The 57,671-nt window shown below is 44.1% G+C and carries 36 protein-coding genes (2 of these 36 cut by a window edge); 12 read left to right on the plus strand and 24 right to left on the minus strand.

Annotation, left to right across the window (positions count from 1 at the left end; translation table 11 throughout):
- The 10 genes from JMY08_RS04020 to JMY08_RS04065 form a co-directional block, all read right to left on the minus strand.
- A protein-coding gene (locus JMY08_RS04020; protein ID WP_201590938.1) for an AAA family ATPase crosses the window boundary here: on the minus strand, positions 1-2,484 show its 5' portion. 87 nt of this gene lie to the left of the window's left edge; 2,484 of the gene's 2,571 nt are visible here — the first part of the coding sequence; its start codon is at positions 2,482-2,484; the stop codon falls past the left edge of the window.
- A 682-nt stretch (positions 2,485-3,166) separates the two neighbouring features.
- Positions 3,167-3,562 (minus strand): ATP-dependent Clp protease adaptor ClpS, encoded by a 396-nt coding sequence (locus JMY08_RS04025; protein ID WP_010200136.1) that lies wholly within the window; start codon positions 3,560-3,562, stop codon positions 3,167-3,169.
- Between the two features lie 199 nt (positions 3,563-3,761).
- Complete coding sequence (locus JMY08_RS04030) at positions 3,762-4,637, minus strand: hypothetical protein (RefSeq protein WP_201590941.1); 876 nt, start codon at positions 4,635-4,637, stop codon at positions 3,762-3,764.
- Positions 4,638-4,811: 174 nt separating this feature from the next.
- Positions 4,812-5,879 (minus strand): N-acetyl-gamma-glutamyl-phosphate reductase, encoded by a 1,068-nt coding sequence (argC, locus tag JMY08_RS04035; RefSeq protein ID WP_201590944.1) that lies wholly within the window; start codon positions 5,877-5,879, stop codon positions 4,812-4,814.
- A 151-nt stretch (positions 5,880-6,030) separates the two neighbouring features.
- Entirely contained in the window at positions 6,031-7,167 is a 1,137-nt protein-coding gene (hemE, locus tag JMY08_RS04040; RefSeq protein ID WP_201590947.1) for a uroporphyrinogen decarboxylase, read from the minus strand.
- Between the two features lie 465 nt (positions 7,168-7,632).
- Positions 7,633-8,805: a glutamate 5-kinase gene (gene proB, locus JMY08_RS04045; RefSeq protein ID WP_201590950.1), complete on the minus strand. Its 1,173-nt coding sequence runs from the start codon at positions 8,803-8,805 to the stop codon at positions 7,633-7,635.
- 69 nt (positions 8,806-8,874) lie between these two features.
- The gene (cgtA, locus tag JMY08_RS04050) at positions 8,875-10,086 is read right to left on the minus strand and encodes an Obg family GTPase CgtA (RefSeq protein ID WP_010200157.1); all 1,212 of its coding nucleotides are present in this window, start codon (positions 10,084-10,086) and stop codon (positions 8,875-8,877) included.
- A 298-nt stretch (positions 10,087-10,384) separates the two neighbouring features.
- Positions 10,385-11,827, minus strand: coding sequence for a glyceraldehyde-3-phosphate dehydrogenase (locus JMY08_RS04055; RefSeq protein WP_201590953.1), 1,443 nt, complete (start codon positions 11,825-11,827; stop codon positions 10,385-10,387).
- Between the two features lie 275 nt (positions 11,828-12,102).
- On the minus strand, positions 12,103-13,314 hold the full coding sequence (locus JMY08_RS04060; protein ID WP_201590956.1) for a lipocalin family protein: 1,212 nt from the start codon (positions 13,312-13,314) through the stop codon (positions 12,103-12,105).
- A 455-nt stretch (positions 13,315-13,769) separates the two neighbouring features.
- A complete protein-coding gene (locus JMY08_RS04065) occupies positions 13,770-14,852 on the minus strand; it encodes an NUDIX domain-containing protein (protein WP_201590981.1) in 1,083 nt (360 codons plus the stop codon).
- A gap of 273 nt (positions 14,853-15,125) precedes the next feature.
- On the opposite strand from JMY08_RS04065, the gene hemP reads away from it, so the two are divergent.
- The gene (gene hemP, locus JMY08_RS04070) at positions 15,126-15,284 is read left to right on the plus strand and encodes a hemin uptake protein HemP (protein WP_227672156.1); all 159 of its coding nucleotides are present in this window, start codon (positions 15,126-15,128) and stop codon (positions 15,282-15,284) included.
- A gap of 149 nt (positions 15,285-15,433) precedes the next feature.
- On the opposite strand, the gene JMY08_RS04075 is transcribed toward hemP, so the two are convergent.
- Positions 15,434-20,428 carry a translocation/assembly module TamB domain-containing protein gene (locus JMY08_RS04075; RefSeq protein ID WP_201590996.1) on the minus strand — a complete coding sequence of 1,665 codons (4,995 nt, stop codon included), beginning with the start codon at positions 20,426-20,428 and terminating at the stop codon, positions 15,434-15,436.
- 61 nt (positions 20,429-20,489) lie between these two features.
- Positions 20,490-24,119: an autotransporter assembly complex protein TamA gene (locus JMY08_RS04080; protein ID WP_201591011.1), complete on the minus strand. Its 3,630-nt coding sequence runs from the start codon at positions 24,117-24,119 to the stop codon at positions 20,490-20,492.
- A 480-nt stretch (positions 24,120-24,599) separates the two neighbouring features.
- Between JMY08_RS04080 and JMY08_RS04085 the strand changes: the two genes are divergently transcribed.
- The 7 genes from JMY08_RS04085 to JMY08_RS14190 all read left to right on the plus strand — a co-directional run bounded on the left by JMY08_RS04085 (position 24,600) and on the right by JMY08_RS14190 (position 34,208).
- On the plus strand, positions 24,600-25,940 hold the full coding sequence (locus JMY08_RS04085; protein ID WP_201591014.1) for an MFS transporter: 1,341 nt from the start codon (positions 24,600-24,602) through the stop codon (positions 25,938-25,940).
- Positions 25,941-26,136: 196 nt separating this feature from the next.
- Complete coding sequence (gene coq7, locus JMY08_RS04090; RefSeq protein ID WP_201591308.1) at positions 26,137-26,775, plus strand: 2-polyprenyl-3-methyl-6-methoxy-1,4-benzoquinone monooxygenase; 639 nt, start codon at positions 26,137-26,139, stop codon at positions 26,773-26,775.
- A gap of 220 nt (positions 26,776-26,995) precedes the next feature.
- Positions 26,996-28,129 (plus strand): hypothetical protein, encoded by a 1,134-nt coding sequence (locus JMY08_RS04095; protein WP_201591017.1) that lies wholly within the window; start codon positions 26,996-26,998, stop codon positions 28,127-28,129.
- Between the two features lie 542 nt (positions 28,130-28,671).
- Positions 28,672-31,146 (plus strand): esterase/lipase family protein, encoded by a 2,475-nt coding sequence (locus tag JMY08_RS04100; protein ID WP_201591020.1) that lies wholly within the window; start codon positions 28,672-28,674, stop codon positions 31,144-31,146.
- Between the two features lie 333 nt (positions 31,147-31,479).
- Positions 31,480-32,988, plus strand: coding sequence for a cytochrome ubiquinol oxidase subunit I (locus JMY08_RS04105; RefSeq protein WP_201591023.1), 1,509 nt, complete (start codon positions 31,480-31,482; stop codon positions 32,986-32,988).
- Positions 32,988-34,004, plus strand: a complete 1,017-nt coding sequence (cydB, locus tag JMY08_RS04110; protein ID WP_189580639.1) for a cytochrome d ubiquinol oxidase subunit II — start codon at positions 32,988-32,990, stop codon at positions 34,002-34,004. Before JMY08_RS04105 ends, cydB begins: the two co-directional genes overlap by 1 nt.
- An 87-nt stretch (positions 34,005-34,091) precedes the next feature.
- Positions 34,092-34,208, plus strand: a complete 117-nt coding sequence (locus tag JMY08_RS14190) for a DUF2474 domain-containing protein (RefSeq protein ID WP_373299586.1) — start codon at positions 34,092-34,094, stop codon at positions 34,206-34,208.
- Between the two features lie 128 nt (positions 34,209-34,336).
- On the opposite strand, the gene murU is transcribed toward JMY08_RS14190, so the two are convergent.
- Positions 34,337-35,065, minus strand: a complete 729-nt coding sequence (gene murU, locus JMY08_RS04115; protein WP_201591026.1) for an N-acetylmuramate alpha-1-phosphate uridylyltransferase MurU — start codon at positions 35,063-35,065, stop codon at positions 34,337-34,339.
- 56 nt (positions 35,066-35,121) lie between these two features.
- Complete coding sequence (locus JMY08_RS04120; protein WP_201591044.1) at positions 35,122-36,231, minus strand: aminoglycoside phosphotransferase family protein; 1,110 nt, start codon at positions 36,229-36,231, stop codon at positions 35,122-35,124.
- A 400-nt stretch (positions 36,232-36,631) separates the two neighbouring features.
- Here JMY08_RS04120 and JMY08_RS04125 point away from each other — a divergent pair, with 400 nt between their 5' ends.
- Positions 36,632-39,742: an LPS-assembly protein LptD gene (locus tag JMY08_RS04125; RefSeq protein WP_201591048.1), complete on the plus strand. Its 3,111-nt coding sequence runs from the start codon at positions 36,632-36,634 to the stop codon at positions 39,740-39,742.
- A 163-nt stretch (positions 39,743-39,905) separates the two neighbouring features.
- On the plus strand, positions 39,906-41,309 hold the full coding sequence (locus JMY08_RS04130) for a peptidylprolyl isomerase (RefSeq protein ID WP_201591051.1): 1,404 nt from the start codon (positions 39,906-39,908) through the stop codon (positions 41,307-41,309).
- Between the two features lie 573 nt (positions 41,310-41,882).
- Here JMY08_RS04130 and JMY08_RS04135 read toward each other — a convergent pair.
- Positions 41,883-43,013: an endonuclease/exonuclease/phosphatase family protein gene (locus JMY08_RS04135; protein WP_201591065.1), complete on the minus strand. Its 1,131-nt coding sequence runs from the start codon at positions 43,011-43,013 to the stop codon at positions 41,883-41,885.
- 533 nt (positions 43,014-43,546) lie between these two features.
- Between JMY08_RS04135 and asd the strand changes: the two genes are divergently transcribed.
- Complete coding sequence (asd, locus tag JMY08_RS04140; protein ID WP_201591068.1) at positions 43,547-44,680, plus strand: aspartate-semialdehyde dehydrogenase; 1,134 nt, start codon at positions 43,547-43,549, stop codon at positions 44,678-44,680.
- 89 nt (positions 44,681-44,769) lie between these two features.
- On the opposite strand, the gene JMY08_RS04145 is transcribed toward asd, so the two are convergent.
- Positions 44,770-45,333: an SOUL family heme-binding protein gene (locus tag JMY08_RS04145; RefSeq protein WP_227679587.1), complete on the minus strand. Its 564-nt coding sequence runs from the start codon at positions 45,331-45,333 to the stop codon at positions 44,770-44,772.
- Positions 45,334-45,634: 301 nt separating this feature from the next.
- Between JMY08_RS04145 and tgt the strand changes: the two genes are divergently transcribed.
- Complete coding sequence (gene tgt, locus JMY08_RS04150) at positions 45,635-46,786, plus strand: tRNA guanosine(34) transglycosylase Tgt (RefSeq protein WP_010200213.1); 1,152 nt, start codon at positions 45,635-45,637, stop codon at positions 46,784-46,786.
- A gap of 97 nt (positions 46,787-46,883) precedes the next feature.
- Here the strand turns inward: tgt and JMY08_RS04155 are convergent, their stop codons facing one another.
- From JMY08_RS04155 to JMY08_RS04190, 8 genes are all read right to left on the minus strand, one after another.
- Entirely contained in the window at positions 46,884-48,236 is a 1,353-nt protein-coding gene (locus JMY08_RS04155; protein WP_010200218.1) for a sodium-dependent transporter, read from the minus strand.
- Positions 48,237-48,552: 316 nt separating this feature from the next.
- Positions 48,553-49,332: an acyl-ACP--UDP-N-acetylglucosamine O-acyltransferase gene (gene lpxA, locus JMY08_RS04160; protein ID WP_189580617.1), complete on the minus strand. Its 780-nt coding sequence runs from the start codon at positions 49,330-49,332 to the stop codon at positions 48,553-48,555.
- Between the two features lie 181 nt (positions 49,333-49,513).
- Positions 49,514-50,023: a 3-hydroxyacyl-ACP dehydratase FabZ gene (gene fabZ, locus JMY08_RS04165; RefSeq protein ID WP_227679588.1), complete on the minus strand. Its 510-nt coding sequence runs from the start codon at positions 50,021-50,023 to the stop codon at positions 49,514-49,516.
- An 83-nt stretch (positions 50,024-50,106) separates the two neighbouring features.
- Positions 50,107-51,123: a UDP-3-O-(3-hydroxymyristoyl)glucosamine N-acyltransferase gene (gene lpxD / locus JMY08_RS04170; RefSeq protein WP_201591074.1), complete on the minus strand. Its 1,017-nt coding sequence runs from the start codon at positions 51,121-51,123 to the stop codon at positions 50,107-50,109.
- A 141-nt stretch (positions 51,124-51,264) separates the two neighbouring features.
- Positions 51,265-53,697: an outer membrane protein assembly factor BamA gene (bamA, locus tag JMY08_RS04175; RefSeq protein ID WP_201591077.1), complete on the minus strand. Its 2,433-nt coding sequence runs from the start codon at positions 53,695-53,697 to the stop codon at positions 51,265-51,267.
- A 263-nt stretch (positions 53,698-53,960) separates the two neighbouring features.
- Positions 53,961-55,337: an RIP metalloprotease RseP gene (rseP, locus tag JMY08_RS04180; RefSeq protein ID WP_201591096.1), complete on the minus strand. Its 1,377-nt coding sequence runs from the start codon at positions 55,335-55,337 to the stop codon at positions 53,961-53,963.
- 72 nt (positions 55,338-55,409) lie between these two features.
- Positions 55,410-56,618 carry a 1-deoxy-D-xylulose-5-phosphate reductoisomerase gene (gene ispC, locus JMY08_RS04185; protein WP_201591099.1) on the minus strand — a complete coding sequence of 403 codons (1,209 nt, stop codon included), beginning with the start codon at positions 56,616-56,618 and terminating at the stop codon, positions 55,410-55,412.
- 454 nt (positions 56,619-57,072) lie between these two features.
- A protein-coding gene (locus JMY08_RS04190; protein WP_010200237.1) for a phosphatidate cytidylyltransferase crosses the window boundary here: on the minus strand, positions 57,073-57,671 show its 3' portion. 211 nt of this gene lie beyond the right edge of the window; the window shows 599 of its 810 coding nt (coding positions 212-810); its start codon lies beyond the right edge, outside the window — the gene reads right to left on this strand; it ends in the stop codon at positions 57,073-57,075.

Here is a 57,671-nt window from a genome sequence, read left to right on the forward strand (position 1 = left end):
CGATACCTTATCCAGTTTCATAGTAGCACCATCTTGCTCATCGCCCGCTTCAGGCTCTAAGGTAAGATGAACAACCCCACCGTTAACCAAATCTCCAAACAAAATCATACTTGCCAATGGTTTTTTGATTTCATCTTGAATCAGACGCTGCATCGGACGCGCACCCATCAAACGGTCATATCCTTTTACAGCCAAGTAATCACGTACTTCATCATCAATCTCTAGCGTGACTTGCTTATCATCGAGCTGTACTTGTAGCTCAACCAAGAATTTATCGACCACTGATACTACCACTGATGTATCTAGTGAATTGAACTGAATGGTGGCATCTAAGCGGTTGCGGAATTCAGGGGTAAAGACACGTTTGAGCGATTCTGTATTATCACGGCTATGATCTTGCTGGGTAAAGCCCATCGAAGAGCGGCTAATACTATCAGCACCCACGTTGGTGGTCATAATGACAATCACTTGCTTAAAGATAGCGACACGACCGTTATTATCCGTCAACGTACCATGATCCATCACTTGTAATAACAAGTTGAACACATCAGGATGCGCTTTTTCAATCTCATCAAGCAATAAAACACAATGCGGATGCTGATTGATTTTTTCAGTAAGCAGTCCACCTTGATCAAAACCGACATAGCCGGGAGGCGCACCAATCAGACGTGATGCGGTATGGGCTTCCATATATTCTGACATATCGAAGCGCACCAATTCTACGCCTAATAATTTTGCCAACTGACGCGATACTTCTGTCTTACCAACCCCTGTCGGACCGGCAAACATAAATGACCCAATTGGCTTATCTGGCGCTTTTAGACCCGCACGAGACAATTTAATGGCATCTGCCAAGGTCTCAATCGCTTCGTCTTGACCAAATACTAAATGCTTAAGATCACGATCTAAATGCTCAAGAATACTCTTATCATCGCTTGATACCGACTTGGGCGGAATACGCGCAAGCTTGGCCACGATGGCTTCAATGTCTGCCACATCGATTTTCATCGGTGGTTTTTTCTTGGCCTTCGCCGCTTTTGACTCATCAGATGATTTAGCACGATCATTGGCTTTTGCAGTATTGGCTTCATCCTGCATTTCATTATCGTCGTCATTACTGGTTATGTCATTATGAATATCGCTCTCAAGAGCTTCAACATCGGCATCAATCTGCGCATCGAAGTCTTGCTCCAAATCAGCAATGAAGCTTTCTTCTGCTTCGATATCATCGGTATCCGGAATCACGCCTAAACGCTTATAAGCACCAGCTTCATCGATAACATCAATTGCCTTATCAGGTAAAAAGCGCTCGTGAATATGCTTGGCCGATAACTGTACAGCGGTGACTAATGCTTCATCTGTATATTCAACGTTGTGAAACTCTTCGTAACGCGGTTTGAGACCCCGTAAAATATCGATACTGTCATCGACACTTGGCTCTTTCACATCAATTTTTTGAAAACGACGCGAGAGTGCATGGTCTTTTTCAAACACCTGACGATACTCAGTGAAGGTCGTTGAACCAATACAACGCAATTCACCGTTGGCAAGCGCCGGTTTGATTAGGTTAGACACATCCATGTTGCTACTCATTGAAGAGCCTGCACCAATAATCATGTGAATCTCATCGATAAACAAGATGGCATTGGGCTTTTTCTTCATTGCATCAAGGAGCGATTTCATACGCTTTTCAAAATCACCACGGTACTTAGTACCAGCAATGAGTGAGCCAATATCTAAGCTATAAATCACACAGCCGTTAAGCGGCTTTGGTGCTTTATCATTGATAATTAACCATGCCAAACCTTCAGCGATAGACGTTTTACCAACCCCTGGCTCACCAACCAACAATGGGTTATTTTTGCGGCGACGACAGAGTACTTGCGCCGCACGCTCAATCTCAGAAGTACGTCCAATTAATGGATCGGTTTTACCTTCTGCCGCACGCTGGTTTAGGTTAGTAGCGAACTCAACCAACGGATCTTTGCTGGTTTTTTCAGAAGCACTACGACGTTCTCCAGTCGTAGAAGCACGAGGCTCTGATGGCTCATCTTTATCTTGACCATGTGATAAATACTGGGTCAGCTCAAGACGACTGATGCCTTGTTTTTTGAGCAAATAAACAGCGTAAGTATCGTGCTCGGAAAACATAGATACCAAGATATCTGAGCCTTCGACCAAACGACCACCACCAATAGACTGCACATGAAAAATAGCACGTTGCAGGATGCGATCAAAGCTTTGGGTTGGCTGTGGTGATTGCTCCGTTTCTGCATCTACCGTTGGCGTATGCTTATTGATATAAGCCTCGAGCTCGGTACGTAGCGTTGAAACATTTGCATTGCACGCCGTTAATGTGTTGGCAGCATGCGTGTTCTCTAACAGTGCCAACAATAAATGTTCAACAGTGAGATACTCATGCGATTTTTGGCGCGCAAGTGTCATTGCTAAACGCAAAGAAACTTCAAGATGACGACTTAACATAAGGACTTCCTACGGTTGTACCTATCTTATAAATTGATAGCTTTATGAATGAGTTAGGTAGTAAATCAGGGCGATAGATGTATTGTTCAAGGGCAATGTTAGTATTATTAAGAGACACGACCAAACGATGATTGAAGTGTACCGTGTATCATTTAGTGAGTGTTTCGACCTATCTAGCAATGATTGTGATAATTCATATTCGCTTTTCTTTATCTCAACATGATACTCAAACATAGTCAATCTATTAACGCATACTAAAATGTATCTAAGCACACTTTGTGAGGGGATGTTGGAGACGAGAAAGTCAGAAAATAACGAATTACACAAATGAGAAGTTGAGAATAAAAAAGATCTTATCAAAATAAGGGCGTAAATCATCAGGGTATTAGGAACATAGCGAAATGCTAAAAAACTGAACGCAAGACATCCATTTATCACACGACGTTATGTTTAGTATATAAGGCTATTTGAGATAAAAATCAAGATCAAAGCAGAAAGAAGACTGATTACTTAGGAGAGGTATAAGGGCTGATTTGCGGTGAAGTAATAGTAGAACTGCCTAGTAAAAAGGCTTTTAAAAAATATTATGGGTATATAAGCTTGGAAGTGGCAGCATTAAATAGCTGATTAAATAATATCAAGCAAGGTGAAAAGCTGAGAAAAAATAAAGCCGTTGTGACGGCTATTCACCTTGATGTGGTTCAATTTGAGTCAATAATGGATAACCTTCGCGATGAGCCAAGCTATTTACCTTTTTGGCTTTAGTTTCAGCGATATCTTTGGGATAGATACCAGCAATACCTTTACTGCTATTGTGAATCGTCAACATCACTTCAACGGCAGAATCAACACTGTGGCGAAATTCCGACTGTAAAACATAGACGACAAATTCCATCGGCGTGTAATTGTCATTATACATCACGACCGCATACATCGGCGGCTTCGCCACTTCTGGCTCGGCCACGAGCACGTCTGCTTGCGGCGACGTCTCATCCTCTGGCGCACTGTCTTGAGCACGCTGTGCAGGTATGTTGGGAAAATGCCAATCGAAAACGGTTGGCCTAGCTTGTAGAGTCATAGGTTTTATCATAATAAAAATATAATTATAAGGTAAATTCTAAATAAAAAGGAGGTTATGCAGAGAGGCTATTTGGTGCATAATTGGCATGTAACAAAGCACCTTTGCTTTCACATAGCTGCTATTAGCAGCCATTATGTTTAACTAACTTTGGCTCATACCATTAAATTTCAAGTGCTTATTAAAATTTGAGTAATAATCAAGGTTCAATAGGACTTTCATCTACTTCTGGCAAGTCTAATAGGGAGAGCGGCATATTGTCGACCCTATCGCCAAGCCTCCAATCATACAGCTGTTCTTTTTGTTGCCCACCAGCTCTTAAAGTCAGTTTGGCCTGTAAAGGCTTAAATCCTGATGGCATCATGAAGCGACCACGAATACGTACAATACCTTTGATCGAATAACTGGCAGGATCTAGTGGTACTTCCACAAAGTCATCATTGTCAATTAATGTCAAAATTGGTGTTAAACGTTTGGCAGTGCCATCTTTACTCAGCATACCGACATCAAAACCATACTCGAAAGCGTTCTCAGGTAACGGCTTAATATTAGCGCCAATTATCTGTAGTGGCATGCCACCATTATCACTAATCACCTCAGTATAAAGCTCATTAAGCTGGGTAACTTGTTTGTTTTCAATGGTTAATTCTTTTTGTGTGGCGCGTAACTCTTCTAAATTTGTCAAACTTATCGCCAGCTCTTGCTTGGCAGTGGCGGCTTCACTCGTGGCAATCTTATTGCTAACACGTAGATCTTTCAGCTCTTTAGTTGCCTCAGTGCTGTTGATAATCGCTTGTTTGGTCTCAGTTTGCATCGCATGAAAGCCGCGCTGATAGCCAAGCTTGTGACCAAACACCAACCCAACAATAGCTGTCGCTAATATGGCCACGACGAAAAGCGCCAGTACCAGTGTCGAAGCACCTGTTTGGCTCGCACTGAGGCTATTCCGACTATCGATAGTGCCATTACTGACTTGTAAAGAATGTCGGCTACGCTCCAATTTGTATGAAATAGCGTCTTGGCACGATAAACGTGCTGGCTGTGAGCAAAAGCGTAGTACAATCTTAACACGCATTTAGACAGTATCTCTTAACAGTAAGGGCAGGTTATTATAGCGGAATTTATAATCAATACCTAGCACCATCAATATGAACGATGTGACAATAAAAAAATGAGGTAACTTAATAGGTTATGTTTGATCCCTCGACCATGACAGTGCTTATTTATGAACGTTCAACACGCCCTAATATTAAGGAACAATAGGCGCGAAATTCAATCCCAGTGATTCATCAAGACCAAACATTACATTCATATTTTGTACCGCCTGCCCTGCCGCGCCCTTTACTAAGTTATCTTGTACCACGATAACCGTCAGTTCAGCACGGTCATTGTCTTGATGTACCGCAATCCGCAGACGGTTGCTGGCACGTACACTGCGCGTATCAGGATAGATACCCTTTGGCATGACATCAATAAACAACTCTGACGCATAGCACTCTTCAAATGCTTGTTGCCAATCGATAGCCGCACCTTCCTCAGTCATCTCCATATGGATGGAGCTTAACATGCCACGAATCATTGGCACTAAATGCGGTAAAAAGCGAATGCGATGGCTAAACTGACTGTCTAATAATTGCGCAACTCCTTGCTCAATCTCTGGCAAATGGCGATGACCTGCAACGCTATAAGTTTTAAAATTGTCTGTCGTTTCCGCATAATTAAGCGCCAAACTTGCCTGACGTCCCGCCCCTGAAACACCAGATTTGGCATCAATAACGATACGTGCGTCGATCAAGCGTGCTGCTTGCTTGTTTTGCGCGTCAATAATGGGTTTTAGTCCCAAAATAGCCGTGGTTGGATAACAGCCAGGGTTCCCTACTACTAAGGCGCTTGCAAGCTTGTGGCGATTGACTTCAGGTAGGCCATAAACAGCTGTCTTCAATAACTCAGGGCATGTATGCGACTGTTGATACCAATGCTCAAACTCCGTCAAAGACTGCAAACGAAAATCAGCCGCCAGATCGATGACTCGCACGCCTGCTTGAGTCAATGCTTCCGCTTGCTTCATCGCGACACCGTGTGGCGTGGCAAAAAATACCACATCACATTTTTGCAACGTTGCAAGTGTATCATCACCCAAGTCACTAAAGACGATGTCTGAGATACCGCGTAAGCTTGGGAATATCTCATCAGCACGTGTACCAGCTTCGCTACGTGACGTTAGCAAATCAATAGAAACCTCAGGATGAGCGGATAGTAAGCGAATCAGCTCAATACCTGTATACCCTGTGCCACCGACGATTGCTGCTGAAATCATAAGATATCCCCTTTTACTCAATAATGTAATTGCTAGGCTATAGCTAACACTGGATTTTAACTTTATAAGTCAAATTTATCATAGCATTTAAATACCCCAGTGGCTAAATAGCAGAGTAGTTAAATAAAACGGTGATTAAATAAAACAGTGGCTAGATTTTATAATCATGCACGGCATCAATAAATACTTTGGCATTATCAGGGTTGACCCACTGCGTAATACCATGACCTAAATTCGCCACGTAGCCGGTTTTTTCGCCGTTAGCATAGGCATCATCAAGCATTAATTTTACTTCTGAGCGGATGGTTTCAGGAGAACCATACAAGGTTGCTGGGTCCAAATTACCTTGAAGCGCTTTGCTAGCTTGTAGTTTTTTATGCTGCTTAGTCAATTGACGCTGACTCTCAGTCAACGCCTGACGCGCACGATCAAGCGGCATCGTCCAATCTAGACCTAAGGCATCCGCTTCACTATCTGCTTGGATATCTAGCCATAGTCCGCCGCCCTTGGTGAATAATACCACTGGTATATCAGGGTGACGCACTTTTAGCTCAGCGACGATGCGCTTATTATAAGCGTGTGAAAAATCGATAAACTGACGATGACCAAGCGCGCCGCCCCAGCTATCAAAAATCTGTAGCACCTGAGCACCAGCAACGACTTGCGCGTCTAAATAGTCAATAACAGACGTAGCAAGCTTATCTAATAATTGATGCAAAAAAGCAGGGTTGCTATACAAAAAGCCTTTGGTATAACGATAATCCTTTGAGCTACCGCCTTCAATCATATAAGTCGCTAGTGTCCACGGGCTGCCAGAAAAGCCAAACAAGGGGACTTGGCCATTAAGCGCTTTGCGAATACTTGTCACCGCACGCATGACATAATCAAGAGAATCATTCACATCAAGCACAGGCAATCTATCTAAATCTGCTTGCGTACGAATAGGGTGTTTAAACTTCGGCCCTTCTCCAGCTTCAAAATACAAACCCAATCCCATAGCATCAGGAATGGTCAGAATATCACTGAATAAAATAGCGGCGTCCAAATCATAACGACGTAAGGGCTGCAAAGTGACTTCAGTTGCGCGGTCAGTATCTCGGCACAAGCTCATAAAATCACCTGCTTCAGCGCGGGTGGCTTTGTACTCTGGTAAATAACGACCTGCTTGACGCATCATCCACACTGGGGTGGTGTCTATCGTCTCAAAACGAAATGCGCGGAGCAATCTGTCGTTTTTTAAAGGGGCAAATTCTTGCTGAAGCGAGTTGCTATGGTCTGAAGCACTCATGTACAAATCTCCAAAGCAGCACGGTATTCATTGTTACTATTTTCAATGAATACCGTGCTGGATAAAATAAGTTGAATATAAAGGATATAAAACGCGTTGCACGTTGGATAATTAAGCTTTCATTCAAAGACACATTTTAGTCAACGCTGTCTTTGAATCCAAAAACGTCTCGTATCATTAAGTAATACTGGTTCTTAGATTTTTGAGTGCTCGTTACTGCTAAATACTGATAAATGCCTACATGTTGACAGTTTTCAAACGTTGATAAGTCATGCTATGACGTATATAAGCTATCAACCGACACATCACTATGACTCATCAGCACCTGCAAACAGGCCATATCCAAATTATATAGTTGGTTCAATATAATTTGGATATAAGAAAGTGGAGCGAAAGTGCTATAAAAAGTGCTGTAAATAGTAGACTAAGCGAGACTGACACCGTATCCAATTTATATAGGATTGACTATACCGTCAATGCTAAGTTGTCACGATGTACCATGACAACGCGCTCTTCATTACTACCGAAAATTTTATCAAAGCTTTCGGTACGCTCACGAGCCACACGTCGCGCATCATGCGATGAAAAATTCACTTGCCCGACGGCTATACGTTCGTTTGTATCTTGATGAATAATCTCTACCACATCGCCTTCATCAAAACCGCCGCGCACTTCTACGACCCCAACTGGCAGCAAGCTTCTATTGTGTTCAGTCAGCGCTCTAGCTGCACCAGCATCGACAATCAAGCTGCCTGACATGCGCAGATGCGCTGCAAGCCATTGTTTGCGAGCAATGATTTTGTCTTCTTCGTTGGTAGTCAGTAATGTACCCACTGCCTCACCTGAAACGACACGAGTGATAACATCATCAATAGCACCGCTTACGATAACGGTTGGACACCCACCCATCGCTGCAAGACGACCAGCACGGATTTTGGTCAACATACCACCGCGTCCGAGCTTGCCACCATCCCCTGCGATATCAAACAAGTAATCAGCCATCGCCCGCTCTTGACGTATCATTTTGGCATCAGGATTGTCACGTGGGTTATCAGTAAACACACCGTCTTGATCGGTTAGGATAATATACAAGTCAGCATTGACCATCGCTGCTGCCATTGCACCTAACGTGTCATTATCACCAAATTTGATCTCATCAATAGTGATGGTATCGTTTTCATTAATGACAGGTAGTACGCGCCATTCTAGTAATTGCGTCAGCGCACCCGTCGTATTGAGGTAACGGCTACGGTTGGACAAATCATCATGAGTCAATAGTAGCTGCGAGCTTTGAATACCATGCTGGATCAATGCTGACCACCACGTTTCAATCAGACCCATTTGACCAATAGAAGCGCAGGCCTGTAGTGCAGCTAGTTTCTTAGGGCGCTCCTCAAGGTTCATACGTACCACACCTTCAGCAACGGCACCTGACGATACCAGTAGCACCTCCACACCTTTTTTGTGCAGCTTAGCAATCTGTTTTGCCCACTCATATATGGCAGTACGATCTAGCCCTCGACCGTTATTAGTTAATAACGATGAACCAATCTTGACAATAACGCGCTGAATATCAAAGTTGCGAGTTTGCTTAATAAACCTTGCCTCTTCGGTCGTGTTTTCTATGTCACCTGCCATATAAACTCCTGTTTCTTTTATGGATTAATTACGGGGGTTAATTTAAAAAATCAACTCAAACGAAATAACTTAGGGAACGTATACGACTTCAACACCATCGTCATCGTCATCCAGTTCGTCTTCGTTGACTAAGTCTGTGCCTTCACGCGCCGCTTTGCGAGCCGCACGATATGCTTCACGCTGGGCTTCAGTATTGAGACGCACTTCTGCTTCTAAACGCTCAAAACGTGCTTTTTGTGCTTCAGCGAAGATAGGATCTTCTAGTTCACGCTCACGCTCACGCTCAATCTCATTCATTAAATGATATTTAACTGCATCAGTCCCTTCACCCATTAAGGTTGACGTGCGAAATACATCGCCTGTCCACTCAAGCTCGGCGACAATATGAGTACAAAGCTCATCTAACTCTTCGTCAGGCACCTGATCAATTTTGTTTAATATCAAAATCTGGGGTAAGTTGGATAACTCAGGCGAAAAACGCTCAAGTTCATTCAAGATAACACAAGCGTTGGCTACCGGATCGCTGCCATCAATTGGCTTTACATCAACCACATGTAACAGACGACGAGTACGAGCCACATGTTTTAAGAAACGAATGCCAAGTCCAGCACCTTCTGAAGCACCTTCGATCAAACCTGGAATATCTGCCATCACAAATGAGCGATGACGACCGATATCAACCACACCTAGATTCGGAACGAGAGTGGTAAACGGATAGTCAGCAACTTTTGGTCTAGCAGCAGAGACTTGACGAATAAAGGTAGATTTACCAGCATTAGGCAAACCAATCAAGCCAACATCAGCCACAACTTTTAGCTCAAATTTAAGAACTTTTAACTCACCTTCAAAACCAGACGTAGCCTTACGTGGTGCTTGGTTGGTCGAGCTTTTGAAATGGGTATTACCCAAACCACCATCGCCACCTTTGGCAATCAGTAACGTCTGATCAAGTTCAACCAAGTCACCCAACACTTCGTCAGTTTCGGTATCAACTACTGTGGTACCGATAGGTACTGGTAAAAACAAATCATCAGAGCCCTTGCCTGAACAGTTTCTACTGTGGCCATTCTCTGCTCGCATAGCATCGTGACGACGGGTATAACGATAGTCCACTAGGGTGTTGGTGTTATCCTCTGCAATGACGTAAATATCTCCGCCCTTGCCACCATCTCCACCATCAGGTCCACCACGTGGGACATATTTTTCTCGGCGAAAACTGGCGATTCCGTTACCACCGTCACCTGCTTTTACCGTTACGACGGCTTCATCAATAAATCGCATCTTACGTTCCTTAATTTACCATCCAGTTTATCAACTGGTTACAGTCAGTGACTGTATTTTAGGGTATAGCTATGTGTTTGTGTGGTTATAAAAACCAATAATTTTAAAAACTAATTTAAAAAATATTTGCGACCCGTGTGTGAAGCCGCCCTTGGTAGTCATTATGACAATAACACCCGATAACCAATCGGACTATCGGGTGCTTAAGTACTGCATCTAAAAACTAGCGCATCTAAAAACCGACGAATCTATACGGATTGCAAGGTACTACCGCATAAATGATACCGCCTTAGACTTTTTATGCTGGAATCTGAGTGTAGCTGATTCCAGCCATTTGCGTCGCCAAACGCAATACTTGCGTACTGTAGCCGACTTCATTGTCATACCAAATGTAAACAATGGCATGATTATCCGTCAAAATAGTTGCTTGAGCATCGATGATACCTACATGAGTCGTGCCAACAAAATCCGTTGATACGGCTTCTGTAGAATCGGTATAAGCAATTTGCGACTGCCAAGTGCTGCTGTTGGCCATCTTGCGCAAAAATTTATTTAACGCATCAGCGCTTTTTGGTGCTGTTTTAAGGTTCAAATTCAAAATAGCTAAACTGACATTCGGCGTTGGTACACGGATAGCATTACCCGTTAATTTACCACTTAGTTCTGGCAATGCTTTGCCAACTGCTTTTGCTGCGCCGGTGCTGGTAATCACCATGTTCATAACTGCACTGCGACCACGGCGATCTGCTTTGTGATAATTATCGACTAAGTTTTGATCATTGGTGAATGAGTGGATAGTCTCTACGTGACCGTTTTCGATGCCATACTCATCGTTCAATACATTAAGCGTCGGGGTAATCGCGTTGGTCGTACAGCTAGCAGCACTCACGATCGTATCGTCGCCAATAGTATTGTTATTCACACCATAAACGACGTTTTTAATATCGCCACCAGCAGGTGCAGTTAACAGAACTTTTTTCACACCAGTAGATTGTAGGTGCTTGCCAAGGCCTGCTTCATCTTTCCAGATACCTGTATTATCGATGACCAAAGCGTTGTCGATACCATAAGCATTGTAATCGATTTCGCTAGGGTCTTTGGCATAAATCACTTGCACAAAACGACCATTGATAATCATGCCATTGTTGTCATCATCGATACTAATGCCACCCAAAAATCTACCATGAATCGAGTCACGCTCAAGCAATGAAATACGCTTAGCCAAATCACCAGCAGCAGCTGGACGTACAACGATGGCTTTCAGTTGCAAACCTTTTGCACTTGACGCTTGTGACAGTAGCAGGCGGGTCAAAATACGACCAATACGGCCAAAACCATACAATACAACATCCGTCGCGCCATTGACGGCACCTGCATTATTGACAGATTTTAGTGCAGCTTGTACGTCAGTGTCATTAGCAATCAATTGACCAACATCGATACGAGTGGCTTGAATGTCTTTACTCTCTGCGATGACTTTTACCATCGCTAACGTGTCAGCGATATCAATAGACTTAGCGCCATGGTCGCGCAGTGCTACTTTTTGGTGTAGTGCTAATATCTGACCAACTGAGGTAGTACCTAGCGTTTCACCGAACAATGTTACTTGTACATCTTGCTCATTATAGAGCTTATTCAATAGCCCCATAAGCTCGATCGCTTGTTGCTCTTGGTTGTTGTAATTGCTCAAGTGCTCTTGATGTAGTTGGCGTAAGGTATCAGCATTGCTCACGAGAAACATCCTTATGATCAGTAAAGTATTATGAAAAAGTATCAAACAGATAGATTAAATTTAGTCTAAGTAACCACTCCGATAAAATGACAGAATAACATTCATGTCAATCATTTTCATCAGAGTGTTTAGGTCGCCTAGATTTTAGCTTAAAACGCTCTATTTTGCCAGTGCTAACCGATCAGCAAGCACTTATAACGCGTTTTGAGGGTATATTTAATAGATTATAAAAACAAAGGCAGCTTATTACGCTACCTTTTGATAAACATGAATGTTATAGACGGTTATGGCACCAGAGTAACCGTTTGATTACTGTGCGCTGTCAGCTTAAATTCTTTTAAATCATACCCTTGTTGTTGGGCAATTTGGCGATATTTTGCGTAAGTTTCCTGACTGATATTGGGCGACCGTGCCAACAACCATAGACTGCCTTTATCGGGTGTACCGACCAAAGCTGTCTTGTAATCCGGATCCCGTGCCAACACCCAATAATCAGCGCGACCAACTGGTAGCCAGCGAATCCATGAAGGCAAAAACGTGACTTTCAATTTGCTACCCGTATCGTCAGCAGGTTTTGCCAACCCCTCAGCTACAATGCCTGAACCATCTTCAGCCTGACACTTATTAGTGACTATAATTCCTGAGCCATCTGTTTTTTCGGTGTAATTGGCAGTGACATCACTGGCACAATTGCGCTGAAAATACATCGGCAATCGACCTATCTCATACCACGTACCTGCATATTGTTTGAGATCCACACTATCGACGGTCGTCGGTACATTGGCAGAACTATGCATGATACTGCTAGGCTTCACCGACAATGTCTCTGTTGTCGCTTTATCAGTCGTCGCCGTAGCAGAGGTTTTATTGGCAGACATTGTAGCCGGTAACGGTGCGGCATATGCCGAAAACGCTGCCAACGGTATAATAATCGCTAAGGCAATGCCGGTATGCTTGATAAGCCCGTTCATGAATATACGCTCCGGTATTTTTTTGTATGAAATGGTAGTCAATGATAAATCATCGGTTTTTTGGGGTTTTTCTGTTGAAGTATCAGCGTAATCTTCTGACTTAAATGCGTCTAATTCACTGATTTTTTGTGCTTGTTTCTTCTGCACTTTTTTATAACCGTTGATTTTTTGAGAGCCACTGGCTTTTTTGTAGCCGTTAGCTGTGTCAAAATCTTCTGGATCACTGTTTTTTGGATCGTTACTGCCGGTACTACCGTTTTCAATCATAGCAAACTCTTTTGCCTGTGTAAGGCTTTTGTCGATACTCTTGTATCCAAAATAGCTGTCTTGCAGAGACGTATCTCTTGCCAAATGGTCTGAACGTTCATCGTCATAACTGTCATAGCTAGCATCGTTGCTAGCACTATTGGCATGTTGCCCACTATCATGAGGATAGCGAGCCTTTGATTGGCTGAGTTGCTGCGCTTGAGAACCGGCTGCCTGTGAATCAGACCATGCTGACTGAGGTAACTTATTGGTTTTCATAGAGGTACCATTAATTAGTGGTGATGGTTAAAATTGATCAATTATCAAATGATTACCATTTAATTTCTTGCTCAAACACACTGCTAATGTGAAAAATAATACGAGTAAAATTAAATGTTATTAGAAGTAGTGAAAACAGCTTGACCCGATTGTTGGCTTATAAACACTAAAATCGTTATTTATAAAAAATAGCGTGGGTACTTTTTAATGGGCACTTTCTAATCGGCACTATCTAATGGACACTTTCTAATTTGATAGCTTATCTTAATGGCAGCACTACGATTAAAACAGTGTTGCAATGTAGGAAAACGCAACGGTTTGTAAGTAATTCTATGTTTGTGCTAAAGAATAAACACAGAGTTACTGGCTGGATAAATATAGAGAAGATCCATTAATTGAATGAACCTTTTATGACAAATACCCGATAAAAATAAAGATACGTCCTAAACAAATTGCTAAATAAACTGACGAATACCTGCCACGCTGATACCACCGAACTGAGCGACTCGCCCAATCATGGCTGGTGACAATCCACCTAAGCCGATGACAGGCATATCAGCCAACTGTGCCAGAGCTGACCAATCTGACCAACCTAATGGTGCAGTATCAGGGTGAGTTTGGGTCGCTAATAACGGTGACAGAAAAACACCGATAACTGGTGGTAGCTGCTGCTGTAAACGAGCATTAGCAAGCTTATTGGCAGCATAAATACTAACCGCATCATGACAACTGACTATCAATGGTCGATCGTTAAATGACGTCTGCTCACCTACAGAAACATGCTCCCCATTATTAAACCATGTCATGAGCGCAGTCTGAGAGATTTGATGAGCAACGACTTGATGAACAACGATTTGATAGTCGGGTTGCACAGATTGCATGTGATAATCAAAAGGCAGAATCACCTGAATATCTGGACGCAAAGTCATCAGTTGCTTTACGCTGTTATCAAAGCCTGACTCCTTAACTCGAATGTATAGCCAAGCATGAGACGCTACCTTTTCCTCGTGGTAAGTCAACCATTCTGCTGCTGGATTGGGCTGATCACTAAAGTGTGCCAAAGGATAAGTAATCGCTAACTGCGTGGGTAGTCGCAACCATTCAAGAATCGTTTTATTGGCAGCAGGCAAGTGATACTCTCCCGCCAATAGCGCAGATTTATTGACCCATTTTAGCGCCTGCCCTTCTAAGCCATAGCGAAGATGGCGATGCTGTTCGTACTGTAGCGCTGTCAGCTCAATATTATAGACCTGCAAGCTTACTTGCTTATCCCCGTAATCATGATGCAGTCGTCCAAGTTTGACGACAGTATTGTCATGGATATCGATCCCAGTTTCTTCAGCGACTTCGCGTATTAATGCCTGTTTTGCGGTTTCATCCGCATCAATCTTGCCACCTACAAACTCATAACGATTACCCTGATGTTGAGCCGCATCGCGGAATCCAAGCAAATACTGTGCTTGATAATGAATAACAGCGACAGCGACATTTACAATCTTTTGATGACTCGTTGCTGGGATTTTTGAGGAGTTTGGCATAATACTGTCCTTAAGTGCTTATTTCATTGTTTGCTGATAATAACTTGAAATGGCGGTCTGCTATGGAATCAAAAGGTAGACAAAACTGGTGAAAATGCACTTGAGATGGGCTTTATCACTACTGCTTCATATAAGTTTACATAATAACTGCATTTTATTTTATCAATTACCTTGCAAAAAAACTCAATCTAAATGATAATTATTATCGTTAATAATTGTTACTCTCTGATGTCGACTACTCAACTGTTTTATCAAAAGGAATTTACTATGAGCATGGTTATCTCTCGTTACTTGAACTGCCGCGAAAACCGTCTACCAACTTTACAGTCACAGCATCTGTTTGCCTTGACCAAAGAAGTACGTATTGAACACGAAGGTGAGGAATACCGCTTACGCTTAACCCGCAACAATCGTTTAATTTTGACCAAATAGTTAAAATTACACCTCAATAAAAAACGCCTTTCGATGAAGGCGTTTTTTATTGGATAGCGTTTTATTAGGTAGAACATGGTAAGTGCTATCGAGCCACTGTTGCAATTGTTGCAATTCATTGATGAATAATCAACGGATGACAGCGTTACCTAAAACTGCCAACTATAGACCACATCAACTGCGTTCTCTGCCGCTGACGTTGCCTCGACGTAAATGCGACGGGTCAATTGGTAACGGACAGATAAGCTATTCTGCGCATTGAAAACACCCACACCGTAGCGAATATATAAGTCAGGAGTCACGTAACCGGTGACATTGACGTTGGTATCTTCACTACCGCCAGAAGCATCAACGGTCAGGCTTTGTAGACCAAAAGCTTGACCGATTTGATTGGTCAAGTTGCGTGTACCACTGAGCCCAAAGCTCAGACCAGCAGCGGCTAGATTATTAGTCACTTGTGACTTAAATCCTTGCTCACTGATTTGTGTGGCGCTCTTATTATCGATACGACCCGTTACCAAGGCATTCATTGCTTGCTGCTGAGTAAGACCAGCATTGTTAAAGACAATAATATTTGGGCTCTCAGTACTGCCTTTAACACGCACGCCAACTGTTTTTCCACTAATGGTTTTGGCGGCCTCAATACTCAAGTTAGGCTTCATGACATCACCATTGAAGCGTACCTGACCATAGTTAAGCTCTAAACTCTGACCAAAGGCATTGATATTGGTACGGCGTGATACTTGTACCACCCCTGTAGCGCGCATAATGCCCGTGCCGTTTTGAGTGATATTGATAGCACCTGCCAAAGGAATAACGGCACCAAATCCACGGAAATTAATATCATCCCCTAAATCTACGCCAATATCAGCATTGATCGACCAAGGTTTTGAGATAGCTAAAACTTCGTCGATATTACCAATAAGACGACGATCAAGGACGACCACATCTTCAGTTTGCGTAATGATGTCTTCACTGGCTTCTGGCGGACGAATGGTCGCTGACGGCACACTGATAGCACCTGTAATGTTGACGTAACGGTCGCCTGGACGCACGATGATATCGATATCAGGATTAATCTCAGCCAATAGCAATGGTGGCTGGGTCAGTACTAGACGCTCACCAGCGATACTCAGTTTGGCTTGTAGTTTTTGCTGCCAGTTTACCGTTCCGGTTAGCGTGCCGCTGCCCGTACCACTATTAAAGGTTCCATCAACAGTCGCTTGCGTGCCACGAATTTTAGCATCGACATTAACTTTTCTTAAATTGACAGGCAGATCCAGCATCGCGATACGACCATTGGCCAATTTAACATCGCCATAGAACTGTGGTTTATCCAATGTGCCACCCACACCACCCGCCATGGTGATATTACCTTCGAGTACGCGCATACCGGGGAAGAAAGGTTTGAAAATCGCTAAATTGAGCTCATTAAGCACCAATGCGCCCGAGATGGGTTTAGGATCTTTATAAGGATCGACAATAACTTCCGCATAACCACGTGCCCCGCGACCAGTATTGATGTCTGTACGTAATTTAAGACCCTCAGGTACTGACAAGGCAATCAGTGATACACGCTTATATGACAGACTTATAGGAGCGCTATCACCGTCTTGTAGCAAGCCGATTTTGCCATTGTCAGAATATAAAGTGGTATTAATAGTCGGTGGACGACCGCGTTGCCAACCGACAACCGCTTTACCATTGATCTGACCATGCCAATCAATATCTTTAGGTAGAAATACTGAAAATAGCGAGGTATCCAGCTTTTGTAGCACTATGTCAACCTGACCACCAGATGGCGAAGCGATTAATTTTTCACGTAAACACAGCTTGCCAGTTTGATCTGCCGCCTGCCAACAGTGTGCGGCAAGTTGCACTTTAAGCTCACGGCTATTGCCGTTCTGATTGTTGGGCAAATTGACGATTAATTGCGCTGGCTGTAGTTGGTTCAACGTGGCATATCTAGACTTGACGCGACCTTTACCAATCACCCCAGACCAACTGAGTGTGTCGCGATTAAAGCCACCTTTGAGTCTTGCCGCAATATCAAGTTGCTCATTCGCGACGTTTAGATCGACCACGTGCGACTTTTCAGTACCATTGAAAGACGCATTAACGCTTTTAAAACTCTGTCCCGCAGCATCTAAGCCTTCAGCGCTGACAATCAGCTGACTTGGGCTATTTGCTAAGTTGACGATTTTGCCGCGAATACGACCTTGACGCAATATAAAACCTGGGAGCGCAATACGCTCACCGACTAAATCAATATAAATAGTGGGCAAGGCTTGTCCCGCAGGTTGCGATAAGGTCGCACCGCCGGTCACTTTACCGGTCAGCTTATTGGACAGCTGATCAAGACTGGTGATATTAATCTTGGTTTGTAATTGCTTGGCATTGCCATTAGCAGTGATGTAGTTATCGCCCCAACGTAAGACGAGGTTATTGGCATTTAAACTGTCGATTAAGGCGTTCACTTGCTTATATTGTGCTTGTGCATCTTGCGTTTGCAGACGCTTAAAGTAACTCGCCAAGTCTTTTGGCAGACGCATTTTCGCGGCTAAGCTGCCTTTTGCACTAAGCGGCTGACCTTTTAACATGCCAGTCAAGTTGATTTGTTTGATATTAATGGTTTGCTGGGTGTCACTCCAGCGACCGTCGGTATCTATAGTACCAGTGATAGCGCTTGGCGTACTTTTGAGGAAATAACCTAAATTAAAGCGATTCATTACCGCCTTGATATCCCAAGCGATACCTTTACGTACATCGACAGTGCCGCTAGCATCGATACTACCTGCAGCGCCGACATGACGGAAGCGTTTGATACGGATGAGCTGAGCATCGCCACTGGCATCAATGGTGAGTTTGCCTGCTGGTAGCTGCTCGGCATCTAATACACCGTTAAAATTTACTGCAAAGCGATTCAATTTACCTTTAGCATCCGCGTTGTTCTTGAATGCCGTTTGCCATTCACCATTGGTTTTTAGATCACCAGTAATAATGGCGGGATTATTGGGTAAAAAATAACCCAAATTGAAGTTATCAAAGCGACCATCAATTGTCCAACCAATATTTTTGCGCAAATCGATGACACCTTTCGCATTCACTGCGCCAGCCTCACCCTTGTAATTGAGCTTGCGAATACTGATCAGCCTTGGCGTGCCAGCTGCATCGATAGACAGACGACCCTTTGGCACATCCGCAGTATCGACCTGCCCATCAAAACGCACATCAAACATAGACAGCTCGCCACCAACGATATCAACTTTGGCGTCACCGCCACCAGTAATACCGATAGCACGACCGTCTTGCGTGGCATCAAGCTGCGCCTGCAAATCGGTATTGTTTAAATTAATAATATGACGCTGACCCTTGACCCCGCTTTTGGTGATATTCACTAAGCGACCACTGGCATTAATGCTGCCCGTCAGACGCTCAAGCGGTAAGTCACTACGATACTCTTTGGGCAATAAGCCATTGGTACGGGCATCAATTTGCCACGTCAATGGGCGCTGCTTGCTCGCCAGTTGGATCTGCCCTGTACCCGATAGGTCACCGACGATGCCATCATAATTAAGGCGATTGATATCAATGACATTACCCACTTTGCGGACACGTACATCGTAGTTGCCTTTGGGAGCGGCATTCAGCTCATTGATCACCGCATTGGCATCGATAGAGAGGGTCGAACCGCGCACGATGACATCCGCTTGACCGCTTGGGCTATCGATATTACCGATGTTAGGGACGTTACGACGGGTCAGATTTTGCCAAGTGGCATCGATATATAAAGGCGCTGCCTGTTTGATCTTTGCAGAGGTCTTACCTTGGGTAATATTGGCATTAATATGTTCGCCATCACGCTGACGGAAATCTGCGTCAACTTCTAAGTTACCCGCGCTGTTCTTTTGTTGATAATGTAGTGATAGTCGACCGTTTAATTTTTGCGGGGCATAGGCTTTGAAATCGGCATAGTCGTCAGGAATAACACGGCGAATATCGAAGTTGCTACCGGTCACTCGTACTTTTGCATCGAAGCTATTTTTCCAATCTAAAATACCTTGTAGTATTAAGTTTCCAGCTGGAACCTGAGCATCCAAACGATCAATGCGCAGTTGGCTATTGGCAATCACTGCCCGCCCTTGATAATGTCCTGAAGGGATATCTTTGGCAGTCAATTCGGTATTGATACGCAGGCGTATCTCAGAGATGACACCTGAGGCAGTGGCCGTGCCGCTTTTTAAACGAATATTTTGGCTTTCAGCATAAGGAATCAAAATATCATCCCATTGCAGTTTTGCTTGAAGTGGCAAATCCTTGTCCAATGCCTGTACGACAAAATCACCGCTGACATCGCTATCATTATAGCGACTACGCACTTGGCCGACAGTACGCTTTAAACTGCCTGTGGCAGTGATATTTAGCGGATCGATATAGGCTTTGTCTAAAGCACTCACCTCAGCAATAGCACTCAAATCTAACGGATAGTCACCTTGAAGATCAATCTCGCCTTGTAAAGCACTGACTTTGACGATGTCCGCATAGCGTAAGTCACCACGACCTACCGTGACCATGCTGCCAACCCATGTCAAGTCACGAGCTCTGATGTCATGGACGATGATAGGGTCTTTGGTCACTTGCTTATAGACAATCGTTTTTATTTTTGCTTGATCAAAACGCAGGTTAACCGGTAGCTTGAGCGTTTTATAATCAAATGCCTCACCCGTTGGTGGTTTTTTATTGATAATCTCAATACGTTGAATGTCTGCATCCCGTAGATGGACTTCTTTTGCAAATACTGCACGCCAGCCTATTTTGACATAGGCTTTATCTACCCGTACTTCAAGGTCTTCGGTCGCCTCGATATCGATATCCGTGACCAACAAACCATCACGTAAATTACCGCGCCCATATTTGAATTTAATACCCGTCTCGGCACTGATCTTTTCTAATAAGAACTTGGTACCTGATTCAGTACCAGCCGCATAAAAAAATACGGCGAACATAATTGCTAGCACAATCAGTATGAGCACCAGTAGTTTGAGCAAAAAAGACAGCGGATACCAACGTCTTACAGCACGGGCATCTCGTTGCGCCGGATCTTCATCCGATGAATCATTAGGCGGGGTATTTTCGGTCAACATCACACTCAACTACGTTAAAAAATGATTGTCAACAATCGCTAAAAAACGATTGACGAGGCTCTTATAAAGGCGATCCGATAAAGAAGTGCAATCGAACCGGAATACTCTCTTCTGTCACACCAGCAGCGACATCAACCCGCACCACACCGACTGGCGATGCCCAGCGAATACCAACGCCGACGCCGACTTTGGTTTCAGTCTCGAAGTCTTTGTCATAGGCGTTACCCACATCGGTAAACAACGCACCGCGGAAGCCAGGTCTAAATTCATAGTTATATTCGGCGCTACCAACGGCGAGGATTTGTCCACCCGTCAGATAGCCTTTGTCAATTGGCGATAAGCTTTCATAATCATAGCCGCGAATACTTTGGTCGCCACCCGCGAAGAAGCGCAACTTGTAAGGCACGTCATAAAAGTCATCGGCCCAAATGTAGCCGGTATTGAGGCTACCAAGGACTTGGTGTTTATTATCATTACCAAAACTATATATACCGCTGACACCCGCACGCACAATCGCCAAATCCGTATCGCTTAATGCCTTTTCAGTTCCTGCTTCAATAGAGTAATACTGACGGATACCACGAGTTGGATTGGTTGCACTATCCACGTCCGTTTTATTGATACCATAGCCCAATAACAGCGCTTGTTGCTGCGGGCTAGAAGACGTAAAACGTATGGGCAGATCTTCTAAGTTGGCTTCATCCACCCCCGTCTCTAACTCATCTAAACGGTAACGCACAGAGTAGCTACGATTCCAGCCACTGTCACGGCGAATATTACGTGCCAATGCCGCTTTTAGCGTTCGGGTAGACAGATCAAAGTTGCCTTCGCCTTGATCGATGACTTCCTCTTCATAAGTCAGGCGAGCATCTAACTTATCATTAAGCGGATGCTTCCACGGTCGGCTGGCATAGACCGAAACATTCTTAGTAATTCTAGAGACTTCTGTTTCTGCCCCTGCCTGATAGCCTTGACGATTGAGTAGATTGTAATCTATCTTCGCCGTGGCACGTACGCCAGTATCGGTACCATAACCAATACCTACTTGGGCATCGCGTGGCTTACTGGCAGAGACAAAGACATATAGTGGGACTTTTTTACTTTCTCGTACTTGTTGCGGCGTTTTACGTCCTGCCAGCGTTGGTGGTACAAAGTTTTCATCCGCAAGAATGCTTTTTTCATCCGGAAATATTTTTTGTGCCACGTTGCTAATAGAGTCACTGATTTTACCTAAAATCGTGTCTGTCTCTTGGTCTTTTTCATCTAATACCCGATCATCTGGTAGGCGACTTAAACGATTGGCTTTTTGTTTAATGGCTTGAAGTTTTTCCAGTGTTTGCTCGTCTGCCTCAAACTCAATGGCAGCGATATCAGCCGGATTGACTGTTTCTCCACTGTTGGCAGTGTTGGTGCCTTCACTGCCATTTGCCTCATCACTGTTTTGGACAGTGCCATTTTGAACAGTACCATTCGTATTACTACTCTCTGCCCCATTATTTGCTGCCGCTACGCCATCGATAATTTCTGAAGCATTGACCTCACCATCAACATCGTTGTCAAGAGTATTGGCGGGTGCATTATCAAAAGCTAAAGTACTGTTTTCGCTGCTTTCATTGGGTGGCAAAATGGATTCGACATTCACAGTGTTGAAATAACGCGTCGCCGATAAATCGTTACTAAATTTGGTAATATCGGGGCGATAGAATGGATCGCCAGGTTTAAAATCAAACAACTGCTGCAATAAAGACAGTTCGACAGGTAGCTTATCAGGGTCGCGGGTCAGAGTATTGGTCGCTGCATCATAAGTAAAAAACACCACATCATCGTATTCATAACGGTCGCCCGTGTTATAAACCAGCGATATATCAGCGGTGTTGTCTGGCAAAATAATATCGACTGATTTGTTTAACCAATATTGGTCGAAATAGCCATAAGTATTGCTGAGTGACTCAAGCGCTGCTTTACTGTTTTTGTAGACGCGATGATTAAATACATCGCCTTCTTGCGGTGGCAGCTCTTTTTCTAACGCTTGATATTCTTCTTGCGCGCTACCTTCGCCACGAATCTCGACAATACGACTGTCAACAGTGACCGGCTCGCCTAAATCCTCAATAACCACCTCAATGATGTCGCTATTGGGTTGGCGCAGACGTAAGGTCACATCGTAATAACCAACGGCTTTTGCGGCATCTAATGCCGTTTGACGCAGACGCGGTAAAGCTGCCGTAAAGTCAACGACAGATTGGACGGTCGTGTCATCAAGCGCTGCCTTAATATTCTTAATCGGTTGCGTGTCTTCGTCTGCTTCGATAACTTTTGGTTGAGCGTTAGTCGCATCGTCAGCAGCGACTTGCTGCAAGTAAACCGTTGTCTCTACATGTGGTAGCGCTAGAGCACCATCATTAAACAACCTATCATAGAGCCGCTTAACGATATTGGTTTTTTTGCGAGACAGCGCCTTAGGCTTTTTGGCCTGCAGGATACTTTGATTGACGGCTTGGGTTTCGGACTGATAATCTGGCAAGTAATCATTTGGATTGATGATATCTGATTGTTCGCCTTCCTCTCCTATCACATTATCTGCACTGACTGACATCTGGTCATCGATAATAATATTATCGTCATCAGCGCTTCCACTACTGACAGCATCGCTTACGTTAATGGGTCGTGCCATGATTTCAGCGGTCTTAGCCTGTTCAGCCGCCGTCTCATTTCTTCCTAACGTATCAAGGTTGTTCGGTGCTGGCAAGTTGGTGGCGTCGAGACTCACATCTAAACCGATAGGCGGGTTGGTATCGTTTAACGTCGCGATAGGCGCATCAAAGTCGCTGTCGTTATTGCTAATACCATTCATGCCATTAATATCAGTGCTAGTAGCGGCGCTACCATTATTGATACTGTCAATGTCTTGAGCATTTTGCCTATCTAGCGCTGCCAGCTCGCGATCAATTTCCTCAGGCGTCATCATCTGATAGCCTTGCTGCTGAACTGTCTCGGCTTGCTGCAACAAATCCTTATTGGCAACGTTCGCCTGCGCGTCACTCAAGTCGTCTACATCATAAAGCTCATTATCCAAATCATTGTCATTGGTATTGTCATTATCGACATTATCATCAACACCTTGCTGATTTGCAGATGCTTGCTCAGATAGTGAATTTTGCGCATCTGGCTCTTTAATACCAGGCTGCTTATTGCTTAGGTTTTGTTCTCTATAATCATCTAATACTGACTTATCAATGATGCCTTGTTCCACGGCTCTTTTTAGTCGCAAGGCATCCAATGCGATATCGAGCTGAGTGTCTTCAGTAGAAGATGGCTCACGAGGGGTTGGGGGCTGTGAGGGTGTTGGTGGTTGGGCTAGTGTCGTACTACTGGCGGTTGACCGGCTGGCTGTATTTTGCGTGTCATCATTCTGAGAACCAGCGTTCTGACTATCAATGATTTGACTGCTAGTATCGATACCTGTCGTGGTCTCAGCCAATGCCATAGGCGCGATGCCAAAGCCCACCAAACTGGTCGCTAATGCACTAAAAATCGCTGAGCGTGTAAAATAAGTACGCGACAATGCCGGCTGCAACTCATCAATCGCGGCATATTTAGAGGGTTTGATATTGTTCCCATCATGACTGGTTAACGCATTACACTGCGTAACTGACAAGTGGCGCGCTAGAGTTGAAGGCTGCTGTTCCATGTATACTTATTTCCTATCACCTCACGCGGCACAAGTCACTGACGATAGACTCATCAGGTATTACCGGTGAATAAACTTATAACAGTTAGCTGAGATGCTCTATGGACTACCGTACTTTTTTATTGCTAAGTTTTAGCGCTGAACGTCTATCATCTAAACTTGCTAGCATCAAATAGGTCGTTTTAAGTGATACCGAGTCTTGAGTCTCATTGATACCTTCACCTCATTGATGCTTTCACAAGGTAACCCTTCAAAAGACAACCATGTAAAATTACAAATCATAACTTAGTTAATTATGAAATCATAGCATCGGGCGCATGTATTTTTATCGAAGCCTTGCTATTATACGGCTTAATATTGATAAAACCTATGCTATATTTCGATAAGTTTTTGATAATATTGATAATTGCTGGCACCTCAAAAGCTGCGCGCAGCCCTTATTTTTCATCTATCAGCCGCGATCCATCTGTAGGAATCTTCATGGCCAATCAGTTTCAGTTATTTAAGCGCCGCCGTTTTAGCGCCATGTTTTTTACCCAGTTTTTGGGGGCGTTCAATGACAATATTTTTAAACAAGCACTCATATTAGTACTGACTTATACCGCTGCCAGTCAGTTGGGCATGGAAGTTAGCATTTTAAATAACTTAGCGGCAATGCTATTTATACTACCCTACTTTCTATTTTCGGCATTGGCGGGACAAATCGCTGATAAGTTTGAAAAGTCAAAGCTCACGCGCTTTATTAAAATGCTTGAGCTGGTCATTATGGCGATTGCTGCTGTGGGCTTTGTCTTTGAATGGTACGGCTTATTATTTGTGGCGTTGTTTTTGATGGGCACGCATTCAACTTTTTTTGGCCCGATTAAATACGCTTACTTACCGCAAGCGATGAAGGAAGATGAGCTCGTCGGTGCCAATGGTTTGTTTCAGATGGGCACCTCACTGGCTATCCTCATTGGTATGATTGTCGCCGGTGTTTTGACCCAGCTATCGCAATCCCTTTATTGGATTAGCGCCACCGTATTGGTCGTCGCTGTTTTGGGTTATCTAGCAGCCCGATATATTCCTACGATGCCCGCCATGCAGCCGACGCTCAAGATTAATTGGAATATTTTTACCACCAGCTGGTCGACGGTATGCTATTTATACTCGCTGCCTTTCTTATTCTTTGTCATTCTTGGCAACAGCTGGTTTTGGTTTTATGGCGCGACGTTTTTGACCCAAGTACCAGAATTCAGCAAAGTCATTTTGCATGGCGATGAGTCAGTGGTTATTTTCCTATTAACGTTATTTTCTGTTGGTGTGTCGATCGGGTCTTTGTTATGTAAAACCTTGACCAAAAACCAAGTCAGTTTACGCTTACTTCCTTTTGGTATTGCTGGTTTAAGTATTTTTGCTATCGATTTGTATTTTTCCTTGTCAGGACTAAACATTGACGTTAACACTGAGACGTTACTGGGTATTGGTGATTTGTTTGGCGTGAGTGGCAGTTGGCGCGTGTTTGCCGATTTGTTCTTTTTAGGGTTTAGTGGCGGCTTATATATTGTCCCTTTATATGCGTCTATGCAGGCTTACGCGCCCAAAAGCCACCGCGCACGTATCGTTGGTGCCAACAACATTTTTAATGCCATCTTTATGGTCAGCTCAGCGATTTTTGCGATTGTGGTGCTCAACACCTTAGGATTGACGCTACCGCAATTATTCTTGGTCACTGGTCTGCTAAACATTGCTTTTGGTGCGTTTTTATATATTAAGCTGAACAAACACGTGAAGCATGCGGTCATCCAAACTCATGATGATGAGCTTAGCCGACAAGATTAGATGCTTCGAAGATCTAACGAGCATGAGTAGAGTTGGTGCTCGCTGAATCATGCAGCCGATAATAGTGGTGCCGATAATTTGTATTGTTTGCTATAGTAATGTGCATGAACAGAATATGACTGCCTTAAAAAGCAAATAGCCTTAATAAAAGTATTTTATTGATAAAAAATAAAGCCATCAGGAGTGAATCATGGCCCTGCGTCCCTTATCCAAAATTGACCAGTTATTACTTGGGGTTGACAAGGCATTGCGAGCGGTTGTTCCGCACTCAAACCCCAGTACCCGCCCATTGCCCGTCAGTAATGACGATATTCCTGAGCTGACCATTACGGAGGCGCGTCACGTGGCAGGACTGATGCGCATCAATCATACTGGCGAAGTATGTGCGCAAGGTCTATATCACGGTCAAGCCTTTGCCGCCAAAGACAATGGCGTCAAGCAAGCCATGCAGCATTCAGCCGAAGAAGAAGTCGATCATTTGGTGTGGTGCGAGACACGTTTAAAGGAGTTAGGCAGTCATGCCAGCCTTTTTACCCCATTATGGTACGGCATGTCCTTCGGTCTTGGCGCGGTAGCAGGCACTATCTCTAACGAGTTTAGTTTGGGGTTTGTCGCCGAAACCGAGGCGCAAGTCAGCGAGCATCTGCAAGAGCATATTGGGCAATTACCTGTCCATGATCAGCGCTCAAGAGAGATACTGGCGCAAATGGATATTGAAGAATGTCACCATCGCGAGCTGGCACTAGCAAGTGGCGGCGCGGCCTTATCACCACCCGTGCGTCAGACCATGCGTTGGATGGCCAATCGGATGAAAGCCACGGCTTATCATCTGTAAATGCATAGTGAGTAGCGCCTTTCATAGGGCTGACTGAATTATTTAATTTAACAATCCTACTACTGATAGCATTCAGCTTAATTTGCTAGGGTATTAGAAATTTGCAAGATTGCGCGCCAATAATACAAAACATTTTAGACGATACAAAATAGCTTCGATAATACAAAACAACTATCAATCGATTGTAAATAACGACTTAATACACAAGGTAACGACTTTTATGAAAGCCATCAACCACTCTAGCTTGTCTACCGACTCATCTACTAAAGCGCCTAAGTTTGCGACCTTGACCGCCTTAGCGGCTGCCTGTGCCATGATGTTGTCTGTTCCTGTTAATGCAGCCGAAACTGACAGCACAGCTAGCGCTAGCACAGTCGCTGCTGTCCCTAGTGCCATGGATTCAAGCAGACGCGTCATTCGTCTTGCTAAGCCAAATGCTAACGCTGCTGCCAGTACGGCTCAAACCGACGTAGCGGCAAATATGGCAACGGCAAATAGTACTCAGCAGAACAATGCCCTACCAACTAGCACTCAGCAAAGTCAGCCGCCATTAAACACTGCACAGTCAGCGGCAGTACCGCAAGCACCAGCAGTAGCAGCTCCTGAACTGACAGGAACCACTCGTGTGTACGAGCGTGGACCAATGACAGCAACCGGTATTGACCTTCGTGGTGGTCAGCTATCTAATATTCCAACGCCGCAAGTGCAACTTTCAAGCGTTAGCTTTGTACCGACAGTGTTGGTTCCACAGCAGCAAGGTTTGGGTACTGATAAGCTTGACGTTAGCTTGCTAGATGACTTTATTGAAGACGTCTCTCCTAACGCCCGTCATTATCCACCAAACTTTCCTAATCGCTCACAACGTCACTATACTCGTGAAAAAATCAAAGTATTAACCGAATGGATTGAGCCTTATGCCCAATCGCCAAATGCTTCTTATGACGTGCTACTTCGGGCGGCCAAACTCAATGGTATGGGACGTAATTTGGACTTAGGCTCAGACTATACGGTACGTGGCGGCAAATATGTCGACCGTGCCATCAAGATCAAATCTGATAGTGGTGAAGCTAACTTCTTATACGGTATGATGCTATCAGAAGGCGGTGGCTTCAAAGAAGGTCAGAAATATCTAGACCGAGCCGTTTCTTTGGGCTATACCGAAGCGGAGCAAAGCTTGGCGCAGTCAGATCTATTAAGTGATCGCCGTGATAATGCTCTAGAGCGTTTGCGTCGTCTCGAGCAACAAGTCCCTAATAATGCGGTTATTCGTCAACAAATTAAGCTCGTTGAAGATGGCAAGTTTTATATTTGGGACATACCAGCGCCTGATATCGACGTAAAGCCAGGGGCATAAATCCAGTTATTAATCTCAATTATTAGTATCTAATTTAAAACTAAAGTACGCAGCGCCTTCTTTTTTTATTGGTTTGATATCAATATAAAAAGAAGGTTTTTTTTGGCTTAATGCTAGGGCGTGTCTTCAATTCACTCGATAGTCATCTAAATGGGCTAAAAATGGCTAAATCTTGCCAAACATCGTCAAATAGCTGGTTAATATCCCGATATTATCTGCGCTATTTTTCTTGTTTGACGGCAATTTATCTCATTTTTATCGCCATTTTTGAAATGAAGACACGCCCTAGTCATTGTTGCTTTTTCTTTTTCTTTTGCTTATTCAAATAACCTCTTTAGCCATTCAGGTTAAAAATTTGATACGTTGTCGTCACACTCATTTTATTCTAAATATTATTAAACAAAATTTTACTATTAATTTTATCCATTACACCTGAAGTTTCAAATAAAATAGTGAAATTCAAAAAGTTGCGCTACACTCGTTTTATTATATTGACGACCTATGATGACTATAGGCATGACTATTATTTATTGGAATTACCTATGACCTTCACTCGCCCTGTCAGTAATCCGGCAACACACGCTACTATAAAAATAAAACCTGTCATTCTATCAGGGCTCATAATGGCAATGGCGCTACTATCAGCTTGTAGTACCGTATCGGTTGAAAAACAAGCATCAGCAAAAACCATTTCTGCACAGCGCGGCAATATCGTCACAGACAACGAGCTCAGTACTGACACAGCGTCAGCCTTGTTATCAGCAGGCCTCAACGAACAGGCCTGTTTTCAACAGTTTGATTTGTGCCTAATGCAGCTCACTGACAGCATGCTCAATGAAAATTACCGTCCAGCGCTGGCTGTGTTTTCAGAATTACATTATGCCAGAGCTCGCCAGCTTGCCGACTCCAAAGAGTGTCAAAATGCCCTCACTCGTCCGCCGCTTGATCCTTATTATGCCAACGCGCCTCTGAGCGATGATGAGTCTGAGAGTCAGCAGAAGAATACAGACGAATGCTTGATCAACTACCAAAGTCAACTGTTTGATGCCATCAAATCCAGCTATACCTATCTGTTTTATGACAGTTTGGCACATGACTTTGAAGGAGCAGATAAAGTAAAAAGTCAATCTCAGGCAAAAAACCGTATTCCAAGCGATATTGACATCCAAACTCAAGATATTTATAACGCAGCCAGCAATGACGTCATTACCCAACTATATCAATCGGTAGATGGCACAAATAAATTGATGGGTAAGACCGAAGTGGACTATCTACCAATGAGCACGGCGTCTCAAGATACGAGCAAACAAGAAGCGATCGCAAACCGAGCATCGTTAAACGGTAAACCTACTGACCAGATCGAAGTGATGAAGGTGCAAGTAGACCGTTATAATCTCAATATCTTTATGCCCAACGAAAGTAACTATCTAAAAAATGCACAAAAACAAACCTCAGCGCTCGCCGACTTGGTGTCCACTTATGAGCTGCGTCTCTCAGGCCTCAACTCAATCAGCAAACGTCCAGGACTGGGTATTAGCTTAGTCGCTTCATTGGATGATCGCTATACCACGACTGTCCGACAACTGTTGGTTTCATCGCTATCGGGGCGGCTCAATAAAGATACCGTTGACGGAAAAAAAGATGATAGCGCGCCCAGCTCACGCATCTATCCTACAGGGCATTTATTGATGACGGGCTTAATTAAGCCCGCTGGAGATAGCGTCCTTGATACGCTCAGCAGTCATCAGCTCGATATTCATTTATACAACCCTTATCGCAGCGAGAGCGCCACTATCTTGGGCGATGACTATCCACTGGCAGCGAACTTCTCTGCTGGCTATGGACTATGGCTGGCAGAAAACCAGCTCGATGGCGTCGGTTACTTAAACCTAATCACCCGCCAAAAACAGGCCAGCTTACCCAAGCTGTTTATGCTAGAGCCTTACGATCCTGATAAGCGGGTAATCATCATGGTGCATGGCTTGGCGTCTAGTCCCGCCACGTGGGTGAATTTGACCAACGATATTTTTAATGATGATAAGTTGCGTGATAACTATCAGGTATGGCAGATTTTTTATCCGACCAATTTACCTATTTTAGAGAACCGTTATCAAATTCAGGAATTGATCAATAGTACGTATCAACAGACCGATCCTGAAGGACAAAATCGTGCCAGCAAAAATAGCGTGATTGTCAGTCATAGCATGGGTGGTATCATCTCCCGCATGATGCTGTCTGATGACAATTTGGCCAACAACTTAGACGCTTTAGAGGATAAAGACTTACTCGAAAACAGCAGTAAACGACGAGTCGATGACATGCTGAAAAAAGCCTTTGCTAACGACGATCTGCGTAACCGTTTTGAGCTACACACCCTGCCACAAGTCGATACTGCCATCTTCTTGTCCTCACCCTTTCAAGGCACCGATTACGCTGATCGCTGGTTTACTCGAGCGCTAAGGCGCATCGTGTACTTACCTGTGGGATTGGTCAAGACTGTCACCGATAACGTGGCCACCCTCGCCATTCAGGGCGACTTGGCGCAAAACCCCTTAGGTGCTCTGTATTTGCAGAATGGTGCTAGCCAGCTAAGCGATAAATCGTCTTTTATTCAGCTAACCAAAGACATCAGCATCAATGATCGCATTACTTATCATTCGATTATCGCTAATAACGATGCCGATATCACTAACGGCTTGGCGCAAATGCAACCCGGTGGTGCAAGAATTGACTTATCCCAAGAAGTATCAGAAGAGGACAGTAGCGAGAATGCAAGCAATGGCCCTGCATCTGAATCTGAGTCAATCAGTGAACCGCTCGTCGCCGCTGTGACTGTCGATGAAGATATCAGCCAAGCACTGACCGAACGCTTGTCAGATGGTATCGTCCCCTACACCAGTGCCCATCTCGAAGGTGCCGCCTCTGAAACCGTCATTAATGGCGGTCATAGCATCCAAGAAAATCCACAAACCGTACTAACGCTGCGACAGATTTTGCATGAACAGTTACAGCAATGATGTCAGCCTAATTGATCAGCCGAAAGGGCATTTCTTCAAGGAAGTTTTGGTGACTGTTAGGTATGCGACCAGCCCCATGAGTAGCTTGCGTGTATACTTATGGTGGCGCATACTATATTCATCTTAACTGACAGTCATACATTAATTTATAGGGATATAAATTACTTCATTCAGCTAAACAGTCTTAGCTTAGCCGCATTTGATACATTGATATTGGTTGCTAACTAATACTAAGCCATTGCCCGTAACACTTGTCATCCTGCTTTACGGACAGTTACTTGAGCGTGTCATGGAAGCCAGCGCTATTCAGCTAACAGATAAGGGTAACCGTTTATGTTCGCTACGTTTATGATTGACCAGCTTGATGCGCTGACGCTCGCGCGCATTCAGTTCGCTTTTGTCATATCCTTTCATATCGTCTTTCCTGCCTTTTCTATCGGACTTGCCAGCTTTTTGACAGTCCTTGAGTTTCGATGGCTCAGAACGGGCAAGCCCATTTATGCAGAAGTCTATAAGCATTGGGTCAAGATATTCGCCGTTGTTTTCGGCTTAGGTGTGGTTTCAGGTGTCGTTATGTCCTACCAGTTCGGGACTAACTGGGCTGTATTCTCCGACAAAGCCGGTAATGTCTTAGGACCACTGCTCGCCTATGAAGTATTGACGGCCTTTTTCTTAGAAGCGTCCTTCTTAGGTATTATGCTATTTGGTTGGGGACGTGTCAGCAAACGCATGCACTTTGCCTCAACTGCCATTGTCGCCATCGGTACGCTGATTTCAGGCTTCTGGATTTTGGCAGCCAACAGCTTTATGCAGACGCCGCAGGGCTTTATGATGGGTGCGGACGGTTTGCTCTATCCAACCAATTGGCTTGAGATTATCTTTAACCCCTCATTTCCTTACCGTTACGCTCATATGATGACCGCGGCGTTCTTAACCACTGCCTTCGTCATTGGTGGTATCGGTGCTTATTATCTCCAATCTAAGAAGCATACTGAACATCGCCAGCATGGTCGCGTCATGCTTAGTATGGCGATGGTTATGGCGATTTTTGTCGCGCCAGCGCAGGTGTTGATCGGTGATGAGCATGGTCTAAATACTTTGGAGCATCAACCAGCCAAAGTGGCAGCGATGGAAGGTATTTGGGAAGATGAGCGCGGTGCTGCTTTGCGCTTATTTGCCATTCCTGACCAAGAAAACCAGACCAATAAGTACGAAGTCAAAATCCCCTATGTTTCTGGCTTGATTTTGACCCACTCCTTAGATGGTGAAGTAAAAGGTCTTAAAAACTGGGCACCAGAGGACCAACCTCCCGTTATTATTGTGTTTTGGGCGTTCCGTATCATGGTTGGTATTGGCATGTTAATGGTGCTAGTGGGCTTATTCAGTCTGTACAAATTCTTCAAAAAACAACAATTTGACCCTAAAAGCGTCTGGTTTCACCGTGCTTGGATGATGATGACACCGCTTGGTTTTGTCGCTCTACTCGCTGGTTGGTTTGTGACCGAAACAGGGCGTCAGCCATGGACAGTATACGGTGTTATACGTACAGCTGAGAGCATGTCACCGCTTGCCGCACAGCAAGTAGCAACTACGCTGATTGGCTTCATCATACTGTATATCTTCGTGTTCGGTGCAGGCAGTTTTTATATTTTGCGTTTGATTGCGCAGGGGCCCAAGCCTTATGAAGATCCAGCAGATGATAACTTCTATGAGCACTCTATCACCGAAGGTCAAGGCCGCACGCTTAGTGGCGATAAGAAGGCGAGCGAAAAAACAGAGCATGATGGCTCTGAAGATATCGACGCACCTGCAAATGATATCGATGATGGAGGGCTACGCTAATGTTTAATTACGGTGATGTATTAGATTTACCTTTAATCTGGGGCGGATTGATCGCCCTATCCGTCTTCATTTATGTGCTGTTGGATGGTTTTGATTTGGGCTGTGGTATCTTGTTTCCCTTTGCCGGATCAGATAAAAACCGTAGCCGTATAATGAACTCTATTGCGCCATTTTGGGATGGTAACGAGACATGGTTGGTATTGGGTGGCGGTGGTTTGTTTGCCGCTTTTCCAGTCGCTTACGGCATCATTATGACGGGTCTCTACTTGCCTGTAACTGCGATGCTATTTGGACTTATTATGCGCGGGGTGGCATTTGAATTTCGTTTCAAAGCCTCTTCACGTCGTCATGTATGGGATACGTTCTTTTTCGTCGGCTCAGTAGTGGCAACTTTTTCGCAGGGTATTATGCTCGGTGCCTTGGTACAAGGCTTAGAGGCGAGCAATCGTCTGTATACTGGTGGCCCATTTGACTGGTTCACCCCCTTCTCTATCGTCTGCGGCTTTGCCATGATAGTTGGTTATGCTTTGCTTGGCTCTACATGGTTAATCATTAAAACCGAACATAAGCTGCAAGTATGGGCACGTAAAGTGTCTGGTTGGATATTATCGGCATTGGTATTGGCGATGATTGTCGTTACCGTGTTTATGTATTTTTCAGATATCGAGGCCCTTGAAGGCTGGTTCAGCTTACCGGGTGCATTATATCTAGCGCCAATGCCAATTATCGTGCTGCTGCTGTTCTTTTTCATGCGTAAAGATTTACGGACTGAACGTGAGTATCGTCCGTTCTTATTGACCGTCGCACTGTTTTTGATGGGTTATATTGGGGTATGCACAGCGATATTCCCTTATATCGTACCGTATCAAATGACTATCTATGAGGCAGCCGCTGCCGATACCTCACTGTCCTTTATGCTGATCGGGGCCGGTATCATGTTGCCGATTATCTTGAGTTATACCGCGTTTGCCTATTACACTTTTAAAGGTAAAACAGGTCACGAGCATATGTATTAAGCGTAAAAATAGCACTCGCTACGGTTCGTATTTACCACAGCGAGTGCTTAAGCCAACAAGCGTCTTAATACATCAATGGAGATGAGTATGAAAAAACTCAGTAAAAAACAGTCGCAATGGGCATGGTTCATTGGTTTATATATAGCAGGGTTTGCCGTTATTTTTACCATTGCCCAATTGATAAAATTGGCGATGGGTGTGTAAAACCTTCCTTATTTCGCTAAAAAAAACAAAAACGCCGCATTGATTTATAACCAGTGCGGCGTTTTTTATGATCTTCGTTAAAGTATTGTCTCTTAAAGTACTATTAATTAAAGTACTATTACTGAAAATTATGCACCGCGATGGTTAGCCACGCCATGACTGTCTATAAACTCGTTGACCTGCGTTAAGCGCTCAGGTGTGCCTACGTCTATCCAATTATCAGTGATGACTTCCGCCGTAATTTGGAATTTGGGCATGGCTTTCCTGAGCAGAGGTGCTAGCGCTGCCGGTTGTCCTGTTACTACGCCATCGACCAATCGTGGTGACACCACACTAATACCAGCAAAAGTATGTTTGTCTGCATCACCCACTGGCTGCTCACTGGCCAGACCATTATTGATCGCAAAATCGCCGCCATTATTATGCTCTGGATTGTCAATCAACAACAGATGCGCCTGTTGATCAGCGCCTAGTCTATAGTCCCGCAACTGAGCAAAATCATACATCGTCCAGACATCGGAGTTGACTAAAATAAATGGCTCATCTCGCAGTTTACCGGTTTGTAATGCTTGAAAAATGCCACCTGCGGTCTCTAACGGCTCATCATCTTCTACTGACCAATGCAATTTAACCCCGTACTCGCTACCATCACCCAATGTATCCATGAGCTTGTCAGCAAGCCACGAGGCATTAATCGTAATATCGGTAATGCCCGCGGCTTGTAGCGCCTTAATATGCCAAACAATCAGCGGCTGTCCACCCACTTCTACTAAGGGCTTAGGGGTTTCAAGTGTTAACGGACGCAAGCGCGTTCCCTTGCCAGCAGCCAAAATCATTGCTTGCGTAATCGTAGACATGCACGCTCCTTATTCAATTTATAATGAGAGAGATAGATGCAACTTATTATCCATCTCTATAACGAGGAAAATTTCTCTTGATAAGCAGGTGATACCTGATCTGCAAGCCATTGATTAAATGGCAATAGCGCTTGCTGCATCGCCTCATTGCCATGCTCAGCAAGCCAATTTAACTCAAGTATTAGATCGCGCATGACTTTGGGGATATCAGCCAAATAACGGTCTTTACCATCACGCTCAGACAAACGGATAAAGATTCCTAGTACCTTAAGATGCCGCTGTACGCCCATCACATTCATATCATTCTCAAGCTGTTCAGCACTATCGGCGGTGGTGAGCGCCGCCTGTTGTTGCAACTGCCAAAAGTCACGAATCCAACCAGATATTTGATGCTCTGGCCATTCAACATAAGCGTCACGCACCAATGACACCAAATCATAGGTATAAGAACCAATCACCGCATCTTGGAAGTCAATCACGCCTAAGCGCGAGCGGTCCGCTTGATCTTGCATCAGGTTGCGACTGTGATAATCACGATGCACGATCACTGCTGGCTGCTGTAAAACCTCTTGTATCAATGCCGTTTTTAGAGTGTTCCATAGCTCATTATCGAGTTCGACCCCGATATAGGGGATAAACCAATCACTGAATAAATCCATTTCGCGGTTCAATAACGTGCTGTCGTAATCAGGCAATTGGTACTGAATTTTTGCAGTCTCTACCGGCACGGTCTGTAGCGCCACCAAGGTCTGCATGGCCAATTGATAATGATCATTAATCTGCTCAGGTGTCGCATCGACGAGCAAATGCGCAAATTCTATCGTGCCAAAATCTTGCAATACCAAAAAGCCCTTTGCTACATCTTGCGCAACCAGCGTCGGCACATTGATGGCGGGCGCCATCAGCTTTGCAACATTGATAAACTGCTGCAAGGCGTCTTGCTCGTCAGCAGAATCCATGACAATATAGCGCGCGGTGGCGTCATCCTTATCAGCCAATTGGATACGGTGATATTGGCGGGCGCTCGCATCACCAGGCAAACTATCGAGCACAAATTTTTGGTCAGCAAACACTTGCTGCAACCAATTCTCTAGCTGCTGTTGGCGGTTATTCTTGTCGCTCAGAGTGGCGTTCAGGGTGGCGTTCAAAGGCATGGTATCAGTCATAGAGTACATCGCAGGTTAAATATAAGTCGTAAATCATTAAAGTAGTGATAAGTCAGGCAAAACCTTGCTAAAATAGTGACAGCTTGATTGACAGTATCTGTTGTAATGTAGGTATTGACACATAGTTTTATCAATGTTGCCCAGCAATTTTCAAAAAACAGCTTAGCAATGTCATAAATTTTGGTAAATAGTGTAGCTGATTTGGTTTTTTTTGACTATGATTAGTCGTCATTATATGTAAAACAGCCAAATTTTTGAGAGTATATGATTAATTCCTGATTTTTTAATCATTTATGAACCACTAAGTTTTTAGTCATTTATGAACCGCTAAATATAGCTAAAACATGGCTATTAAACTAAATATCGTAATCCAATAGGCTCTGCAATCATAGGTGTGCCCTTGTTATATTCTCCGCTTTACCAAAGCATCCGTTTGGTTTTATTCGGTGCCTTAGGCTTATCGAGCTTGACCGTCAGTGCAGCGCTCACCAAGGCTGACACACAGACAACTGCGCCATTAGCCACCGATACTGTCAGCAGTTATGTCTCTGACCCAGCCGGCGATGTCAATACCGATGCCAGCTCCAATACCAATACCAAAGACAATATTAACACCATCAATCAAGATATTAGTTACCCGCGCGTCAATGCACAGAATAGCGCTTATGAAACAGTAAACGAAGAAACTGTAAATGTTGCTCCCGAAGCTAGCAACGCTGCTTTAATGGCTAATAGCACACTTGATAATAGCGATTTAGACATCACTGAAATCAACGACAATAGTGATACTATCTCTGACGTACAGGCACAGAGAAAACCCCTAACGACCATCGGTGACAACACCAATCCAAAAAATAACGATCTGCGAGTGGCTGACAACGCTAGCAATACGCTGAAACCGATTGATGACAGCGATTCAATCGATGCCAGCGATGAGAGCATTCAAAACAGCTTGCTGCGTTTGGCAGAATTTTATGAGCTGACCCCTGATACCGATTTATCAACCCTAAATACGAGTGATAGTACTTTAGAGTCTGAACCAGATAATATCCAAAATAATTTATCACCTGCCACGCAAACCATCGCCAAAGTGGGCAAAAACTTACGGCTGCTACCAAACGTCATCGATAGTGCCCAGCGCTGCGAAGGCCGATGGGTCTATCCGCAACAAAATGCTAATTATCAACGAGCCGTCAATGAAGCGGCGATGGATAATGGTCAGGCGGCGACCAATCTAAATGGCGTGGCTAATAATCGAGCGCCTTTATTTGCAGAGTCCGACTATGGTTATTATGACAATGTCGACTATGCGGAGCTATCTGGTAACGTGATTGTCGATCAAGGCACTCAGCATATTGAAGCTGATAGTATCTTGTTAGATTTGAGTCGTGGTGTTGCCGCTGCGCAAGGTAAAGTCATGTTTACCGATCAAGCAACTGGCAATCAAGTAACCCGTGCTAACACTAGAAACACAGGTACAGGCAGTATCACCGAACAGGCAGCCAAAGGCGGTCTCATTGGTGTCGCAGACAGTCTGGCTTACAATACTGAAACCGGACAATCAACGGCTAACGATGTGGCGTTTGCGAGCGTAGAACTCCAAGCACACGGCTATGCCAAGCGCCTTAATCGACCTAACGACAGCCAATATGAGCTAGATCAGGTCATGTTCAGCACTTGCCCACCAACTGACCGCAAATGGCAGTTCGATGCCAAAAGTATTGATTTGGACACGGAGACTGGTCGCGGTGAAGCTTACAATACGACTTTCCGTATTGCGGATGTTCCGGTGTTTTATCTGCCTTATTTTAACTTCCCCATAGACAGCCGACGCAGTACAGGGTTCTTATTACCGAATGCGAGTATTAGTAGTGAAAGTGGGCTTGAGGTTGATATCCCCTACTATCTCAATTTAGCACCCAATTATGATGCGACGATCAATACTCACATCTATAGCGATCGCAACCCTATGCTCACAGGTGAGTTTCGCTACTTGACCGAAAATTATGGCGAAGGGATTTTTAACGGTTCATATTTGCCAAACGACAAAAAATATGATGACGAAGATCGCACCAGCTTTTTTTATGATCATTATTGGTCATCTACCAGTATTCCGCGCTTAAGTGGTGATGCTAAATACAGCTATGTGTCAGATGAAGATTATATTAACGACTTTGATACTTTGGGTTTATCAGACAACACCTTAAACTTGCCACGTCGCGCTCGACTTAATTATTACAACGATTATGTCAACGGTGAGCTAAAAGTTGAGACCTTCCAAACGCTCAATGCTTTTACCGATAATGGTGAGCCGTTAGAAGACAAAGACAAGCCTTATTCACGCTTACCGCAGCTCAAACTTGACTATCGATTACCGTGGGCAGAGCGTTTTGATATCACGGGTGTGCATGATTCTGCTTATTTCAAAAAATCTATCGATGACGGTTCTGAAAATGAAAAAAGTGGTGCGCGGGTCTATAACAAAATCAGCGCTGTTTATCCGATGGAAAAATCATGGGGTTATATTAAGCCCAAGCTGAGCCTACAACATCTGTATACCTCATATGACGAAGACAGCCTCGCGGACAACCAACTTAGTGAAGAAGATGGTAGCCAATCGGTATTTGTACCGCAAGCCAGTATTGATGCAGGTTTGCACTTCTACCAATCAGGCTCACCCTTCGGTGCCTTTGACGATACCATGGGTGGCTATCGCCTATTAAGTCCACGATTGAAATACACCTACTCACCATTTAAAAACCAAAACGACATCCCTAACTTTAACACTCGTATCGCCTCAATTAACTACGAGCAGTTATTTTCAGACAGTTGGTTTTTAGGTCATGATCGCTTGCAGGATTTGCATTCTATTACCCCTGGGATTAATTATCGTTACATCGATGCAACGGGTGTGACACGTTTTGATGGTAGCATTGCTGAGCAGTTTTATATCGATGATGGTCGCGTGACCCTTGAAAATCAACAACCTGTCTTTAGCTCTTCCTCTTCAGGAATGGTTTGGGATACCAGTACGCAACCCTACAACAATTTTTGGGTGGATGTTAGCGGTGCGCTAACCGATGATTATGACTTGAATTATGTTACGACAGAGCTACGTTATCAGCCATCGGATAACAGTTTGTTTAACGTTGGGTTTGTTAAGCGTCAGCGCGATGAAAACACCAATCAATTGCCGCTGTCTGCCTTTACTGCTTCAGCCGTGTTCCCGATCAATAACAGCTGGCGAGTATTGGCTCAAGGTCAATACGATTACAATCGTGATAAAATGCTCGATTCACTAATCGGCATCGATTATGAAGATTGCTGCTTTGGTTTTGCCGTTTACGGTCGTCGTTACTATAATGACCTAAACGTCAAAGACAAACCGACACAAGCAATTATGGCAGAGATTAGATTAAATGGTCTTGGTAACAATAGCAGCCGTTTGACACGATTGCTCGCTGATAAGGTCTTGGGCTTTGAACCCGTCCAGACTGCATGGAAAGACTAACAAGGCGCAAATAATGCTATATTAAGGCATTGTTTTCGTCATTATTTATATAACCTTGTTTGTAACCCTATTATGGGCAACCTTAGACAATATTTGCTTATTAAAGATATTAGATAGCGTTGACCGACTACCATCCGATGCGATGACATTGATGAGGAGCATCATGAGATTTTTTTCTTTACGTCAGACCAGCCGAGCCGTACTGCTTTCTATGAGTATGAGTGCAGGCCTTGTACTTAGTTTCAGCGCGCAAGCTGCCACCGTTAATTCTGCAACAGCATCTCAAACAAATGCTAGCGCTGAGCAAAGTAACGTCAATCGCTTGACCCCAGCAAACAGTACCGATGGCATCATTGCTTTGGTCAATGAAAATGCTATCTTAAAAAGCGACTTGATTGATGCGATCACCCAAACACAAGCACGGGCACAAGCTGCTGGTGAACCGATTGCCAATTCAGCACAGCTACAGTCTGAAGTGTTAAATGCTCTCATCTTGCGTGAGCTGCAACTGTCACTGGTCAAACGTGTGGGTCTAAATCCTAACGAAGCCGATATCAATCAGCGTCTTGGTCAAATTGCTCAAGCTGAAGGGCTTGGTAGTATTGCTGCTTTACAGCAACGCTTAGACGCCGACCAACCTGGGAGCTACGCGACCCTACGAGCCAAACTCATTGAAGATGCCGCCATTCAGTCTTTGCAGCAACGCCAAATCAGCAGTCGTGTGCGTATTAGTGAGCAAGATATCGATGCATTTTTGGCTTCTCCAGAAGCCAAACGTTTGAACCAAAGCGAATACCAAACTGTTCATGTACGCGTCCCTTATATGGATGACTACAGCCGACTGTCAGAAGCCCAGCGTGCTGAAGCACTCAAAGTGGCCCAAGCATTGCGTGCACGCTTATTAGAACCAAATGTCGACGTGGCTGCAGCCGTTACTGCCAGTCAAGGCAGCTACGCTATCCCTATACAAGGTGGCGATATGGGCTTTCATAAAGCGGCCTCGCTACCGACAGAGTTATCGAGTGAGATTACTAAGCTCGATGTCGGCGCAGTGAGTGCGCCGTTATTGACGCCTGAAGGCATTGATATCATTAAGCTTGCTGATAAAAAAGAAAGTGATAAAATGCTCATACCGCAGTGGAACACTCGTCATATTTTGATCAAAGTCGATGAGCTACAAACGGATGCCCTTGCTGAGCAGAAGATTAATGATCTGTATGAGCAATTACGCAGCGGCGCTGACTTTTCTGGTTTGGCATCAACCTATTCGGATGATCCAGGCTCAGCAGGACGCGGTGGCGATCTGGACTGGGTAAGCGCAGAAGATATGGTCGGACCATTTGAAGCAGTGATGAAAAATACAGCAGTTGGTGATTATTCTGCTCCTTTTAAGACCCAATTTGGTTGGCATATCTTAAAAGTAGAAGGTAAGCGTCAAGAAGACGTTAGTGAGCAATATCGCCGTAACATGGCGCGTCAAGCGTTATATCAACGTCTAGCACCACAAGCCAAAGAAGATTGGCTACAAGAGCTACGTGCTGGCGCTTATATTCAAGTGCTTGGCTAATTGCTTGACGAGACGCTAGCAAGCTGAATATCAGTACACATTTCTAAATAAAAAAAGGGTATATGCCATTGCATGTACCCTTCTTTTGTATGAACAACGCGTAGGCTTTTTTCTTTTACCCTAGGGCATGTCCTCAACTCAAACTCTCGTATAGTCAAAATACCCCAAAAACGCGACGATACTGCTAATATATCGATATTACTTTTCACTGACTATATCTAAATGCTCTCAAACCTTGATATGCTAGAAGCTGAAATTTATAAATCAATAATTTATACACAAAGAAAAGCCCCGAACCTAGGGCGATTGGTTCGGGGCTATGGCGCTTCATATTATTGTTGTTATTTCTTCCTTGTTGACTCATCCTAAGTCACAAACAGTATCCTATAAGACAGCGGGCTGACCTGTGCTTTTATTGATACGGTCTCAACACTGCATCCATGCGTATCCTTGTGTTGATGGTGGTATTTTAAGGCAATCAGTTTGATGCGACTAGAGGCTAAAGACCTTATTTAACGTAAGCATATGCTTACGTCATGATAGCGCATTTCACCCCATCACTTAGGTCTGCCATTACCCAAAACTTCGCTGCTCTTCTCTGTGCTCATCTGAGACTTTTTTGCCTTCTTTTTTGCCTTCTTCAATTTTGTTTTCTGTCTCTTGGATATCTTCTGCCTGTGCCGTGGGGGCATTACCTTCTTGTCGACTCGTTTCTTCTGGCTCGTATTGTAAAGTCGTCATAACAGGGAAATGATCGGATCCTACAGATGGCATACGCTGGATATCGACCACTGTAAAGCAAGCACTATGGAAAATATGATCTAACGCCCAACGTAAAAATGGATAACTGACATGGAAGGTGTTGATAAAATGACGACCAATACGTGGATCTAATAACCCTGAGATACGCTGGAAGCGACGCGTTGTCTTTGACCATGCCACATCATTGAGATCACCAGCCAGTATCGCTGTTTGATTTTTTTCTTTGATATGCTTGCCGACCATGAGCAGTTCGGCATCACGAGTCGTTGATTTGTCCGCTTCCGTCGGGCTTGGCGGCATAGGATGCAAACAATACAGCCAAATCACTCGGCCGCTTTGCAATCGCAGCTGCGTGTGGATAGAGGGAATATCATCAATCATCAGATATTTGATTTCAGGATCTATCAGCTCAAGCTTAGAATAAAGGTGCATACCATACAGATTATCCAGCGGGACTTTTACGGTATAGGGATAGTCTGGCTCGATTTGGTGTAATGCTTGTTCCCATTTTTTATCACTTTCTAACGTAATCAAAATATCTGGCTGTCTTTGCTTGACCAAATCGACCAATTTTTGCATTTCATCATTAGGGGTTAAGACATTTGACACCATGATTTTTAATTGATGATCTTGGCCATCTAGCTTGCTCTTGGCACTTTGTACTTCTTTCTTCCATAGTTTGGTGTAAGGCAATACCATTCTAATCTGAAAAGCCAAAGTGAGACTTAAGGCAACGAACAATAACCACTGCCCCAGCTGCCAGTCTGACCAAAATACCAACATGCCAATCCAAGCAATAATCCCAAGCACCATTATTTGAATACGGGGAAACTCAACGCCGCGCACCCACCAATTATCAAGAGGCAACCACCCCCAAATCGTCACAAACGCGATAAGTCCAGCTAACCACTGCGCGCCATAATATAATAATGAGAGTTCCATAATATGTATTAACCATTTATTGAGTTGCTGGCTGAGCCAATGATTCATATACTCATCGTCAGCCAGTGACTAACGTTTGTATAATGATTATCTTTGATAAGAATAGATGCTTATACCATTCACAAAAATTAGAGTAGCAAGGAAAACGAGTGTAAATACTACGCATTGTAGACTAAACGAGTTTGACACAGCTAGTCGTATATTTGGGTTTGGTATTACTTTAGCATTTCATCAGTCTATCGCCTACTACGGAGCGTTAATATGCTCAGCTGACCATAAAACGTTACAATGTCAGCGCAGTCACGATACTGAGCTTGTTATATTTTTCGTCATTTTTTCTCAGACTTTATGTAATATGAACACAGCAGATCTCATAGTAGGCTCATGATGATAACGTAAAGTTATAGTGAACATAGTTATTAGTGTATGAAAAACAGCCAAAATCTGCTAAAACGCCTTGCTTTTTATGGTCATTCACGGCATTGTTATCGGCTGGCAATGCAATAAATAACGGTAAAAAAGGATTAAAATTCATGAGTGATTTAACAGTAGGTTTGGTAGGCTGGCGCGGCATGGTTGGTTCAGTATTGATACAACGTATGCAGCAAGAAAAAGATTTTGACGGTATCACGCCGGTATTTTTTTCAACCAGTAATGCTGGTGGTGATGCGCCAAGTTTCGATGGTATTCAAACCAGCCAACTAAAAGACGCTCATGATATTGACGCACTAGCAGCTTGTGATGTGATTATTACCTGCCAAGGTGGCGACTACACCTCAAAAGTTCATCAACCACTGCGTGCTAGCGGCTGGAATGGCTATTGGATTGATGCAGCGAGCACTCTGCGCATGGAAGATGACAGTATCATCATTCTTGATCCAGTCAATCGCAGCGTCATTGATGGCGCCCTAGCCAATGGTCAAAAAGACTTTATCGGTGGTAACTGTACGGTATCACTCATGCTGATGGCTATTGGTGAATTGTTTAATAAAGGCTGGGTAGAATGGGTCAGCGCGATGACTTATCAAGCAGCGAGTGGCTCTGGCGCCAACAACATGCGCGAGCTCATCAACGGCATGGGCGTGCTACACGATGCGGTCAAAGATGAATTGGCTGATCCTGCGAGCGCGATCCTTGAGATTGATAAAAAGATCGCCCAGACCCAACGCTCAGAGGGCTTTCCTAAGCAGTACTTTGGTGTACCACTCGCTGGTAGCTTGATCCCTTATATCGATGCACAATTAGAAAATAAGCAATCCAAGGAAGAATGGAAAGGCGGTGTCGAAACCAATAAAATCCTTGGTAACTCTGAAGCTGATAAGATTGCTATCGACGGTATGTGTGTCCGTGTTGGCGCGATGCGCTGTCATGCTCAAGGCTTGACCATCAAGCTCAAAAAAGACATCCCGTTAGAGGAAATCGAAGCCGCACTAAAAAACAGTGGCAATGAGTGGTTAGATCTAGTCGAAGATGACAAAGAAGCCACCATGAACCGCTTAACACCAGTGGCAGTGACAGGCACTTTGACAGTGGCATTAGGACGCTTGCGTAAGCTCAATATGGGCCCTGAGTATCTAGGCGCATTTACCGTTGGCGATCAACTATTATGGGGCGCAGCTGAGCCATTACGCCGCATGCTAAACATTATCCGTGAGCAAAAAAACTAAGCTAGATTTCTTAAGAATTCAATACAAAAAAGACAGCATCTGCTGTCTTTTTTATGGGCGCTATTTAACTAATATTGTAGCAAATACGCTTACTGATAACGAATCATCACCTCATTACGGCGTAAAAATGGGAGTGTCCATGGCGTGTCATAACGCGCCAGTTCAGGATCACCTGTAGGCGTTAGATTCTTACTTTGCATCCAAGTGCGCAACTCCTCCGTCTTATCATCCACTTTACTGCTTCCAGTAAATCCTGAAAATTTGATAACGCCGTAAGTTTGAGCAGGCACTTCAATTATTTCGACCTCTGGATTATTCGGTTTTGGTAACGTCTGCATCGTATACTGACTCGGCATTACAAAACGTACGCGCCATTTCCCATCAGTCTGTTGCATGTTGGCTGGTGCCGTCATTGCGATTTCTTGTGACGGCTGCATCTTGACTGGTGCTGTCATACTGATTTTGCCACTGCCACCAGTCGGTGCAGTGTTGTTACCAAAAATAAAATCGGCTAATACTTTAAACCCTTTATTACTGGCATCTTTTTGATCGCCAGTTACCAGTGTTTGAGCCACCAATTGTGGGTCATAACGGCGTAGTTCAAAATCTTCCGATTGACTTATTACGGTGTAATCAGGCTCTTCAACGGCCATAGCAACTCCTGGTATGAATAATAAACCACTTAATAGTAGAGGAATTGTTCTTGTCATATTGCATCTCCGGCATCCAAATAGAAAATTTGATGATGATTTTTTTATCATTAATTTATGATCTACTGTACCAATTACTTTGTAATGCTGTCTGTGTGTTTCCGTAATACCCTCTGTGTTCTTTAGGTTATAGCACGATCATATCGAAGATTTATATTATCGATAAACAAACATCCGTATCCAAAAAAACTCCTAACAATGCTATAATTAGCGCCATTTTCATAGCGTAAATAGCGATTATCATATGCAATTTGTCTTACATAAAACGGCCAGCGGCGAGACGCGTGCACGCCGTGGTACGGTTCATCTCAATCATGGCGACGTGCAAACGCCTGCTTTTATGCCTGTCGGTACTTATGGCACGGTCAAGGGTATGTTGCCACGTGATATTGAAGCCATTGGCGCTGATATCGTGTTAGGTAATACCTTTCATTTATGGCTGCGTCCGGGTACTGAAGTCATCGATAAGTTCGGTGGTTTGCATAAATTTATGCATTGGAATAAGCCTATTCTGACCGATTCAGGCGGCTTTCAAGTATTCAGTCTGGGTGCGATGCGTAAAATCACCGAAGAAGGGGTCGATTTTAAATCTCCTATCGATGGTGCTAAAGTATTTTTATCACCAGAAAAATCGATGCAGATTCAATACAGCCTAAACTCAGACATCGTCATGCAATTCGATGAATGCACGCCCTACCCAGCGACTCATGATGAAGCCAAAAAATCATTAGAGCTCTCACTACGTTGGGGACAGCGCTGCGTTGATGAGCACAACAGACTGGGCAGCACCAATGCGCTATTTGGCATTATTCAAGGCAGCATGTATGCCGATTTGCGCCAGCAGTCACTCGAAGGCCTGCTCGATATCGGCTTTGATGGTTATGCCATCGGCGGTCTATCTGTTGGTGAGCCAAAAGACGAGATGATGGATGTTTTGGATTATATTCCAGATGCGATGCCAGCCGACAAGCCACGCTATCTGATGGGTGTTGGTAAGCCTGAAGATATTGTCGAAGCAGTCCGTCGCGGCGTTGATATGTTCGATTGCGTCATGCCGACTCGTAACGCGCGTAATGGTCATTACTTTGTTACAGGCGACTTAGACAATGCCGGCGTTGTACGTATCCGTAACAGCCAATATCGCAATGATGAAGGTACATTGGACCCAGAGTGCGACTGCTATACTTGTCAAAACTTTAGCCGTGCCTATTTATATCATCTAAACAAGTGCAAAGAGATGCTAGGCGCGCAGTTAGCGACTATTCATAACTTGCGCTATTACCAACGTTTGATGCAAGGTATTAGAGATGCTATTGAACAAGACAAATTTGATGAATTCGTCACTGAGTTTTATAGCAAGCGTGGACAAGCGGTTCCTGAATTAAACTTACGCTAATCATATTTTTTGAAATAGTTATAAATACAAAAAGGGCTTAAGAGTTATCTTAAGCCCTTTTTAGTGTGTTGCTTTTATTATTTCTAATTAATCAGTACTAGCCCATTAACGAAGTTACAAATACCACGATCACGGCAATTGGTGCTACGAACTTAGCGACAATTTGCCAAAGCTGCCAAGCACCATTCGATAAGCCAAGCTCTTGTTGAATAGTACGTTGATCCATTTTCCAAGCAAGGAAAATAATCGCCGCCAGACCCGTCAATGGCAATAAGAACTTGCTGGTAATTTTGTCCAAGGCATCAAAGATACCATTACCCATAATCGTAAATTCAGACCATAGATTAAATGATAATAAAGCGGCGATGCCCAATAACCAAATCACTGTACTTGCAACGATGGTTGATACGGTACGATTCATCGGAGTACGTTCTTCTAAAAACTCAACCGTTGGCTCAAGTAATGAGATAGATGAGGTAATAGCAGCAAAAGTAATCAGTAAGAAGAATAAGGTACCAATGATCGTACCTGCGCCCATACTACCAAAAGCAATCGGCAAACTTACAAAGATAAGACCAGGACCTGAAGCAGGATCAAGACCATTGCTAAAGATAATTGGGAAGATGGCTAAACCAGCTGCCAAGGCAATGACCGTATCCAAAATAACCACGGTACGTGCCGTCTTAAGCAAATTCACTTCTCGACCCAAGTATGAGCCGTAAGCAACCATGATACCCATACCAATAGATAGCGTGAAGAAAGCATGTCCTAAGGCTGCAAGCATAACGTCAGCGGTCAGCTTGCTAAGATCTGGCGTAAATAGGTAAGCTACTGCTTCACCAAAGCCACCATTTATCACGTTATAACCCACGATGACAAATAAAATCACACCTAGTAGCGGCATTAAAACTTTGGCAGTGGTTTCGATACCTTTGGTCACACCAATACCAACAATCAAAGCGGTCAGCGCCATAAATACGGTATGCCAAATCGTCAGCGTACCAGCTGAAGCGAGCATGGCATCAAAGGTCGCAGCGACAGAATCACTATCTTGACCTACAAAACTTCCCGTACCTACTTTAGTAATATAATTAAGCGCCCAACCACCGATCACACTATAAAAAGATAGGATCAAAAAGCCGCCCAAAATACCAGTGGCTCCAACGATACCCCAACTGCGTGACTTACCTTCGCTTGCGGCTACGTCTGCAAAAGTATTGACTGGGTTTTTTTGCCCACGACGACCAATCAACCATTCAGCAACTAAGATAGGGAAACCTACCAGCGCGATACAGAATAAATAAGCAATAACAAAAGCTGAACCACCGCTTTCACCAACCATATATGGAAATTTCCATATATTTCCTAAACCTACTGCTGAACCAACCGCTGCTAATACGAAGCCAAAACTTGAGCTCCACTGTGCATGTTCTTGTTTATTGATAGCCATTTTTTCTGTCCTCGTGCTTCAATTAATGTCGCTTATAATCTTCCATGATTATTTTAAATAGTCCTCCGTACCACAGACTATCTAATCAACGCTTCAATGTGACGCGCCTAGCAACATTATGAAAGAATTGTTTACAATATCGTAAACGCTCAGTTTCTGCTAAGCGACTAAAAAAGTCAAGTAGTCATAAACATAAAAAGCCATAACGATTGGCTATGGCTTTTTATGTTTATGACTACCTAACAACCGTTTGGTTCATCGAACCTTCAACAAGGTAATGCTCTAACTTTCTATCCGTACACTATCTATCACTTGATTAGCGAACGACACCCCGACGACTTTTTTGCAAAGAATCAATAAGCAGCTGAATTTTTGGCTCTTTCGGTAATAGCTCTTGCTTTAGAATTTCAAGCGACTGAGCTGTCGTTAAGCCTGATCTAAAGATCGTGCGATACGCTTGACGTAAGATGTCAATCGTGTGCTTAGACCAGTCTTTACGGCGCATTCCTTCTACATTGAGACCATGGGTTTTTGCCGGATTGCCAGACACCATAGTAAAGGCTGCTACATCTTTTAAGATTAAACTGGCACCGCCCACCAAGCTATAATCATCCACGGTACAGAACTGATGAATACCTGAGTTACCACCGATAATCGTATGATCGCCAATCGTTACATGGCCTGCGATGCCAACATTATTAGCCAGTACGTTATGATCACCAATCAAGCAGTCATGAGCGATGTGCGTATTAACCATCATCAGGTTGTGGCTACCAATTTTGGTCAGTCCACCATCTTGGGCTGTGCCACGATGTAAGCTACAAGCTTCTCGAACGGTATTATGATCGCCAATCTCAAGCCAAGTACGCTCACCTGCATACTTCAAATCCTGTGGATCTTCACCGATGCTGGCGAACTGATAAAACTGATTGTGGCTGCCAATACGGGTAAGTCTTGCCACGACGACATGCCGATGCAGCGTCGTATAGGCACCAATCGTCACCTCGTCGCCAACAATACAATAAGGACCGATGATAGCAGTCTCATCAATCTGAGCGGACGGTGAGATGAGTGCTGTTGGATGGATCTGACTCATAATTTAGGCCTTTGTATCATCTGATGCAAGTAAATAGTAAAACAAATACAACCAATTTAACTTTATAAATTAAGCCAATACCCGTTCAGATTATAATGATTAGTGGTTAGTACTATCGCCGATATAAGCGTCAGTCTTTGAACGATTGAGCCAGTCTTCACCCCAAGATAGTGAAGATAAATTATTGCTCTTGGCGGGCAATCATGACTTGAGCACTCGCAGCAAGCTCATTTTCAACATGTACCGTACAATCAAACTTATAAATACCATGCTTTTGCATAACGGTTTTGGCACGGATAATCAGTTGATCACCAGGAATAACACGGCGCTTAAAACGCACCTTATCCACCCCTGCAAACAGATATAGATAACCATCTTCGGCAGTCAATCCGGCACTAATAAAGCCTAATACGCCAGAAACTTGCGCCATGGACTCTACCATTAACACCCCTGGCATGATCGGTTCATCAGGAAAATGGCCATTGAAAAACTCTTCATTAATGGTCACGTTTTTGATACCAGTAATGCATTCCCCAGGCTGACAAGCGATAATTTTGTCTACCAACATAAAAGGATAACGATGTGGCAAATAATGCTTGAGCGTATGATAGGTTAGCGGCAACGTCAGACCTTGCTCCGCTAAGCTTTTGATGTCTTCGTCGGATGGGATATCGATATGGGTACTGCTCATAATGACGCTTCCTTGCTATATTAAAAAAGCTGTATGTTAAAAGCTATGTTAAAAAATTTATGGATGACGAACTTGTATGGGCACTATTCACTGCCGAGCTGACGAAAGCGTACAGCGGCACGGCGCCACTTAGCCGTCGGCATGGCTGCTGTTCCAGAGGAGTATGACCCTGCGACCTTAATTGACTTGGTCACCATGGTCATTCCCGACAACGTCACATCGTCAGTGATATCAATATGACCAGTGATACCAACTGCCCCACCGATAACACAGCGTTTGCCAATACTCGTGCTGCCCGCAATTGCCGTGTGGGCAGCAATAGCCGTCCCATCACCGATGTGCACGTTATGGGCAACCTGTACAAGATTGTCAATAATAACATGATTGCCAATTACCGTGTCATCAATAGCACCGCGATCAATACAAGTCTGGCTACCAATACGTACATGATCGCCGATGATCACACGACCAAGCTGAGCGATGCGCTCCCAGCCCGTAATACTCGGGTCTCTGGTTGGGGCAAAACCAAAGCCTTCAGACCCTACGCTGACGCCAGCATGCAGCCTAACATGATTGCCAATAATACAGTCATGGCCGATGACGACTTGCGACTTGATAAGGCAATCAGTACCGATAGTACTGTGGGGTTCGACGACCACATGGGCATCAAGACGACTGCGCGCACCAATGCTCGTATTGTCACCAATTACACAAAATGGACCAATACTGACCTGTTCACCAATGATCGCACTATCCGCAATGACCGCACTAGGATGGATACCAACCTCTGGCGTTTGACGAGCAAATAGTTGACTGGCACTCGCATAAGCTAAGTAAGGCGCTGCCACTACCAGCGCTATCGACATTGCTGGTACTTGGTCACGGTATTCAGCAGTGACAAACACTGCCGCTGCCTGACTGTTGGTCAAGCTAGAGACGTAATGAGAATTTGCCAAAAAGCTTAATTGTGCATCATTAGCAGTGGTTAAACTACCAACACTGTTGAGTGTCAGCTGTAACTGTTCAGCACTAAGATCAGCCTTATTAATGATAGGCTGACGCTGCTCAATCCGCGTGATAAGTTGCTCAATCGTTATCATAGTTGGCATTAACATTAGAATGAATAAAAGGGTCATCAAGTTGAAACATCAACTCGATGACCTATGAAGATCAGATTTTTGATTGATTTATAATATTGACTTAATACAAGCCATCAAACCAAACTAATAAGCGCTGGCAACTTAGAACGTGCTACCAATCTGGAACTGTACCTTCTCAGTCTCATCACCTTCTTTATCACCGAACGGTACGGCATAACTCAGTGAAATTGGACCGATTGGCGTATACCAAGTCACACCCGCACCCGCACTATACCGCATGTCATTATCTTGCGTTAATAGCTTTATTTCACTGCCATCTGAATTCTTAGTCGGCTCACCCGTATTAGGGTCAATAAACGTACGATCTTCTTTACTCGTGGTATCAAATACTTGACCACCTTCAGCAAATAGCACTGGGCGCACTTGATCTGCCCAATCACCTTTAAATGGCATTGGTAAGATCAGCTCACTACCAAAGCTGACCAAGGCATTACCACCGACCTCTTCGTCTTTAAAGCGGCTGTCACTATTAATCGCGTCAAAATAACCTTGTGATTTAGGACCTAGTGTTGACGCTTCATAGCCACGCACCGAGCCGTAACCACCAGCATAAAAGTTTTCGTAGAAAGGTAAGTCATTGCCATAACCGAGCTTGGTATAACCACGTGCTACTAAATCTTTATAAAGTGGATAGTACACATTGCCTTGATAAACGAGTTTTTGATAATTGGCATCACCAAGACCAATGGTCGCGTCAACCGTGTGACTCATACCTTTGGTCGGAAAGACCGGGCGATCTAAAGTACTGTAATCCCAACCAAACAGCAAGTTATAGGTCTGATAGTCGTTTTTGAAGCCAGTACGACCTTCGAAGTCTCCAGTAAAGTTTTCAAACGATCCGCCATCATCGATAATCTGTTGTACGTTTGATACGCCAAGGAAGCGACCACCACGTACTGAGGTATTATCAACGTTTAAACCAGCACTAACACGCTTGGTTTCATCGACAGGATAGCTATAGTTCAGCGTAGCACCATAAGAATCGGTGACATAGTTACTGACGTTTCTGTCATCATATTTGGTTTCGCGATAATAGGCACTCAGACCCTGAGAAACACCGTTTTCGGTGAAGTACGGATCGGTATAACCCAAGCTATAAGAATCACGAGTTTCTGAACGTGATAGCGCTGCTTTAACGCGGTTACCCGTACCCATAAAGTTATTTTGCGTTAAATCTAACTGAAAAGTAACACCGCCACTTTGCGAGTAACCGGCAGCAATCGTTGAGCTACCAGAAGGCTGCTCTTCAACCGTAAAATTCACATCCATTTGATCTGGTTGATTGGGTACTGGCTTGACATCGACGTTGACTGCTTTAAAGAAACCTGTACGCATCAGACGCGTACGTGACAACTGAATTTTTTCGCTAGAGGCGAGCGCCCCTTCCAATTGACGCATTTCACGACGCAGTACCACATCCTGAGTTTTGGTATTACCCGTAAAGTTAATACGGCGTACATAGATAGGACGTGCTGGATCGATATAATAATCGACATCGACCATTCTAGTTTCGTCATTAATACGCGGTACTGGTCGAATTTGTGCTAAATAATAACCTTCATTCCCATAACGGCTCTTTAGAGAAGCAGTCGTGGCATCAAGCTTGGCTTGTGAATACTTTTCATTTTGCTCAAAAGTAACCAATTCTTTAAGCTCATTGGTCTCAAATGTCGGCTTACCTAAGAAATTCACTTCCCCAAATTGATATTGCTCGCCTTCACTCAAGCTGACTTCAATAAAGACGCTGCGTTTGTCTTCACTGATATTGAGTACCGCATTATCCACGTTAAAACGCACATAACCATCGTTCTGATACAGCGCTTTCAAATTCTCTAAACTGGCAGCCAGCTTTTCTTTTGCGTAGCGATCAGACTTAGACAGCAAACGTGTCCATGACGACTCTTTGACAGCGAAAACGTCTTTAATCTCTTCGTCACTAAAATGTGTGTTACCAATAACATTGATATCAACCACTTTAGCAGGCTTACCTTCGATGAAGCGCACATCAAGCTTGACACGGTTGCCATCCAGTAGCGTTTGATCAACTTCGATATTACTATTGTAATAACCTTGGCTAATATATTGCTGCTGTAGTTCATTGGCGACGCCCTGCAATGTCGATTGCTTAAGTACACTACCGACTGACAGACCAGCGTTGCCAAGTCCTTGCTCTAGACCTTCTTTTGGAATGAGCTTATTACCTTCGAAACTGACCTCAGCAATAATTGGACGCTCAACGACATCAAATCGTAGCTGACCGCCTTCGACACGGCTTTGGATGTCGGCAAAGTTATCAGTCGCATATAGCGCCTTAATACTGGCTGCCAGACTACTATCATTCGCCGTGTCGCCTACCGAAATAGGTAAAACCGGATAGAGACTATCAGGAGTTAGGCGTTGTAAACCATTGAAACCGATGTCAGTGACCACAAATTCTGCCGCCTGTACAGGCATACTCATCATCGCTACAACTAACGGCAACCCTGCCGCGCTCATAAATAAAGGCGTACGCATAAACACTATCCGTCAATAAAAAACTTGCTGAAGTTAAGTTAAAAAGCACATGTTGTCTAGCCCAATCCGAGTGAAATCATTCGCTCACTCGCGGGAGACTCAGGACACTTTATATAAAACGCATCATAAAATAAACTAAAAATTACGATTAGTACAGAGACAGCGATACAAAAGAGCGCAGCACGCCTACCAATAATCAGCGCACGATACGCGCAAAACCATTAGTGTATCGCGGCTTACCCTTTAGACTGCTCTGTAGTCTATCAAAACAGCCGACTGATATCATTACCAATTGCTAACACCATGAAACCTGCCAGCAAGAGTAAGCCGATATTTAGCCCTGCCATTTGTATTCCTTCCGAGAGAGGCTTACCGCGTATCAGCTCTATGAGATAATACACAATATGACCACCATCTAACACTGGAATCGGTAAAAGATTGAGTACGGCGAGGCTCAGGCTAATCAAAGCAGCGGTGGACAATACCATCTGCCAACTGATATCAAAGCTTTGTTTGGCGACTTTAGCAATCGTAATAGGCCCTGATAAATTGTCCAGACCAATCATACCTGAGAGCATTTTGCCCATTGAGCTGACCGTCATCACCGCCAACTGTTCTGTCTTTTCAAATGACTTAACCAATGACTCACCAGGACCATACACGACGGTGGCTTTATAAGCATCGGGAATGACAATCTCAGACTGCGCTACCATAGCACCAATTTGTCCAAAGTCATTACCTAGATTGTCTTTTTTACCTTGCGGCATAATCTGTAATTGAACGGATTTTCCGTCACGTAAAACCATAAAATTAAGCAGCGTTTCAGGATTATCGCGGATGATACGGGTAGCACTAATCCAATCTTTGATTTCTGTATCATTGATAGCTGTGATGCGATCGCCGACTTTTAACCCCTGCCGACTGGCAGCACCATCAGCACTCAAATCACCAACGATAGGTTCAATATCTGGCTGCCATGGTAGCATGCCAAAGCTCGTTAGCGCGTCTTTACCTTGCGATGTGCCTTGCATAAATGTTTTAACGGGTGCTTGATAAGTCTTCGTTGCATTGGAAGCCTGTGACTCTGATTGCAAGGTAATACTGACGTTGTCAGTCTCGCCCATCCGTCCAGCAAGGCGATAATTAATACCTTCCCACGTTTGCACCTCATAACCATCAATCGCAACGATTTGATCACCAACGGGCAGCTGTGCTATAGCCGCTGGTGTATCAGGTAGTACTTGCCCAATCTTCGTCGCCAACTGCTCTGATGGCGTCATAAATAACACCCAAAACAACGCAATCGCGATAACAAAGTTCATGATAGGGCCAGCGGCAACGATGGCAATCTTTTTTAGCGGATGCTGACGATTAAAGGCCAAATGTAGCTCATCTTTGGCTACCTCGCCTTCACGCTCATCCAGCATCTTGACATAACCACCCAGCGGCAGCGCTGAGATACGATAATCAATGCCGCTCTTTTTGCTCGTCCAGCCAAAGAGTTTGGGACCAAAACCGATAGAATAGGTCAATACTTTAACGCCGCAGAGTCGCGCTACAATGTAGTGCCCCCATTCATGTAAGGCAATAAGCGGACCTAAGACAAATATTGCCGCAAGGAGCGTTAATAAAAACGTCATGATCTTTTCTCAGTATTTTCTCTTAGCATGTTCTATTAATATCACTTTTAAACTAAGAAACTCTTGCTATGATTATGCCAACTTTGCCACAAGTTTGTCAGTAAGATGGCGCGCTATCTTATCAATTGTTAATATATCTTCTATGTCAGCCGTGTCGTTTAATGGTGGTACCTGTATGTCATTTAAGGCTTGCTCATTAATATCAGCAATATCCGTCAAACGAATCTGACCGTTCAAAAATGCAGCAACGGCAATTTCATTAGCAGCGTTAAGCACAATCGTTGCCTGTGTGCCTGCTTGCATGGCTTGACGGGCAAGACGCAGACACGCAAACTTCTGCAAATCAGGCTGAATAAATTCTAGAGCACTTAGCGCAAACAAGTCTAAAGGCTGCGAGCCGCTTTCTATACGATCAGGGTAACTGAGCGCATGAGCAATCGGAGTTTTCATGTCTGGGCTGCCGAGCTGCGCTAAAAAGCTGCCATCGCTATATTCTACCATTGAGTGGATGATACTTTGTGGATGAATGACCACATTTATCTTATCTTCAGGCAAATCAAATAAATGACAAGCCTCAATCAACTCAAGTCCCTTGTTCATCATCGTTGCAGAATCGACCGATATCTTTTGCCCCATCGACCAGTTTGGGTGTTTAACGGCTTCAGCGACGCTCGCTTGCTGCATCTGAGCAAATGACTGCTGCAAAAATGGCCCACCAGATGCGGTTAACCATAGCTTAAGGACACCATGGTTTGGCTGATGAATTTGGATGTTGTCTTGTTGAATAGCGAGTGGCAGACACTGAAAAATTGCATTGTGTTCAGAATCGAGCGGCAGCAAGGTGGCATTGTTCGTTTTAACGGCATTTATCATTACCTGACCTGCCATTACCAACGCTTCTTTATTGGCCAATAAAATACGCTTGCCTGCCCGTGCGGCTGCCAAAGTAGAAGGCAGACCAGCGGCGCCAACAATAGCAGCGACAACGGTATCAGTTTGCGTATCGGTAGCAATATCGACCAGCCCTGCTGCCCCGCCTACCACATCGATATCAAGACCTGCCGCGCTAAGACGCTCAGAAAAGTCGTCGACTGCGGCTGTCGGTACGCTGACGCGCTTGGGTAAAAACTGCTGGCAAAGCGCAAACAATTTGTCTAAGCGGTGGTAGCCTGATAGCGCATAGACTTGGTAATTGAGCGGTTGCGCCGCCAAAATTGCTAGCGTGCTATCGCCAATCGAGCCTGTTGCGCCTAGTACGGCGATGCGTTGCGTCATAACCATCGGTGCCCACAATATTGTTACTATTAAAATTTAAATAAAAAATCAGGAGAGTTAATAAGGTATGAATAACAGCAAAGCATCGATGCTAGATTAAGGTCTGTTGAACATTCAAATATTAGGACTGCTGATCGCTGAAATCGCCCCAGACTAGGCGTAAACCGACGATAATGTCGAGACCTTAGTTAGGTTTACAACAACGTTTGGGGTGATTTTAGTATCAGCCTTTCAGGGCAGGGCTATTTTTTGCCAATACATGGCGAAATTGTCTAACCTAGAACGACTAGGCGTCAAAAATTTCACTGCGTATTGTCTAAAAAATAGCCACTGCCAGTACCACATTTGAATGTTCAACAGACCCTATATCGATGCTTTATTATAATAGATAAAACTAAGATGTTGGCAAAAACCAGTCGCCAAATCAGACTCAGCAAATCAATGAGCCTGCATCAGTCCCTTAAACGACGATGAGGCCCAGCTGCTGTATCGCCCAAAAGCCAAGCGCAAATATTGGCGTGGCAGACAGTAGCGAATCAATACGGTCAAGTATCCCGCCATGCCCCGGTAAAATCGTTCCTGAGTCTTTCACATCAGCGCGGCGCTTGAGCATCGATTCAAACAAATCACCGAGTACAGAGGCAAGAATAGTGATGGCTGATAGCGACACAAATGCGATTAACGGTACACCAGTTAATTGTAGTTTGAAGACACTAATAGCAACCACAACTAGCAGACCAGTCACAAGACCGCCAGCCAACCCTTCCATGCTCTTGTTAGGTGAGACATTCGGTGCCATTTTGCGGCGACCGAGCTTGCGACCTACAAAATAAGCACCACTGTCCGCACACCAAACCAATAAGAATACGTAGAGTAGCCACCATGCTGACAGCTGCCACAAATAAAACATCGCCGTAATCGATGCAGTCAATATAACTGCACCCATCAACGCTAGTTTCTTTCCGTACCAATTGGTGTGCGTCGGGAATACCCTGACCCAAGATAGCGCCATCAACCATATAGCGAGTGAAGCCACCCACCAAAATAGCCAAGTCACTT

The sequence above is a fragment of the Psychrobacter sp. Pi2-51 genome (assembly GCF_904846665.1).
Classification (GTDB): domain Bacteria; phylum Pseudomonadota; class Gammaproteobacteria; order Pseudomonadales; family Moraxellaceae; genus Psychrobacter; species Psychrobacter glaciei.

Bases quoted from the DNA above. Each gene is read 5' to 3' on its own strand.
- JMY08_RS04025 (WP_010200136.1), bottom strand. From the start codon at position 3,562: ATGACTCTACAAGCTAGGCCAACCGTTTTCGATTGGCATTTTCCCAAC.
- JMY08_RS04030 (WP_201590941.1), bottom strand. From the start codon at position 4,637: ATGCGTGTTAAGATTGTACTACGCTTTTGCTCACAGCCAGCACGTTTA.
- argC (WP_201590944.1), bottom strand. From the start codon at position 5,879: ATGATTTCAGCAGCAATCGTCGGTGGCACAGGGTATACAGGTATTGAG.
- hemE (WP_201590947.1), bottom strand. From the start codon at position 7,167: ATGAGTGCTTCAGACCATAGCAACTCGCTTCAGCAAGAATTTGCCCCT.
- proB (WP_201590950.1), bottom strand. From the start codon at position 8,805: ATGGCAGGTGACATAGAAAACACGACCGAAGAGGCAAGGTTTATTAAG.
- cgtA (WP_010200157.1), bottom strand. From the start codon at position 10,086: ATGCGATTTATTGATGAAGCCGTCGTAACGGTAAAAGCAGGTGACGGT.
- JMY08_RS04055 (WP_201590953.1), bottom strand. From the start codon at position 11,827: ATGTTTCTCGTGAGCAATGCTGATACCTTACGCCAACTACATCAAGAG.
- JMY08_RS04060 (WP_201590956.1), bottom strand. From the start codon at position 13,314: ATGAAAACCAATAAGTTACCTCAGTCAGCATGGTCTGATTCACAGGCA.
- JMY08_RS04065 (WP_201590981.1), bottom strand. From the start codon at position 14,852: ATGCCAAACTCCTCAAAAATCCCAGCAACGAGTCATCAAAAGATTGTA.
- hemP (WP_227672156.1), top strand. From the start codon at position 15,126: ATGGTTATCTCTCGTTACTTGAACTGCCGCGAAAACCGTCTACCAACT.
- JMY08_RS04075 (WP_201590996.1), bottom strand. From the start codon at position 20,428: ATGTTGACCGAAAATACCCCGCCTAATGATTCATCGGATGAAGATCCG.
- JMY08_RS04080 (WP_201591011.1), bottom strand. From the start codon at position 24,119: ATGGAACAGCAGCCTTCAACTCTAGCGCGCCACTTGTCAGTTACGCAG.
- JMY08_RS04085 (WP_201591014.1), top strand. From the start codon at position 24,600: ATGGCCAATCAGTTTCAGTTATTTAAGCGCCGCCGTTTTAGCGCCATG.
- JMY08_RS04095 (WP_201591017.1), top strand. From the start codon at position 26,996: ATGAAAGCCATCAACCACTCTAGCTTGTCTACCGACTCATCTACTAAA.
- JMY08_RS04100 (WP_201591020.1), top strand. From the start codon at position 28,672: ATGACCTTCACTCGCCCTGTCAGTAATCCGGCAACACACGCTACTATA.
- JMY08_RS04105 (WP_201591023.1), top strand. From the start codon at position 31,480: ATGTTCGCTACGTTTATGATTGACCAGCTTGATGCGCTGACGCTCGCG.
- cydB (WP_189580639.1), top strand. From the start codon at position 32,988: ATGTTTAATTACGGTGATGTATTAGATTTACCTTTAATCTGGGGCGGA.
- JMY08_RS14190 (WP_373299586.1), top strand. From the start codon at position 34,092: ATGAAAAAACTCAGTAAAAAACAGTCGCAATGGGCATGGTTCATTGGT.
- murU (WP_201591026.1), bottom strand. From the start codon at position 35,065: ATGTCTACGATTACGCAAGCAATGATTTTGGCTGCTGGCAAGGGAACG.
- JMY08_RS04120 (WP_201591044.1), bottom strand. From the start codon at position 36,231: ATGACTGATACCATGCCTTTGAACGCCACCCTGAACGCCACTCTGAGC.
- JMY08_RS04130 (WP_201591051.1), top strand. From the start codon at position 39,906: ATGAGATTTTTTTCTTTACGTCAGACCAGCCGAGCCGTACTGCTTTCT.
- JMY08_RS04135 (WP_201591065.1), bottom strand. From the start codon at position 43,013: ATGGAACTCTCATTATTATATTATGGCGCGCAGTGGTTAGCTGGACTT.
- asd (WP_201591068.1), top strand. From the start codon at position 43,547: ATGAGTGATTTAACAGTAGGTTTGGTAGGCTGGCGCGGCATGGTTGGT.
- JMY08_RS04145 (WP_227679587.1), bottom strand. From the start codon at position 45,333: ATGGCCGTTGAAGAGCCTGATTACACCGTAATAAGTCAATCGGAAGAT.
- tgt (WP_010200213.1), top strand. From the start codon at position 45,635: ATGCAATTTGTCTTACATAAAACGGCCAGCGGCGAGACGCGTGCACGC.
- JMY08_RS04155 (WP_010200218.1), bottom strand. From the start codon at position 48,236: ATGGCTATCAATAAACAAGAACATGCACAGTGGAGCTCAAGTTTTGGC.
- lpxA (WP_189580617.1), bottom strand. From the start codon at position 49,332: ATGAGTCAGATCCATCCAACAGCACTCATCTCACCGTCCGCTCAGATT.
- fabZ (WP_227679588.1), bottom strand. From the start codon at position 50,023: ATGAGCAGTACCCATATCGATATCCCATCCGACGAAGACATCAAAAGC.
- lpxD (WP_201591074.1), bottom strand. From the start codon at position 51,123: ATGATAACGATTGAGCAACTTATCACGCGGATTGAGCAGCGTCAGCCT.
- bamA (WP_201591077.1), bottom strand. From the start codon at position 53,697: ATGCGTACGCCTTTATTTATGAGCGCGGCAGGGTTGCCGTTAGTTGTA.
- rseP (WP_201591096.1), bottom strand. From the start codon at position 55,337: ATGACGTTTTTATTAACGCTCCTTGCGGCAATATTTGTCTTAGGTCCG.
- ispC (WP_201591099.1), bottom strand. From the start codon at position 56,618: ATGGTTATGACGCAACGCATCGCCGTACTAGGCGCAACAGGCTCGATT.